This is a genomic window from Rhizobium sp. AQ_MP (assembly GCF_014237835.1).
Taxonomy (GTDB): Bacteria; Pseudomonadota; Alphaproteobacteria; order Rhizobiales; family Rhizobiaceae; genus Allorhizobium.
Genome location: NZ_JACJVI010000005.1, coordinates 169840 through 227510, shown reverse-complemented (window position 1 = coordinate 227510; position 57671 = coordinate 169840). Strand labels below are relative to the sequence as shown.

Genomic DNA, 57671 nt, shown 5'->3' with positions numbered 1-57671 from the left:
ATGCTGAAGCTGCGCGTCGACGTCTTCGTCGTCGAGCAGCATTGCCCCTATCCGGAACTCGACGGCAACGACAAGGACTGCCTGCATCTGCGGCTGCTGCAGGATGGCGAACTCTTGGCCTGCGCGAGGCTCTGGCGTCCGACACCGGAGCAGCACCCGCGGATCGGACGCGTGGCGGTCTCGCCCAACCATCGCGGCAAGCGGCTGGGCGACTCGCTGATGCGCGAGGCAATTGCCGAAGTGGAGAGACGTTATCCGGGTGAACCGATCGAGATTTCGGCGCAGAGCCATCTGCAGAAATTCTATGGATCGCTAGGGTTTGAGGTGATCTCTGAGGAGTATCTGGAGGATGGGATTCCGCATGTGGATATGCTGCGGAAAGGATAGCCGATGCCCGAAATCTATGTCGATGCCGATGCCTGTCCGGTGAAACCGGAGATCCTGAAGGTTGCCGAACGGCATGATCTGCCGGTGACATTCGTCGCCAATTCCGGCCTTCGCCCTTCGCGTGACCCGATGGTCAAGAATGTCATCGTGTCAGGCGCCTTCGATGCGGCCGACGACTGGATTGCCGAGCGCTGCGGCGAAGGTGACATCGTGGTCACCGCCGATGTGCCGCTCGCCGGTCGATGCGTGGCCGCCGGTGCGTTGGTCACAGGGCCGACGGGCCGGATCTTCGACACGGCCAATATCGGCATGGCGACGGCCATGCGCGACCTTGGGGCACATCTCCGCGAGACCGGCGAGAGCAAGGGCTACAATGCCGCCTTTTCGCCGCGCGACCGCTCAGCCTTCCTAGAAACGCTCGACCGGCTGTGTCGTCGAGTGAAGAAATAAGCCCCTTGGGCATGAAACAAGGACAGATCTCCATGAACATCCTCTCCCAGAACACCGCCTTCGGCGGCATGCAGGGCGTCTTCTCGCACCAGTCGGAAGCGACCGGCACCGAGATGACCTTCGCCGTCTTCGTACCGCCCCAGGCGACAACCGAAAAGCGGCCGGTGCTCTGGTATCTCTCGGGCCTGACCTGCACCCATGCCAATGTCATGGAAAAGGGCGAATACCGCCGAATGGCCGCCGAGCTCGGCCTGATCGTCGTCTGCCCGGATACGAGCCCGCGCGGCAATGACGTGGCCGACGAACTCACCAACTGGAAGATGGGCAAGGGTGCGGGCATGTATCTGAATGCCACGGAAAAGCCCTGGGCCGAGCATTACCAGATGTATTCCTACATCACGGAGGAATTGCCTGCCCTGATCACTGAACAGTTCCGCGCAGACATGCACCGCCAGGCCATTTTCGGCCATTCCATGGGCGGCCATGGTGCCATGACGATTGCGCTGAAGAACCCTGAGCGCTTCAAGAGCTGCTCGGCCTTCGCACCGATCGTCAATCCACTGACCGCCGACTGGACGCAGGATGCGTTTGAAAAGTATCTCGGCTCTGACCGCGTGAAGTGGCGGGAATACGATGCCTGCGCGCTGGTGGAAGACGGCGCCCGCTTCCCGGAATTCCTGATCGACCAGGGCAAGGCGGACAGCTTCCTGGAGACGGGCCTTGCTCCCTGGAAATTCGAGGAGGCGGTGAAGGGGACCGATATCGGCCTGACGCTGCGCATGCATGAGCGCTACGACCATTCCTACTACTTCATCTCGACCTTCATGGAGGATCATCTGAAGTGGCATGCGGAAAGGCTGGGGTGACTTGATCCACAAACGTCGTCATGCTCGGGCTTGTCCCGAGCATCCGCTACCTTTGAATTGACTGCAACGTGAGTAGATCCTCGGGACAAACCCGAGGATGACGATGGGTGAAACCGGCGTGTGCCCCTCACCCGCGCCGATAGACGAACCGCTCGAAATCCGCTGCCTTGCCGCGTCCCGTGATGTCAAAGCAGAACATGCCGGCAAAGGCGCCGGTAAACGAGCCGTGCTCGCCGAAACCGCCCTCGTCGGAGACGACCCCGGCGTCAAGGACAGGGCCGACGGCCTGCCAAGCGCCCTCGCCTGCCACCCGCCAGAAAAATTGTAGGTCATTGTCGGTGATCTCCATGGCGAGATCGATCGCGCCCTCGGGGATCGACTGGCCCATGCCGATCGGGAAGGTCAGATTGCCGGAGGGGTAGTCGCCCGGGCAGGACAGGATGATCAGCGAGCGGCCCAGTTTTTCGTCTGTCGAGACACCCAGGGCGTGGAACTTGTAGCGGTTGTAGTAATGGGTGAGGCCAGCCACCTGCTGATAGGTTTCTGGCGCAAATTCAAGCCGCGTCTCGGCACGGAAGCGATGATGCTCCTGGCGACGAGCAATGAGCGACTGCTCGAACCAGGACCCGATGCTCTCGCGCCCGAAGAGGCGCAGGCGCCCTGCCCGCTCGCTCAGACTGAGCAGGCGCTCCGGCTGCGGCGTGCGCAGCCACTGAAATTCTTTCGGTAAGTCTGCGCTGTCGAAGGTTCTGACGATCTCAGCCGGTTCCTCGCGTTTCGTGGCGCCATTGGGCGTCGGGACTGCAACCGCGGGCACCACGCCGCCCTGCTCGAGATAGAGCCAGCCATCCTCCTTCCAGACGCATTTCTGCAGGCCCGTTTCGCGGCCGAGCGTGCAGCGGCGCTTCGGGGCCATGGGGCGGCCGCAGAGATGGGTATGGTAGACCTGACCGTCCGGCGTCTCCACATATTGCCCATGGCCGGCGCGTTGCAGCACGGCTTCCGGGTTGTCCTTCGAGGTGATGAGATGCGTGTCCGGATGCATCTCGTAAGGACCCTCGATCGCGCGGGAGCGTGCCATGGTCACGACATGGTCGTAGCCGGTGCCGCCTTCGGCGGTGGTCAAATAATACCAGCCATTGCGCTTGAAGAGATGCGGGCCTTCGACAAGCCCCTGTTTGCTGCCCTCGAAGATATTCCTGATCGGGCCGGTGAGCTTTTGCGTCTTCGGATCCCATTCCTGCAGCAGGATGCCGTCGAACTTGGCATGGCCGATGGTGTTGCGCGCCTCGGGGCGGTGGTTCCACTGCATGTTGAGAAACCACTTGCGGCCGTCGTCATCATGGAAGAGCGAGGGGTCGAAGCCGGAGGAATTGACGTAGATCGGGTCCGACCAAGGGCCTTCGATGGAAGGCGCCGTGACGATGTAGTTATGCGCGTCCTTGAACGAGCCCTCGAAGCGCTTGACGTCGGTATAGACCAGCCAGAACAGCCCGTCGGCATAGGACAAACACGGCGCCCAGACGCCGCCGCTATCGGGATTGCCGCGCATGTCGAGCTGGCTTGCTCGATTGAGCGGTCGGGTCACAAGCTCCCAGTTCGCGAGGTCGCGAGAATGGTGGATCTGCACGCCCGGATACCATTCGAAGGTGGAGGTGGCGATGTAATAGTCGTCGCCCACGCGGCAGATCGACGGGTCCGGATTGAAGCCCGGCAGGATGGGGTTGATGATCATGGTGTGTTTCCTCCTGCCTGATGGCTGATTTTACGTGAAAGATGCCCCTCATCCCCCTGCCGGGACCTTCTCCCCGCAGGCGGGGAGAAGGCGGAGACGGCGGCCGCTGTGCCACCTCCCCCTTGAGGGGGGAGGTCGCCGCGAAGCGGCGGGTGGGGGTGAACCATGCGAGTTTGGCATCTCCATTCGACGCTAAACTCTTCCACGTCACCCCTCCCCGGAGCTACGCTCCGACCCTCCCCCTCAAGGGGAGGGTTTTCGTTACTTCTTCTTTCGCGGCGGGCCCTTGCGTTCGGCTGAGGCCGCCCACAGGTTGATATCGGCGTCCTTGGCGAAGACGTCGATTTCTGCGAGTTCTTCCGCCGTGAAATCGGGCGTCTCGATCGCCTTGACGCAATCCTCGACCTGCGAGGGCTTGGATGCGCCGATCAGCGCCGTGGTGATGCGCTTGCCGCGCAGCACCCAAGCAAGCGCCATCTGCGCCAGCGTCTGGCCGCGCTTCTCGGCGATACGGTTGAGGCCACGGATGTTTTCGAGATTGCGCTCATTGAGGAAGCCCGGGTCGAGCGACTTGTCTTGGCTCGCGCGGGTGCCTTCCGGAATGCCGTTCAGATATTTCGAAGTCAGCATCCCCTGCGCGAGCGGCGAGAAGACGATCGAGCCGACGCCGAGCTCTTCGAGCGTGTCGATCAGCCCGTCTTCCTCGATCCAGCGATTGATCATCGAATAGCTGGGCTGGTGGATGAGAAGCGGAGTGCCGAGGCTTTTCAGGATCTCATAGGCCTCGCGGGTGCGCTTCGAATTGTAGGAGGAGATACCGACATACTGTGCCCTGCCCGACCGCACGATGTGATCGAGCGCGCCGCAGGTTTCCTCAAGCGGCGTATCCGGGTCGAAGCGGTGCGAATAGAAGATGTCGACATAGTCGAGGCCCATGCGCTTCAGGCTCTGGTCGCAGGAGGCGATGATATACTTGCGGCTGCCCCATTCGCCGTAAGGACCGGGCCACATGCCATAACCGGCCTTCGACGAGATGATCAGCTCGTCGCGGTAGCCACGAAAGTCAGTGCGCAGGATTTCGCCGAAGGCTTCCTCGGCGGTGCCGGGCGGCGGGCCGTAATTGTTGGCGAGATCGAAATGCGTGATGCCGAGGTCGAAGGCGGTGCGGCAGATCGCCCGCTTCGTCGCATGCGGCGTGTCCTGTCCGAAATTGTGCCAGAGGCCGAGCGAGATCGCCGGCAGCTTCAGCCCGCTCTTGCCGCAGCGATTATAGATCATCCGCTCATAGCGGTTCTCGGCGGGTGTATAGGTCATGGATGGTTCTCTCCCAGATGTCTGTTGAGCGATGCTGCCCCTCATCCGGCTGCCGCCACCTTCTCCCCGCGAACGGGGAGAAGGCCGATGCGGCGGCCGTGCTCCCCCTTCTCCCCGCCTGCGGGGAGAAGGTCCCGGCAGGGGGATGAGGGGCAAGCAACACCACTCCCCTTATCTAAGCAGAGCCTGCGCTTCGTCGATACCCAGGGCAGCCGGTTGGGTGCAGGTTGTCGACAATGTCACGAATTCCCCCGTCTCGCCCGACTTCAGGATCGACACCATGACATCGACACCATGCAGCGCGCGGTCGAGCGAGCAGCGGGCATCACGGCCTTCGAGGATCGCGACAGCCATATCCGCGAGGCCGGCCGTGCGGTAGTTGGCGCGTGGACCTTGCGGGCTCTCCTGGTTGTTGCGGCCGAAGGGGTGATCCCAGGCTTCCAGCGGCTGAATGTCCTTGTTGCGACCGGAGGCTTCAACATTGCCGCCAAAGAAGTTCGGATCCGGCACGTAGAGCGAGCCATCGGTGCCGTAGAGTTCCATGTTGGCGTGCCGGTGGCTCCAGACATCCCAGCTGGCGGACAGCGTGATTGTCGCGCCGTTCTGGAATTCCAGAAGCGCATGGATATTGGTGGGCGTCTTGACCGGGATCACCTCGCCGTTGCGCGGCTGGCTGGTGATGGTCCGGGTCTCGTTGGCCATCGAGGTCAGCGCCGCGACACGCTTGACCGGGCCGATCAGGTTGATCAGGTTGGCGATGTAATAGGGGCCGAGGTCGAGGACCGGGCCGCCGCCGGGCAGGAAGAAGAAGTCCGGGTTCGGGTGCCACATTTCCATCCCCGGGCTCATGACATGGCAGGTGCCGGAGGTGACACGGCCGATGCCGCCCTTGTCGATGAAGGCGCGGGCCAGCTGGTGCGCACCGCCGAGGAAGGTGTCAGGCGCGCAGCCGACCGACAGGACCTTGGCTTTCGCAATCGCACGCAAGTCCTCGCCTTGTTCGAGCGAGAGCACCAGCGGCTTTTCCGAATAGACATGTTTGCCGGCTTCGAGAATCCGTTTGGAAACCGGATAATGGGCATCCGGGATCGTCAGGTTGACGACGATGTCGACCTCGGGATTGGCGAGGAGCTCATCGATTGTCTGAGCCTTGACGCCATATTCAGCAGCCCGGGCTTCGGCGGCTGCCGGATTGATATCCGCGCAGGCAACGACCTTCAGGCCGCGAAACAGCGGCGCCAGCGAGAAGTAGGTGGTGGAGATATTGCCGCATCCGATGATGCCGACGCCGAGTTCGCGTGCCATGGAAATGTCCTGCTTGCTGCGAGTGGTTCAATAAGTCTTGAAGGATGCGATCGAGCGGGTGATCAGCCGGTCGATATCCTTGGGATTGTCGTGCTCGACGACGAAATGCTTCACGCGGGTGCTCTTCAGCGCCGCAACCAGGCCCTTCCAGTCGACGGTGCCGTGACCGACATCGGCCCAGCCGTCTTCGTCGGTATTTTCGCCCGCCGGCGCGATGTCCTTCACATGCACGGCGCTGATGCGCTTGCCGTAGCTTTCGATCCAGGCGAAGGGATCGGCCTTGCCGCGGATGACCCAGGCGATATCGGCTTCCCAGTCGAGTTCGGGACCGCCGGCGAAGATCTGTTCCTGCGGGGTGGAGCCGTCCGGCAGGGCCGCGAATTCAAAGTCGTGATTGTGCCAGCCGAAAACGAGACCCGCATCGCGCAGCGGCTTGCCGGCGGCCTGCAGGCGCTGACCAAAGGCAAACCAGCCTAAGGCATCGGTCGGGCGCTGGTCGGGCATCAGATAGGGGCAGTAGACGGCTTCGATGCCGAGCGTCTTGGCAATCTTGATGACGCGGGCCGGATCGTTCTCGATCATGTCGAGACCGAAATGCGCGGTCGGCATGGTCAGGCTGTTGTCATCGAGCTCCTTGCGGAAGGCGTCGAGCTCACCATCGGCCAGCGAGGCGTACAGGGCGCCGTAACCCTCGACCTCGCCATAACCGGCGGCCTGAAGCTTCGGATAGATGCCACTGAAGGGCTGGAAATTGCGGGCGCTGTAAAGCTGGAAGCCGAGTTTCGTCATCGGGTAGTCTCCTCCTCGTATGTCCTTGGATCGGGCGCCCAGGGACTTGGTATCCTGTCTTAAGAGCCTGTCAGTCCGCCGACTGGCAGGTGTAGAGATCGTAGATGCGGAAGTCCGGCAGCGCTCCGGCGGGAAGCCCGGTCTCGGGTGTGAAGATGATGCGGCGGCTCTCGCCTGCCGAGAGATCGAAGGCATTGTCCGAATAGCGGCCGGGAGTGCGGCTTTCGAGCATGACGAAAAGCGCAAGCCCATGGGCGGTGACGGTGATCTCGAAGCTGCCATCGACGGTCGGTGAGATGGCGGTCTCGAGGCGTGAAGGCTCGAGATCGAGCGCCTTGTAGGTGCCGTTGAGGAAATGTCCCTCCCCGCTCATCCCGTTCGAAGCGATGAAGCTCCAGGCGAGCAGACCGTCTGCCGGGATCTCGCTGGCATCGAGCGTGACGAGCAGGTCGGCGGCATCCGGCCCACAATCGCCCTGCACGCTCTTGAGCGGAATGCGATCCCCCGACAGCGTGAGCACGAAGAGATTGGCGTCGATGGTGACGCTATCGAGCGTATCGTTGACCATGGAGAGCGAAATCGTCGTGCCATCTTCGGAGGGAATGGCAGCGACGGCGACCGGCTGGAAGAAGCGGCGCACCATGTAATGCATCGCCTTCCAGCTGCCGCCATAGTCGAGGCTCGACCAGGAGGCGACCGGCCAGGTGTCGTTGAGCTGCCAGTAGATGGTGCCCATGCAATGCGGCTTCAGCGACCGCCAGTATTCGACTGCGGTCTTGATGGCGAGACCCTGCTGGATCTGGCTCAGATAGACGAAATTGGCGAAGTCCTTCGGGAAGCGGAAATAGCGGAACATCGTGCCCGCGATCCGCTCGTTGCCGCCGGCATTCTTCTGGTGCAGTTCGATCACCGGCGAGGCGATGTTCATGTCGGCCTTGTCCGCAAAGCTCTCGATGACCGGCAGCGACGTATAGGATTGGAAGCCGAATTCCGAGCAGAAGCGCGGTTTGACGGTTCGGTAATTATCGAAACTCTTGTTTTCGTGCCAGACCGACCAGTAATGCATGTCGCCGGAACCGTCGGCATGCCAGGCGTCGCCGTAATCGAGATAGCCCGAGGCCGGGCTGGACGGCCACCAGATGCCCTGCGGAAAAGTCTTCTTGACGCCCTGCTCGATGGTGCGATTGAGCCGGTCATAAGCGACGAGATAGCGATCGCGGTTGTCGCGGGATTCCGGGAACCAGGTGAGCGCGCCGACGAGCTCGTTGTCACCGCACCAGATGACGATGGAGGCGTGGCTGGACAGGCGCTTGACCTGGTATTCGACCTCGTGGGCGACGTTGTCGAGGAAGTCCTCGGTGCAAGGGTAGAGATTGCAGGCGAACATGAAATCCTGCCAGACCATCAGGCCGAGCCGGTCGCAGAGATCATAGAACCAGTCCGGTTCGTAGAAGCCGCCGCCCCAGACTCGGATCATGTTCATATTGGCAGCGATGGCCGAATTCAGCAGATCGGTCGTTTTCTCCTCAGACGAGCGAGAGAAGAGCGCGTCGGCGGGGATCCAGTTTGCCCCGCGGCAGAAGATCTCGCGACCATTGACCTTGAGCGCAAAGCGGCTGCCGGCGGCGTCGGGATCGGTGAGCAGTTCGACGCTGCGCAAGCCGATCTGGCGGGTGACGGTTTCCGTCGGCAGATCGACGGTCAGGGTATAAAGCACCTGCTCGCCAGAACCTGCAGGCCACCAGAGGCGCGGGCTCTCGATCTCGAAGACATGCACAACCTTCGTCTCGCCAGCTGAAATGCCGACATCAAGCCGCACACGTTCTCCATCAAGCGTGAAGTGCACAGGCACGACGGCAGGCTCGACAGAATAAATGGTAGCGGTAACCTTGAGCTCGACGCGACCATCGGCATGATGGACCTGCTCGGTCTCGACATGCTCGATGCGGGCGGGGTCGAGCTTCTTCAGCGACAGCGTGCCGTAGAGCCCGATCGGCGCAATGGCGATATTCCAGTCCCATCCGAAATGGCATTGCGGCTTTCGCAGCATGTTGCCGTTGGGGATCGGGCAGTTGCCAGTGGAATACGGGATGTAGAACGGCTGACGCGCCTGGCGCTCGGCGCCGGCCGTGATGCTCGAATGAAAGACGATCCGAACGGTGTTCTCGCCCGGCTGAAGCGCATGGCTGACATCGGGCCGATAGCGGCGGAAGCAGTTGTCGGCGGACAGCACGGGCACTTCGTTGACGAAGACGACGGCGACCGTATCAAGATAGTCGATGTCGAGATACCAGCTGCCGGAAATGTCCGGGATGATCACGCGGCGCTCGATGGCCCAGTCGCGCTCGGCGACCCACTGCACGACCTCTTCGTTGCGGCCGAAATAGGGATCCGGAATGAGACCGGCAGCATGCAGGGCCGAATGCACATCCCCTGGCAGCGTGATCGCCGCCTGGTGGTCTCCGTCGACGGAGGCGAGGCGCCACTCGCCGTGGAGATCGATCACGCCGCTATTCGCACTCTGGTTCATGACTTCAGTCCTAAGGAAGAAAAAACGCGTCCCGGTCACAGTCCGGGACGCGAGGGGAAGGTGTCAGATGCGCTCTTCGGTCGTCGCGTCGAACAGCGAAGCGACCTCCATGTCGAAGCCGAGGCGAACCTTGGCGCCGGGCGCATAGCGGCGGGTGCCGCCGATGCGCACCGACATGGTGTGGCCGGCATGCTTGAGCCAGAGCAGGTTGTCGGCGCCCATCGGCTCTTCGATGTCGACGACCGCCTCATGCAACTCGCTGATGCCGGTCTCCTCGTCGACCTTGATATGCTCGGGACGAACGCCAAGCACGACCTTGCGACCGCCCATCAGCGGCTCCTGCGAGCGGTAGCCCTTCATCGAAAACAGCACATTGTGGGTGCGGAAGAACACCTCGCCGCCCTCGTTGATCAATTCGCCATGCAGGAAATTCATCGACGGCGAACCGATGAAGCCGGCGACGAAAAGGTTCTTCGGCTGATTGTAGATTGTGTTCGGATCTGCGAGCTGCTGGATAACGCCGCTCTTCATGATGGCGATACGGTCGGCCAGCGTCAGCGCCTCGATCTGGTCGTGGGTGACATAGATCATCGTATTCTTGAGGTTCTGGTGCAGGCGCTTGATCTCGACGCGCAGCTCCGAGCGTAGCTTGGCGTCGAGGTTCGACAGCGGCTCGTCGAACAGGAAGACGTCGACGTCACGGACAAGCGCACGGCCGATTGCCACGCGCTGCCGCTGACCACCGGAGAGTGCCGACGGCTTGCGATCGAGCAGCGGCCCGATCTGCAGGATGTCTGCGGCGCGCTGGACGCGCTTCTCGATCTCGTCCTTCGGCATCTTGGCGACCTGCAGGCCGAAAGACAGGTTCTTCTTCACCGACATTTGCGGATAGAGCGCGTAGGACTGGAACACCATGCCGATGCCGCGGTCCTTGGGCTCCTCCCAGGTGACATTCTTGCCCTTGATGAAGATCTGACCGTCGGTCGGCTCGAGCAGTCCGGCAATGCAGTTGAGAAGCGTGGACTTGCCGCAACCGGACGAGCCGAGGAGAACGATGAACTCGCCGTCGACGATGTCGAGATTGAGGTTTTCGAGCACCTTCACGGCGCCGAAGCTCAACGAGAGGTTCTTGATCGATACACTGTGCGACATGAGCTTAACCCTTGACTGCGCCGGCGGCGATGCCCCGGACGAACAGGCGCCCGGAAATGAAGTAGACGATGAGCGGCACGGCGCCGGTCAGAAGCGTTGCGGCCATGTTGACGTTGTATTCCTTCACGCCCTGCACCGAATTGACGATGTTGTTGAGCTGCACGGTCATCGGGTAGTATTCGGGCCTCGTGAACACGACACCGAACAGGAAGTCGTTCCAGATGCCGGTGATCTGCAGGATCATGGCGACGACGAAGATCGGCAGCGACATCGGCAGCATGATCCGAAGATAGATTTGCCAGAACCCTGCACCGTCGATGCGCGCCGCCTTGAACAACTCTTCCGGCAGCGAGGTGAAGTAGTTGCGGAAGAGCAGCGTCAGGATCGGCATGCCGAAGATGGTGTGCACGATCACGAGGCCGGTCAGCGTGCCGTAGATGCCAAGCTCGCGCAGCACGATGACGATCGGATAGATCATCACCTGATAGGGGATGAAGGCACCGATGATCAGGATCGTGAAGAACAGTTCAGAGCCCTTGAATCGCCAGTTGGCGAGCGCATAGCCGTTGACCGAGGCGATCAGGATCGAGATCAGCGTCGACGGTACGGTGATGCGAACCGAATTCCAGAAGCCGCGCGACAGGCCATCGCAGTTAAGACCGGTGCAGGCGGTCGCCCAGGCCTTGACCCAGGGCTCGAAGGTAATCTCGACCGGCGGTGAAAAGATATTGCCGAGGCGGATTTCCGGCATGCCCTTGAGCGAGGTGACTATCATTACGTAGAGCGGCACCAGATAATAGATCGCAAAGAAGATCAGCGACCCGTAGAGCATGATGTTGCGACCGGAAAAGGTGCGCTTCGGCTTGGCGCCCCGCGGTCCGGGACCAAGACGATCGGAGACTGCATCGAAACCGGCAGCCGCGGTGTTCAGGGTACCGGGATTAGCCACGCTTCTTTCCTCCGAATTCGAGATAGGCCCAGGGGATGATGACGATGGCGACCGTCAGCAGCATCATGGTCGAGGCAGCAAATCCCTGACCGAGATTCTGCGCCTGGAACATGTAGTCATAGACATATTTTGCAGGCACTTCGGAGGCGATGCCGGGGCCGCCGCTGGTCTGGGCAACGACGAGGTCATAAAGGCGGACGATGCCGGAGGTGATGATGACGAGCGTGGTGATGAAGACCGGCCGCATCATCGGGATGACGATGAAGAGATAGGTCTTCCACATCGGAATGCCGTCGACGCGCGCCGCCTTCCAGATGTCCTCATCAATGCCGCGCAGGCCGGCCAGGAGCAGGCACATGACGAGACCCGTTCCCTGCCAGAGACCGGCGATCAGGATCCCGTAGATGACGATCTCGGAATTGTAGAGGGGATTGAAGGTGAAGGTCTCCCAGCCCAGCGAGCGCACGATCGACTGCACCCCGAAATCGGGGTTGAGGATCCACTGCCAGACCAGACCGGTCACGATGAAAGAGAGCGCGAAGGGATAAAGGAAGATGGTGCGGAACGCATTTTCAAACCGGATCTTCTGATCCATCAACGCCGCCAGCACGAAGCCGATCACGATCGAAAAGATCAGCGACAGGATGCCGTAGATCGCCAGATTCTGGATCGACATCACCCAGCGTGGTGCATCCCAGAGGCGTTCGTACTGGTCGAAACCGACGAAGTTCGCCCGCGGCAGCAGCTTCGAATTGGTGAAGGAATAGACGACCGTCCAGATGGTGCCCCCGAGGAAGATGACCAGCGCGGTCAGCACCATCGGGATGGAAGCGATCTTGGCGTTCAGGTTGCGAAACAGCTTGTTGGGTCGACCGGCATGCGACGGGCTTGCCATGGGTCAGTCCTCCTCGTCCTGGACACGGGCGTGGTCGAACCGAGCCGCAACGCTGAAACGCCAACGCATCCCGCACACGGCCGGCAAGACGGGGCACGAGTGCCCTACCCGGTCGAAAATGGCCAATGTCCGGCCAGGGGACGCCCCTGACCGGACAGGTCACCCGCGATTATTCAGCGGAAGCGATGATATCGACGAAGCGCTTCTGCGCATCTTCGACGGTCATGGACGGATTGGCGAAGAACTCGGAGAAGAGGTCTTCCTTCTGCTTCTGGCTGTCGGCCGAAAGCAGCTGGTCGGTACCCTCGATGACATTGCCCTTGGCGAGAATGTCGAGGCCCTTCTTCATGCAGTCGTTGGCGGCTGCGAGGTCGACGTCGCCACGAACCGGCAGCGAGCCCTTCTTCAGGTTGAAGGCGACCTGGGTAGCCGGTGCGAGCAGCGTGGCAGCCAGAACGTCCTGGGCTGCCGACTTGGCTTCGTCATCGACGACCGGGAAGTAGAAGGCGTCACCGCCGGTCGAGATGATCTCGTTCACGCCGAGGCCCGGAAGGCAGGTGTAGTCCTTGCCGGCGACCTGGCCAGCGAGCGCGAATTCGCCCTGAGCCCAGTCACCCATGATCTGGCCGCCGGCCTTGCCGGTGATGACCAGGTTCGTGGCCTGGTTCCAGTCCTGTACATTGGTGCCCTTGGACATGCGACGCGCATCGTCGGCGGCCTTGAAGACCTTGGCGATATCGGCGCCGGCGGCGACTTCCTCGTCCTTGTCCTTGAAGACCTTGTAGAAGGTGTCCTTGCCGGCAATGGCGACCATCAGAACGTCGAAGGCACCGGCAGACTGCCACGGCTGGCCACCAACGGCGAGCGGAATGATGCCCTTGGCTTCAAGCGCCGGAGCGGCTGCGACGAACTCGTCCCAGTTCTTCGGTACGGCAACGCCGGCACTTTCAAACGCGGCATTGGACAGCCACAGCCACTGCCAGGAGTGGATGTTGACTGGGGCGCAATAGATCTTGCCGTCGATCGTGCAGCTGTCGAGAAGGCTCGCCGGCTTGACGATTTCCTTCCACTTTTCCTTTTCGGCGACCGCCGTCAGGTCCTTCATCAGGCCTGCTTCGACAAGTTCCTCGGCCTGACGGCCGTGGTTGAACTGCGTGGCGCCCATCGGATCGCCGCCGGTGATGCGGCTGATCATGATCGGGCGGGCCGTGCCGCCGGAACCGGCGATGGCGCCGTCGACCCATTTGTTGCCGGTGGCATCGAAAGCCTTGGCGAGCTCGGCGACAGCCGCAGCCTCACCGCCGGATGTCCACCAATGGGTTACTTCGAGATCGGTGGCGTGAGCCGCTGCGAATGGCATGGCGACTGTTGCGGCCAAAGCTGCCGCGAAGCTACGAAAATTCATGAGTCTCCTCCCTCACTGAAACGTTGCCGGAAAAACTTATGACAAAGCTTTTTGAAGCGCAACCTACCGGATTGTAAATTTTCCATTACAGACGCATTTCAGCGAGAGCGTGTATTCCATCGCACCCATCCAAATCGCTTTGGAGAAGTCCGTTATTGCGCAGCAACATGCGCAGAAACGTTGTAGTAGAAATACGATACAGGTTTTTGTGGAAAAAAATGCTGCATTCGCGTCATGGCGATGTAACGAGAGATGGACGGGCCGGGCAAGTAGACCTCTGCTATCCGTGGTTGATATTCGACGCAGCGCAGCATGAATTAGGGCTCGACAAATCCACTGTATCGTTTCAGATTTTTCTTTCTCAGGGATGGTAGGGAGGTGTCGCTCGTCAGGTATGCAGAAAGGGAAAAGCCAACTATAAGCGGGACTTGTAAGACCGGTGGGGACAAGATGACAGATCTGCAGGGAAGCGGCCTGATGGACCGCCCAATCGCGACGAAGGAGCGTCCGACGCTCAAGACGATCGCCTTCATGACCGGACTCGGCATCACCACCGTGTCGCGTGCCCTTAAAGACGCGCCCGACATCGGTGCAGAAACCAAGGAACGCGTGCGCATGGTTGCGCGACAGCTGGGTTACCAGCCGAACCGGGCCGGCGTTCGCTTGAGAACCGGCAAGACCAACGTGATCGCCCTGGTTCTTGGCATTGACGAGGAAATCCTGGGCTTCTCAAACCAGATGGTTGTGGGCATATCGGAAGTCCTGTCGGGAACGCCCTACCACATCGTGGTAACGCCCCATGCGCATACCAAGGATCCGATGCTGCCGGTCCGATACATCCTGGAAACCGGCTCGGCTGACGGGGTCATCATCTCTCGCACGGAACCGGACGATGCCCGTGTAAGGCTGCTCACCGAACAGAACATGCCCTTTGTCACCCATGGCCGCACGGACATGGGCATCCAGCATCCCTTCCACGACTTCGATAACGAGGCCTTCGCCTTCGGCGCAGTGGAACGGCTGGTGAAACGGGGACGTCGGCGGATCGCCCTCCTCCCCCCTCCGAGCAAGCTGACTTACTATCAGCATACGTTTGACGGTTTCATGCGCGGACTGAAGGCATTCGGCGCCGAAGAGGTGCCGCTGCACATCAACATCGACGCCACGCTCGGCCAGATCCGATCAACGGTGGAGGCGCTGATGCGCGGGCCGGACGCACCGGACGGATTGATATCATCATCCGGCAGCAGCGCGATCGCCGCGAATGCCGGGATCGAAGCCGCCGGAAAGCGCGTCGGCGTCGAGATTGATCTGGTGGCCAAACAGGGCACGCCGATCCTCAACTGGATACGCCCCGACATCATCGCCGTATACGAGGATGTCCGCCAGTCCGGCCGGGAGCTCGCCAAGGCGGTGATCGCCCGGATCGACGGTGTCGACCCGGACCTCCTGCAGAGTATCAGCGAACCACGCTGGGATCAGGCATAGGACGGTCGCTGGCCGTCCGACCAGACGACGACCGAATTGCGACCGTTCACTTTGGCGGTGTAGAGCGCGGCGTCTGCCCGCTTCAGGAGTTCATCGGCTGTCACCTGCATCGCCCCATGAGCCACACCGACGCTGACGGTCACGGGGACAAGTTCGCCGCCAAGGAAGAACATCTGCTGTTCGACGCTGTCATGGATGATATGCGCGAGCTTTTCCGCCTCTTCGACTTTGCAGAAGGGCACATAGGCCGCAAACTCAGCACCGGCCAGTCGCCCAAGCAGCGCGTGTTCCGGCAGTTCGCGCAAGATGAGCTCGGCGCAGGTCTTCAGCACCTGGTCACCGCCGGAGTGGCCATAGTGGTCGTTGATCCGCTTCACATGGTCGACATCAACATAGAGGAATGCGCCCTCCCCGCGAACCTTGGTGGACAGCGTCTGGAGCATGTCGAGAAAGGTGAACCGGTTTGCAAGACCGGTCAGTGCGTCGGTCGCGGCCGACCAGCGATGTTCGACGAGCAACCGGTCCCGCAGCATAAGGAACACCGACAGGGGTGCGATAAACGCATGAAGGAAGATCGCGAAGGCTGCGATCGACAGCCAGAGCGGAACGGATTGAGCCAGATCGACCGGTGTGACGGGCGAGAGAGAGGCGCTAAGGCCTGATACCATTAGGACGAGCGTGAGTGCTGCAAACCAGACATAGGCGAAGGGCCGGTTGGAGAGTTGCTCTTCGTGTTCGGAGGATTTCAGTTCCCAGGCGGCGAGCCCCGTATAGATGGCTCCGATCACTGCGGCGAGGAAGTAGCGAGCGCCAAAGCTGGCCTGCAGCAACGGCGCCGATGTCGCCAGCAACAGAAAGGCCAGCGGACCGGCTGCTGCAAGCTTCAGATCGAGCCGGCGATGGTCGAAGGCACGAATGCCCTGCCAGGCGACAGCAGCACCTGCCAGGATAAGTGTTTGTGCCAGAGCAATCGTGAAAAGCCCAAAGCTGCCGTCTGCAAAGGATGAGAGCAAAGCCCCAAGGGACGCCAGTCCGCACGCCCCCGAAAACAAAGCAAATTCGTTTCGCTTCGGCTCCTGGCGCCAATGCCGCCCATACAATGCAGCGAAGACAGACAGAAGGGCGAAAGCGCCGAGAGCGAGTGTTGAAAAGCTAATAGAGACCATTAGGACACGCCTGAAATTGGAACGGATTCATTAACCGCAGCGGGAGGCTAGGCGACAGGCGTTAATCCAATGGTAAACGAATAGGTCAGAATTTAACCAATCTGCATGCGTTGAATCACTATTCACAGGACAATTTCCAGACGATCACGTCGGATCATCTGAAGGCGCGCTCCAGTCCGGTGCGACCGCCTCGCACCAGGGACGCTCTTTATGTGAAATCAGGATCATCCGTGGCAATGGTTGATCGCGGATCAGCAGCCCGACAACGGGATCCAGCGCAATTCGGGCGGCGGCCGCGGAGAAGCAACAAGATGTCCGTGCAGCCGCCCGCCCTGGTGCCAAGAAGCTTGTGCATGTCCGTCACGGCAGATCTGCGACGAAAAAGGCCCGACATCATCCGATACCGGGCCACGAGCAGATGACTTGTCGCGAAGGACCGAATCAGAACTGGCCCGCCCAGGGGCCGTGATGGATGTCCTTGCCGTCGAGACGGTCGAAGCCATGGGCCCCGAAGAAGTCGCGCTGCGCCTGGATAAGGTTCGCCGTACCCCGGCCGCGACGATAGGTGTCGAAGTAGGAAAGCGCAGATGCCAGCGCCGGAACCGGCAGGCCGGACAGAACGGCATGGGCAACGACGCGGCGCAGCGCCCCATCCGTTTCCTTGACCATCTCCGCGAAGGCCGGCGTCACAACGAGGTTCGGCACATTCGGATCCTTGGTGAAGGCCGAGGTGATCTCGTCGAGGAACTGCGAGCGGATGATGCAGCCGGCACGCCAGATCTTGGCGATCGTCGGCATCGGGAGCGCCCAGTGGAATTCTTCCGAGGCCGAGGACATGACGGCAAAGCCCTGAGCATAGGCGGCGATCTTGGCGGCGAGGAGCGCGTTTTCGAGATCGGCGATGAAAGCGGCCTTGTCCTTGGGAGCCTCCGCCAGCGCCGGCAGGCCGAAGAGCTTTTCGGCCGCGATGCGCTCTTCGCGCAGCGAGGAAAGGACACGACCGGAGACAGCCGCCTCGATGCCGGAGGCGGCGACCGCGAGGTTCTGCGCCTCGATGGCCGACCACTTGCCAGTCCCCTTCTGACCGGCGGAATCGACGATCACGTCGACCATCGGCTTTCCGGTTTCCGGATCGGTGGCCTTCAGGACCTTCTCGGTGATCTCGATGAGATAGGAATTCAGGCGGCCCTTGTTCCACCGACCGAAGATCTCGCCGATCTCGGCGGCCGACATCTTCAGGCCGTCGCGCAGGATGCCGTAGATTTCTGCGATCATCTGCATGTCGGCATATTCGATGCCGTTATGGATCGTCTTGACGAAGTGGCCGGCGCCATCGGTTCCGAGCCAGGCAACGCAAGGATCGCCGTTGAACTTGGCGGCAATCGAGGTCAGGACAGGCTCGACGCGCTTCCAGCTCTCCTCGGTGCCGCCGACCATGATCGAGGGTCCGTGGCGGGCGCCTTCCTCACCACCGGACACACCCATGCCGATGAAAGTGACGTCGGTCCCGGCGAGCCGTTCGAAGCGTGCGACTGTATCGCGGAAATTGGCGTTGCCGGCATCGATCATGATGTCGTTCTTGGAAAGATGCGGCAGAAGTGCTGCCATCTGCTGATCGACGGCGTCGCCAGCCTTGATCATGATGATGATCGGGCGGGGCGGACGGATCGCAGCAACAAACTCTTCGATCGTATGGCAGCCGATGATGCGGTCGGCGAGATCACCGGCTTCGCCGAGGAATTCGTCCGTGCGCGCCGGCGTGCGGTTGAAGACCGCGATGCGATTGCCCTTCTCGGCAATGTTGAGCGCCAGATTGGAGCCCATGACTCCAAGACCGATCAGTCCGATTTCCGCTTGCTGCACGACAAGACCTCCGCATGTAAATCGATTAGGAGGCCGCTTTGTCGCATCATGGGTGCGGTGCGGCAAGCAAAAATCTTTATCAACTGGTCAACAGACTGTCTCACCGTGCGGGATGGTCTTCATCCTCGGTAATCGCCCGCCAAGCCGCGCCATCGAGGTCTTCGTACTGACCACTTTTGAGCGACCAGAGAAAGGCGAAGAGGCCAAGCCCGCCGAGGAAGAGCGCGATCGGAATGAGGAAAATCAACATGTTCATGCGGCGATCCTCGCTTCGTCGGAGGCAGTCGTCGAGAGACCTGGTGCCGGGCGTTCCGAGAGCGTCCGTTCATCGAGCGACAGCCGGTTGAGCCTGAGCGCGTTGGCGACGACAATGATGGACGATGTCGACATGGCGACGGCGGCGATCAGCGGTGTGGCGTAACCGAGAAGCGCGATCGGGACGGCGATGACGTTATAGCCGATGGCGAGCGCGAAGTTTTCGCGAATGAGACGCCCGGCGCGACGCGAGGCCTCGATCGCGAAGGGCACGGCTTCGAGCCCGTCGCGCATGAAGACGAAGTCGGCGGCCTGACGTCCGACATCGGCGGCGGTGGCCGGCGCCATCGAGACATGCGCGGCCGAAAGCGCCGGTGCATCATTGATTCCGTCGCCGACCATCAGCACACGATGCCCCCGAGCGGACGCCTCGGCACAGGCTTGAGCCTTGTCGCGGGGGCTGAGGCCCGCCCGCCAATTCTCGATCCCGATGTCGGTGGCGACCTTCGCAACGACAGGGGCGCGGTCGCCCGAGAGGATGCCGAGGTCGAGACCCGCCTGACGCAGGCTAGCGATCGAGGCGCGTGCGCGCGGTCGCAGCGTATCCTCGAACAGGAATGTGGCGCGTTCGGTGCCATCGAGCGAGAGAACGACTTCGGAATAGGGCTTGTCGTCGGCCCCGCCAGCCTGGGCGGGGCAGGCGAATCGCCGGTTGCCGAGGCGCCAGACGCCCTCTCCCGTTTCCGCCTCGACACCCGCGCCGGGCACTTCCCGGACGCTATCGAAAGCGCGAGGCTGGCCACCATAGGCGGCCCAAAGCGCCCGCGACAGCGGATGGCGGGAATTGGCGGCAAGTCCCGCAGCGACGGCAAAGGAGACGGGCTCCAGGCGTGCGGCATCGACAAGGCGCGGACGACCGAGTGTCAGCGTGCCGGTCTTGTCGAAGGCAACCGCCTCGATCTCGGCAAGCCGCTCCATGGCGGAACCGTCCTTGACCATGACACCCGCCTTGAACAGGCGACCGGCGGCAACGACCTGGACGACAGGCACGGCAAGACCGAGAGCACAGGGGCAAGTGATGATGAGAACCGCAATCGCGACCATCATCGCGTGTTTCCAGTCGCCGTCGTAGAGCCCCCAGGCGACGAAGGAGGTGATCGCGAGAAGATGGACGGCCGGCGAATAATACTGTGCGGCGCGATCGGCGATGCGGCGATAGCGCGCCCTGCCCCCTTCGGCGGCTTCCATCAGGTGGATGATTTCGGAGAGGAACGAGTTCTGGGCGGTCGCTGTCGCACGGATGGTGAGCGAGCCCGTGAGGCTGAGCGTCCCGGCCTGGACTTCCGATCCCGGGCGGACCGAAACCGGCGCGCTTTCGCCATTGACGATCGACATGTCGAGATCGCTTTCACCGGATACGACGAGACCATCGACCGGTATGCGGTCGCCGGCGGAAATCGCAACCTGATCGCCAACGCGGATTTCGTCGACGGCGCGATATTCTCGCAAGCCGTCTTCAGAAATGACCATGGCGCCGCGCGGATTGAGGCGGGCAAGCCCGCTGATCGCGGAGCGCGCCCGATCCCGCATGATGTGGTCCAGCGTGCGGCCGATCAGGAGGAAGAAGAGAAGCGAGGCGGTCGCATCGAAATAGGCGTGTTCACCGTGATGGATGGTCTCCCAGAGCGAGGCGAAATAGGAGAGCGTGATGCCGATCGCGATCGGCACATCCATGTTGGTACGACCGTGTTTCAGCGCGTTCCAGGCCGATTCGTAGAAGAACCGGCCGGCATAGATGAGCGCCGGTGCGGCGATCATCGCTGAGATCCAGTGGAAGAGATCGCGCGTCGAAGCGTCCGCCCCCGACCAGACGGAGACCGAGAGCAGCATGATGTTGGTGGCGGCAAAACCGGAAACGGCAACGGCCCGGATAAGCTGGTTGCGCAGCGCGTCTGATGCTTCTTCCGCTGCGGTGAAGAGATGCGCTGAGTAGCCGGTCGAGGCAATGGCGCGGGCAAGGTTGACGGGATCGGTCTCGACACCGTCGACCACGTCCTTCCAGACGACCGAGACACGCTTCGTCGAAAGGTTGACCCGCGCGCGCTCCACTTCCGGAAGTGCCTTCAGCACACCCTCGACAGTCGTGATGCAGGTGCCGCAATGCACGGCCGGCACACTCATGTCGACCTGCCAGAGGCCCGGCCCGACCGCACGGCTCGAGAGTTTCAGCTCCTCCGCCGATGGGAGCGAGACCCCTGCCCGCTCCATGTCGAGGGCGCCTTCGGTGCCTGCTGCACAACAACTCATCGTCATTCTCCCGAAACGGTGATCCGCTTCGCCTCGTGCATGATCATCTTGCCGTCCTTGGTGGCCTTGATTTCGACGATCCAGCTGCCGGGAAGGACCGCCGTTTCAGCGAGGTACAGACCATCACCGGCAGGGGTCATCACCAGTTCAAAATCCTGATGTTCGCCCACCGGGCGCTTGAAATGCGCAAGCACGCTGTCGGCAACGACAGGCACATTGTTCGGCAATGTCAGCCGGTAGCGAAGGCCCTTGGCATCGACAGAGAGCTCGCCGGCGATCCCCGTCGCCAGCATTTCCTTGATCGCTGCCGTTTTGCCGTTGAACTCCTGGCTGGCGACATAGGTGTTCTTCACCACCAGACCACTCCAGGTCGACGTCGCGAAATAGGCCATGGTGAAGTTCACGGTGATGATCGTGCCGAAGAAGGCGAGCATGATCGCCAGCATATGCCAGCCGGTGAAGGTGAAGGCTTTCCTTGTGTCGGTGGTCATTTCTTTGCTCCCGGACCCATGAAGACTGCATCATAGACGTCCCGCTCATCACTGCCGGTATCCTTCGCGATGAACTGGAAGTCCTGGTTGTCGTCGGTGACCTTGTCACCGGCGAGTGTCACGAAGACCTTCAGTGTCGTGGCCTCATCCGGCTCCACGGACACGGTGAACGTCCGAGCCGGAGGCTGGTTGATGCCGTTGATCTTCATCGTGGCGTCCGGCAGGCCATCGAGCGACACCTCGATCTCGCGTGGTGCTGCGATCATGTTGAGGATGCGCACGGTATAGCCGTTGCGGATCGACCCATCCGATTCGAGGACGAATTGCGGATTGCGGTCATGCAGAACGTTGACCTCCAGCCGATCGCGTCCGAGCAAGGCAACGAGCATAGCCAGCCCCACGGCAGTCCAGACACCCATGTAAAGCAGCGTGCGCGCACGAAAGATCACGCGCCAGTCGAAATGGCGGATCTTGTCGGAGAAGCTGCCATCGGCGTTGCGCACCTTGGCGGGGTCGATGCTGCAGGTCCCGCCATTCGTGGCGAGCGCCATGTTCGACTGATATTCATCGAGCGTCGCATAGGCGATCAGGCCGCGCGGCTTGCCGATCTTGTCCATGACGCCGTCACAGGCATCGATGCAGAGCGCGCAGGTGATACATTCAAGTTGCTGGCCATCACGGATATCGATGCCCATCGGACAGACGGCGACGCAGGCATTGCAGTCGACGCAGTCACCGACCGGCTCACCGGCGGCGATCGCCTTCTTGGCGTGCCGGGTGCGAGGCTCGCCGCGCCAGTCGTTATAGGTGACAACCAGAGAATTCTCGTCGAGCATGGCGGCCTGAATGCGCGGCCAGGGGCACATGTAGATGCAGACCTGCTCGCGCATCAGACCGCCGAAGACGTAAGTCGTGGCTGTCAGAATGGCGACGGTCATGTAGGCGACGGGCGCGGCATTGCCGGTGAGGAAATCCATGGCCAGCGACGGCGCATCGTCGAAGTAGAAGATCCAGGCGCCGCCTGTGAGCACGCCGATCAGGATCCAGGTCGCGTGTTTGGTGACACGCTTCCAGATCTTGTCGAAGGTCCAAGGGGCCGATTCGAGCTTGATCCGCGCATTGCGATCGCCTTCGATGAAACGCTCCACCACGAGGAAAAGATCGACCCATACGGTCTGTGGACAGGTATAGCCGCACCAGGCGCGACCAACGGCTGAGGTAATTAGGAAAAGACCGAAGCCAGCCATGACCAGCAGGCCCGCGACAAAGAAGAATTCCTGAGGCCAGATCTCGATGAAGAAGAAATAGAAGCGCCGATGGGCAATGTCGATCAGAACCGCCTGATCGGGTGCGAACGCACCACGATCCCAGCGCAGCCAGGGCGTCAGGTAATAGATGCCGAGCGTGACCGCCATGACGATCCACTTGAAACGGCGGAAACTGCCTTCGGCGCGTTTTGGAAAGATCTTCTTGCGGGCCTCATAGAGCGGTCCGCGCTTCTTGGCCGACATGACCGCTTCGGCATCGAGTCTCTCGATCTCAGGCGCCTCGGCGGCACGGGTCTGATCGGCATGCATGTTCATGGGACGAAAACCTTCTGCTGATGCTCGCCTTGTCCCATCTCGGGCGCCAGCCCGCCTTGACTTAAGTCAAGCAGCGGCGAAGCGTCGCAATACATAGGATTTTTGATATCAAAACAAAAAAATGGGCCGCATCAAAAGATGCAGCCCAGAGTCTGGGAGGAAGGAGAGGTTATTCGCCGCCGCCCAGCTGATGCACGTATACAGTCAGCTGCTTGACGGTGGTATCGCCGAGACGGGCAGCCCAGCCGGGCATCGCGCCGTGACGCGGTTGCCGGATCTGCGCCGCGATCTGCGCCTCGCCATCCACCTTCAACCAGATGGCATCGGCGAGGTTCGGCGCGCCGAAGTCGCGATTACCCTTGGCATCTTCCCCGTGGCAGGATGCGCAGTTGTCCGCAAAGACCTGCTTGCCGGGTTCGACCATGGAGGGATCGAGCGGTGTCCCGGTCAGGCTGACGACATAGGCAGCCGCCTGCTTGATCTGCTCGGCGTCGAGAATGTCGGCAAAGGCCGGCATTTCCGAAACGCGGGTCTCCGGATCCTTATCGTAGCGGATACCGTGGGCGATCGTGGTGTGGATCGCTTCGAGGTCTCCACCCCAGAGCCAGTCGTCGTCGTTGAGGTTGGGATAGCCGGCACCGCCGGCGGCACCCGAACCGTGGCAGGGCGAGCAGTTGACCTTGAAGGCAGCGGCACCGCCGGCAACGGCAAACTGGGTCAGTTCCTTGTCGGCGACAATCTGGTCGAGCGGCAAGGCTGCGATCTTGTCGAGATAGACCGACTGGGCGGATTTCGCCGCCGTCAGCTCAGCTGCGACTTCCGCACGGCTGGAATAGCCGAGCAGCCCCTTGGTGCTGTCCGTCAGCAAAGGCCAGGCCGGATACATGATCGTGTAGCCGATCGCCCAGACGATGGTCGCGTAGAAGGTATAGACCCACCAGCGCGGCATCGGGTTATTCAGCTCGCGAATGCCGTCCCACTCATGGCCGGTGGTCTCGACGCCGCTGATCTCGTCGATGTGTTTCTTGTCTGCCATTGTTCAATCCTCCTTGAGAGGGATGCTGGCCGCGTCGTCGGCAGGCTTCTTGCCGCCCGGGCGGAATGTGAAGAGCACGACGCCGACGAAGAACAGGGTCATGGCGAGCAGAGCCCAGCTGTCGGCGAAGTGGCGCATGGCGGTATAGGTTTCCATGGCGCCCTCCTCAGCGGTAACCGCTTGCGTCGTCGTAGGTGGAGAAGTCGACGAGCGTGCCGAGCATCTGCAGATAGGCGACGAGTGCGTCCATCTCGGTGAGCTTCGTCGGATCGCCGTCGAAGTCACCGACCTTGGCCTTCGGATAGCGCTCCAGAAGACCCGAGGTATCGGCGTTCGGATCGGCCTGGGCGACCAGGTCGGCTTCCGCCTGCGCCAGCATGTCCTCGGTATAGGGAACGCCGACAAGGCTATTGGCCTTGAGATCCATGGTGACGTTCGCGACCTTGAGCGGCGTCGTCTTCAGATACGAGTAGCTCGGCATGATCGATTCCGGCACGACATCGCGCGGTTCGGTCAGGTGCTGGACGTGCCATTCGTTCGAATAGCGGTCGCCGACGCGGGCGAGATCCGGACCCGTACGCTTCGATCCCCACTGGAACGGATGGTCGTACATCGACTCCGCCGCCAGCGAATAGTGACCGTAGCGCTCGACCTCGTCCTTAAACGGGCGGATCATCTGGCTGTGACAGACATAGCAGCCTTCACGGATATAGATGTTGCGACCGGCCAGTTCGAGCGGCGAGTAGGGACGCATGCCCTCCACCTTTTCGATGGTGTTCTCGAGGTAGAAGAGCGGAGCGATCTCGACGATGCCGCCGATGGTGACCACCAGGAGCGAACCGAGGAAGAGAAGGCTCGTGTTCTTCTCGAGGATTGCGTGTTTATCAAGAATGGACATGGGAGCCCTCCTCATTCAGCCGGCTGCAGGGCAGCAGGTGCGACCGATCCGGGGATCGGGGCTTCCTGGCGCTCGTAGCCGAGGATGGTCATCAGGATGTTGTAGGCCATGATCACGCTGCCTGCGAGGTACATGGCACCGCCGACGGCACGCAGGACATAGTAGGGGAACATGGCAGCGACGGACTCGGCGAACGAGTAGACCAGGAAGCCCTGGGCATCATATTCGCGCCACATCAGACCCTGCTGGATACCGGCAACCCAGAGCACGGCAGCGTAGACCACGATACCGAGCGTGGCGAGCCAGAAGTGCCAGTTGACCAGGCGCAGCGAGTAGAGGCGGTTGCGGTTCCACAGCTTCGGCGTCAGGTAGTAGATCGCGCCGAAGGAGATCATGCCGACCCAGCCGAGAGCGCCCGAGTGAACGTGACCGATGGTCCATTCGGTGTAGTGGCTGAGCGAGTTTACGGCCTTGATCGACATCATCGGCCCTTCGAAGGTCGACATGCCGTAGAAGGCGATGGCGATGACCATCATGCGGATGATCGGGTCGGTGCGGATCTTGTCCCAGGCGCCCGAAAGCGTCATCAGACCGTTGATCATGCCACCCCAGGACGGCATCCACAGCATAACCGAGAACACCATGCCGAGCGTCTGCGCCCAGTCGGGCAGAGCCGTATAGTGCAGGTGGTGCGGGCCGGCCCAGATATACATGAAGATCAGGGCCCAGAAGTGGATGATCGACAGGCGGTAGGAATAGACAGGACGACCGGCCTGCTTTGGCACGAAATAGTACATCATGCCGAGAAAGCCTGCAGTCAGGAAGAAGCCGACGGCGTTATGACCGTACCACCACTGGGTCAGCGCGTCCTGGACACCGGCGAAAGCGGAGTAGCTCTTGGTGCCGAGGAAGGAGACCGGGATCGCCAGATTGTTGACGATGTGCAGCATCGCGATGGTGATGATGAAGGACAGGTAGAACCAGTTGGCCACATAGATGTGGCTCTCCTTCCGGGTCATGATCGTGCCCATGAAGGTGATCAGATAGGCCACCCAGACAACGGTCAGCCACAGATCGACATACCATTCCGGTTCGGCATATTCCTTACCCTGGGTGATGCCCAGGAGATAGCCGGTAGCCGCCATGACGATGAAGAACTGGTAGCCCCAGAACACGAACCAGGCGAGATTGCCGCCGAACAGGCGCTGGCGCGAGGTGCGCTGGACCACGTAGAACGAGGTCGCCAGCAGCGCATTGCCGCCGAAGGCGAAGATGACGGCGGATGTATGCAGCGGACGCAGACGCCCGAAGTTCAGCCAGGGCTCGATGTTGAGATCGGGATAGGCGAGCTGCAAAGCCACGACCACACCGACGAGGAAGCCGACGACGCCCCAGAAGACGGTCGCGATGACACCATAACGGACGACCTCGTCGAAATATTCCGACGGCGGCGCCTTGGGCTTGGAGGCGGGGGAGGATGCCGCAGACGGAGCAAACTGCATCCGGCGCAGCATGACGATCGTGCCCGCGGTGAGCACGAAGAAGGCAACCCACATATGGGCTGCAAAGAGGCTGTCCTGGGTGAAGGCCACCCCGAGCAGCGCGGCGAAGGCGAGCACCGCCATCACCAGTGTCTCTAACGTGTAGTTCATTGTTGGAATCCCCCAACGCTTGCTGATCACTTCGCGGGGGCCTTCGCCTGATGAGGAGATTCCTCCCGCGTCGAATGCACCAATCGCACCGGGGGCTCCAATCCACCTTGATCCAGGTCAATGCGGTTGCCGACAAAATTGGCGAGGCTGCAAATCAGCAATCGGGATGGCGAGCCCTCAGGCACCAAGGCTTGAGCTGGTCGGGTACAGAGCCCGCTGCGCGTGTCTTGGAGCGGAGGGAGCCCCTCTGAAGGGAGCACCCGTTGGAGAAAGCGGACATGCTGACGAACATTCGAGACGGCAAACGAGACACAGGCGGCGACAGAACGGGCAATCGTCTGCTGGATGCCGGCACGCGCGACCTCGCCTGGCTTGATCGTGCCCATACCGAGCAACTCGCCCTTTGCAAGGAACTGGAAGACATCGCCGACTCACTGCCGGCCAACGTCAACAGGCAGAAATGCATTTATGCGGCCAAGGCGCTTGGCCCGCTGATCAAGGGCATCCACCATTACGAGGAAACGGTGCTCTTCCCGCAGCTGCAGTCCAATCCGGACGCAACCGACGCGCTTGGTCCGACCCTCGAGCGACTGAAGTTCGAGCATTGCGAGGACGAGTGCTTCGCGGAGGAATTGACCGATGCGCTCCTGAAGCTCGGCTCAGGAGACCGGGTCAATATGGAGGCCGTGGGCTACATGTTGCGCGGCTTCTTTGAGGGAATTCGCCGTCACATTGCGTTTGAACGCGAACATCTCCTGCAGGGTGTTACCGACAAGGAACTGCAGGCTACATAATCCGACAGCCTGTTCGCCTCGCGCAGCGCGCGCATAAACGCTCACGCGGCGACGCCACCCAGAACCGGCTCGCTCTCGCCGAGCGTGAGAATCGCCCCGCTGATACTGCCGTCCGCTGCACAAAGCGGACTGAAACGTCCCGGCATCTCCCCCGATACGGTGGCCGCCGAAAGATGGGCGACGAAGGATCCGGATCGTCCCGAAAACGCCGCATCCAGCGCATCCTGAAGCCAGTCATGTGAACCGGTGGCAAGGCCAAGGTCAAAGACACTGCGTCCGATGACCTCGATCTGGCGCATGCCCAGCATGCAGGCCATGGCCTTGTTGGCAAACAGATAACGGCAGTCACGCGTGACGACGGCGACGCGCTCGGGCAGATTGTTGAGGATGACCTCGTTGAGCTGTTCGTCGTCACCATCGCGGGGTTCTGGTGCCCCGAACAGATGGGCAGCCGGGCTTTGCTGGTTCCGTTTCGGACCAAAATACCGCTCGACGAGCAGCGACAGCATCGACGCGTGACGCAGCACGCAGGACCCGTCATCCGCGTCCTCCCGCAGAAGCTTGGTGAGGATCTGCAACTGAAGATAGACATCATCGAGATCCGTCGCGCGATAGCTTATCAGGCTGGTGATCAACGGATCGATTTCCCGATCGAGCATCCGTACGAGACGGTCGTCGCCATTGCGGATGGCCTGCTGCAACTGGAGATTCTTCAACGAAACCGCTTCGAACATTGCGCGCAGATTCGAATCACGGAATTCGCCAAAAGACATTCGCAACCTCATCTTCGATTGTGACAAAATCACCCGACAAATCACATAGTTTCGGCGTGGGTAACATGAGGTTGCGTCACGTTCAATCGGCACGAGCAGCGGGTTACGGCGCAGCCCAAAAAATATCTTTGATATGTTTCGAAGAAGGTCCTGAAACCCCGAAAGATAAGGGCAATTCGCGCGCAGCCTCCGGCGGCCCGGCGAATCGTCAGGTCATCATGACTGAACGAATGACGATCAGATCTTGTCCTTGATCGCCCAACGGTCGTGATACCAGAGCCACTGCTCCGGATACTGCCGCACCCAGGCCTCGACCTTGTCGTTCAACACCTGCGCGGTGGCGTCCACGTCCACCTGGCCACGGGCATTGCGGGGAATGGTGATTCGCGGCTCGATCTCCAGGCGGAAACGGTTTCCGGGCAGGCGAACGCAGCGTGCTGGATAGACTTCGCAGTCGAACTGCCGCGTGAGCTTGGCGAGCAGCGGATTTGTCTTGACCGGCTGGCCGAAGAACTGCGTTTCGACGCCCTTCCAGAACTTCTGGTCGACCAGCACGCCGACACCGCCGCCCTGCTCCAGCTGGCGCGCCAGCGCAAAGGACGAGCCGGCATGCGACGGCACGAGCTTGCCCATGCGCTTACGGCGGAACTCGAAGACCTTCTCGGCGATATAGGGATTGTTCGGCGGCCGGAAGAGCACCGTGACATAGAGCCCGAAGGCAGCACCTGCGACCGGCAGGAGCTCGAAATTCGCGGTATGGCCGGTAAAGACGATGAAGGGCCGCGGATTGTCGCGCAGGTCGAGAAACTGCTCGACACCGGACACTTCCACCCTGCCCTCGCCCGGTTTCTCCGGATCGAAGTCGAACAGACGATCGAGAAAGACATATTCGGCGGCAAGCCGGCCCATATGGCCCCAGCTCGCCAGAGCGATCTCTTCGCGCTCGGCCTCGGACTTTTCCGGGAAAGCATTGCGCAGGTTCACCTGCATCAGCCGGTGCCGCCGGGTCTTCGGCCCGACCCAGCGCATCAGCCGATCGGCAAAGTTGATCGCGGCATCCGCCGGCAGGATCTTCAAGGCCGTCAGGAAGCCGAAGGCCGCCTGGGCGACGGACCACTGATAGAATTTGCGCAGCGCCAGAACGATGCGGGTGACGAGCATCCGCACGCGGTCAGTCCATCTTCAGGATGATCTTGCCGAAGACCTGCCGACCTTCCATCCGGGCAAGCGCCCGGTCGATATCGTCGAAGGTCACTTCGGTGTCGATGACCGGATGCACGATGCCGCGCGCCATCTTCTGCATGGCGTTCGCCATGTTTTCCATCCGGCAGCCGAAGGAGCCGAGCAGCTTGAGCTGCTGCTGGAAGAGCATCATCAGGTTCATGTCGGTCGAGACACCAGAGGTCGAACCGCAGGTGACGAGACGGCCCCCGCGCTTCAGGCAGAGCATCGAGCCTGCCCAGGTATCCTTGCCGACATGTTCGAAGACGACGTCGACGCCCTTCTTCTTGGTGAGTTTGCGCACCACACCTTCGAAGCGGTCGGTGCGGTAGTTGATGACGTGATCGGCACCCAGCGCCTTGGCCGGCTCGATCTTGTCGTCGGAACCGACGGTGGTGATGACGGTGCAACCGATCTTCTTGGCAAGCTGGATGGCCGCCGTACCGATGCCGGAACCACCCGCATGCACGAGGATGGTTTCGCCCGGCTCGAGCTTGGCATTGTCGAAGAGCATGTGCTCGACGGTGCCGAAGGTGACAGGAGCAAGAGCGGCACCAACAGCATCGACGCCCGGAGGTGCCGGCACCAGCAGACGAGCCGGCAGGTTGATCTTTTCCTGCGCGAAGCCATCGAGGTGGAAGCCGTGCACGCCGGAGACGTTTTCGCAGAGATTGTCACGGCCTTCACGGCAGGGCTTGCAGAGACCGCAGGTGCGCGCGCCGTAGACGGCAGCCAGCTGACCCGGCAGGATATTGCCGACGCCGGGACCGATCGCCTCGACAACGCCCGAGGCTTCCGCACCGATGACCAGCGGCATCTTGCGCTTGGCAAACGCCATGCCGCGCCAGCCCCAGACGTCGATATGGTTGAGCGCAACCGCCTTGACGCGCAGCGTCACCTCACCCGGACCCGGTGCATCCGGCTCGGGCAGGTCGACGATTTCAAGCTTGCGGTCTTCGACGAGTTGCAATGCGCGCATGAGTTCTTATCCCCGCCCGATGGGCGTCAAATCTGGTCTGTTCGATGTTGCGGAGCCGCTTACGCCGGTTCCCGCGTCATGACAAGGCTGGCGTTCTGACCACCAAAACCGAAGGAGTTCGAGAGCACAGCCGAAACGGAGGCCTCCCGCTTCACGTTCGGCACCACATCGAGCACGATCGAGGGATCGGGATTGGTGTGGTTGATGGTCGGCGGCAGCGTGCCGGTCAGCATGGTCTGGATCGAGAACACCGCTTCGACTGCACCGGCGGCCGTCAGCGTGTGGCCGATCATCGACTTGTTCGACGAGCACGGAATGGCGTCCTTCAGCCGGTCGCCGAAGACGGACAGCATGGCGCCATATTCCATCTTGTCGTTCTCGGGCGTCGAGGTGCCATGGGCGTTGATATAGCCGATGGCTCCTTCGGAGAGACCGGCATCCGCAAGCGCTGCCTTGATGGTTGCGATTGCAGGACCGCCATCCGGCGAGGAGCGCGTCCGGTGGAAATGGTCGGCCTTTTCGCCGCAGCCCTTGATGATGCCGAGCACCTTGGCGCCACGGGCAACTGCTGCTTCGAGCGATTCCAGCACCAGGGTTGCCGCCCCTTCGGCGATGACGAAACCATCGCGTTCCTTGCTGAACGGCTTCGACGCTTTTTCCGGCGGATCGTTCTGGGTCGAGAGTGCCGAGAGCAACGAGAAGCGGATGACCGCCTCCGGGCTGATCGAGCCGTCGGTCGCAACCGTCAGCGCCCGCTCCGTGCGGCCCTGGCGGATCGCCTCGACGCCGAGCTGGATGGCGGTGGCACCGGACGCGCAGGCCGTCGACAGCGTCACCGGAAGACCACGCGTGCCGAACTTGTCGGACAGACGCTCGGAGATCGAACCGAACTGCACAGCTTCGAGGAAGACCGGGTCCGGCTTTTCGCGCATCGCAGCCAGGAAGCGGTCATAGGCATCGCCCGGCTGCGTCGAGGCCGGCGCGCGTTCGGCAAGCGCAAAGCGGTCATGCCATTCCGGCTCGACCGGCGGCGCGGCGAGGAAGAGCGGACCGTTGAAGTCGCCATTGATGCCGGCCTGGGCCAGTGCCTCGATGGTCGTTTCACGGGCCAGCGCATAGGAGCGCTCGACGGCATTATTGGCGGGCACGGCGATGAAATCGACCGTGCCACCGATGCGGGTCGACATGCCCTCTGTGTCGAAGCGCTTGATGTAGTGGATGCCGGACTTGCCCGAGGTCAGCTTCGACCAGTTGTCGGAAAGCCCCTGGCCGAGCGAGGTGATGACACCCATGCCGGTGACGGCGATGATCGGGCGGCCCAGATGATCCTTGAAACGGCTGTCGGTCATGGATCTATCCTCCTCACGCATTCGCCGAGAGCACGGCAAGGCCTTCGCCCCGCACATAGCCGACGGTGGAGATGATGGCATGTTTGGCAGGATGAGCCTGCGCGGCTTCGCTCGCGGCATCGAAAGCCGGCACTGAGGCACCGGCATCGATCGCAAGGGCGGCAAGTGCCAGACCCGCCGGGAACTGTGCCTCGACCGAGTGACCGATCGAGCCGGCATAACCACGCACCGGCATGCCGGCGAAACGTTCCGCAAGGTGAGCTTTCTCACGCTGCGTGAGTTCGGCCAGACCGGACGCGCCCGAGAAGACGACGGTATCGGCGGCAGACAGGGACGCGGCTTCCGGCACCATGCGGGCCAGGCGCGCTTCCAGCTTGCCCTCGTCGCGATTGCCGCGATCGCCTTCGACGGCATCGAGCACGGCATAGATATGCGCGCCACGCGCCTCGGCATGTTCGCGGGATTCGAGCACCAGGAAGGCGCCGACCGTGCCGAGGATCATGCCACCGCCCGAGGAACCATCGCGCGACCAGAGCGGCTGCCAGGGACCGGTCTGATGGGCGCGAATGCCCTCGACCAGCAGCAGGATATCAGGACGTTCGGACACGAAGGCGCCACCGACGAGCGTATGCGTCGACTGGCCGGCCTTGATACGGGCAAAGGCCGTTTCGATGGCCGAGATGCCGGCGGCCTCTTCGCCCATGAAGGTGCGCGAGGAACCGGTGACCTTGTGGACGATCGAGATATTGCCGGCGAGCAGGTTGGAGAGCTGCGCCAGGAAGAGCGTCGGGCGAAGCTCGGTCTTGAGCTTCTCGATCAGGAATTTTTCACGGTCGTTGCGCTTCAGAGCCTCGTCGACGATCAGGCTGTCAACGGCGATATCACGCTCGCCACCACCGGCCGCCACGATCAGGTCCATGGTCCCGCAGGCGTCCGCATCGTCCTTCATGCCGGCGTCGTCAAGTGCAAGGCCGGCTGCGAAGACGCCGAGGCGCTGCCAGTTTTCCATCTGGCGCTGGTCTCCACGCTTTGCGATCTGCTGAGACCAGTCGATGTCCGGCAGCTTGTGTACGACGTAAGGTGCGAACTTCTCGGTCTCCAGTACCGGTTCCGGCGCAGTCTTCGCCGAGAGCAGCGCGACATGCGCGTCCTTGCCGGTGCCGTGGCAGGTGACGATCCCCACACCGGTGATCACCACATCATTCGGTTTCTTGACCATATGCAATCCTCTCGCCGGCAGGCTCACCGACGTAAAATGCGGGTTTTCCCGAATAAGGCCCCAAGGTCAATAGGAGATTGCGCGCTTGCGGCCGAATGCGCCTCAGGCCCGGGCGGCCATAGCGGCGATCAGGCCGACTTCCTCGGCGCGTTTGCGCACGATCGGCGCGAGCGGCACTTCGGAGAACGGCATGGTGCGCAGCTTCAGCTGAGCGTCGCAGACCTTCTTGCCACCGCTCGTGATCTTCGCCTTGGTGACGGCAAAGCCCGACCCGTCATGCTCGAGTTCCGCCTCGATATCGAGGACGGCACCAGGCTCAACGAAGGTGCGCATTTTGGCACCATCGACGGACATCAGGAAGGGCATGGCCTCGAAGTCCTTGACAGCGAGCAAGAGCATGCCGGAGGCCTGCGCCATGGTTTCGATCAGCAGCACGCCGGGCACCAGCGGCATGCCGGGAAAATGCCCTTCGAAAACAGGGCTTTCCATCGGCACCACCGAGGTGGCCTTCAAACGACCAAGGCCGAGATCCACGCTCTCGACCTTGTCAATCATCTGGAAATATTCAAGCAGCATGACGATGTCCGCTCCTTTGGAGACGGGTCAGCCCTTGGCGGCGCGAAGTTCGTCGATCTTGGCGCAGAGGTTCTTCAGAACGAAGTATTCTTCGGTCGAGACCTTGCCTTCATTGACTTCCTGCGTCCACTGCTCAAGCGGGATCTTGATGCCGAACTCCTTGTCGATCGCAAAGACGATGTCGAGGAAGTCGAGGCTGTCGATGCCGAGGTCATCGATCGTGTGGCTTTCCGGCGTAATCGTCTCGCGGTCGATTTCGCTGGTCTCAGCAATGATGTCGGCAACTTTGTCGAATGTAGCGGTCACGCCAGTACCTCATATGTCTCAAATTCTGGGTTCCACATAAGGAAAACAGCGTGAAATGCCAATGGTGGAATTTGGTGACGGTGAAATTTGCGACGTTAGTGTTGCCTAAACAGCAATCGAATGGCGTCCCTTGCCATTGCCGAGATAGCTGTCGAAGACGGCAGCGATGGTCCGGGCGAAAGGACGACCGATCTCGGTGATGACGAAGCGGTCGCCTTCGACAAGACAGATCCCATCCTGGTTCGACTGTGCAAAAGCTCTTGCCTCGGCGACGATAGCCTCGGCCGCATCGCCAAACTCGGCCCGCAGATCCGAGAACTCGACGGCAAAAGCGCACATGATCTCCTCGATCACCCGGCGGCGCAGTCGGTCCTCAGCATTGACCTCGATGCCACGCACAGCCGTCAATCCACCAGCATCCGCCATGCGCTGATATTCGCCCGTGGCAGGCATGTTCTGCACGTAACCCTGCGGCAATTGCCCGATCGAGGAGGCGCCAAGGCCGATCAGGGCTTCCGCCGCGTCATCGGTATAGCCCTGGAAATTGCGGCGCAGGCGCCCTTCCCTCTGCGCAATTGCCATCCGGTCGGAGGGCAGCGCGAAATGGTCGATGCCGACGGGCTCATAGCCGGCGGCAATCAGCATCGAAGCGGCAAGGTTCATCTGCGCGAAACGCTCCTCGAGACCGGGCAGCACCTCTTCCTTGATCATCGTCTGATGCTTCTTCATCCACGGCACATGCGCATAGCCGAACAGCGCGATGCGATCCGGGGCAAGCGACAGGATGTCTTTGACGGTTTCGGTGAGCGTCGCCTCGGTCTGGTGCGGCAACCCGTAGAGGATATCGCAGTTGACCGAATGCACGCCTCGCGCACGCACAGCGTCCACGACGGACTTGGTGTGCTCGAAGGTCTGAATGCGATTGATGGCTCTCTGCACCTCAGGGTGGAAGTCCTGGACACCCAGGCTTGCACGGGTCATGCCGATGGCGGCAAGGGCGTCGTAGCGCGGCTCGTCGAGGTCGTTCGGATCCATCTCGACGCTGATCTCGACATCCTCGGCAAACCGGAAGGCAGCTCTCAAAGCTGCCATCAGGTCGATCATATCCTCAGGACGGACCATGGTCGGCGATCCCCCGCCGAAATGCACGGCTGTGACGGCTGCCTCCCGGCTGACGAGCGAACCGACGGCTGCGATCTCCTTTTTCAACGATTCCAGATAGATCGCGATCGGCTCATATTTCAGCGTATGTTTTGTGTGACACGCGCAGAACCAGCACAACCGGTCACAATAGGGAATGTGAATATAGAGCGAGATTTGCTCGCGTCCCGTGATCGCCCTAAGCCACTGTGCATATTTGCCGCAGTCCACCGTCTCGTTGAAATGTGGCGCGGTCGGATAACTTGTGTAACGGGGAACAGCGCCGGAATACTTGGAAAGAAGGGTGTTTTGCATGGTCCTGCGCTGCCTTGAGACGTGTCGAGCTACGACCAAAGATAGCGCCGTCAGCAGAGCCGCCCTTTGACTTCGATCAATTTGCTGATACATTTCTCACGTAGAGTTTATCGAAACTCAGCGGCCCGAAACGGGCCACCGACCGGGCTCGACGGTGTGTGTCGCGAACCGGTCCCACGGGATGGCACGACCATGGACACCTACAGAAAACACTTCCCGGAATGCGAGGCTCCGGCCGTTTGCCGTTCCTGCGAAGCCCGTCACGGCGGTCTCTGTTCGGTGCTCACCGCCTCTCAGCTGACCGAGCTGAACAAGCACTCGATGCGCCGCCGGATCGACTCGGGCAATGAAGTCATCGGCCAGGGCGAACAGGTCGGCAGCTACAGCAACATCCTGAAGGGCGTGATCAAGCTATCGAAGATGATGGCCGATGGCCGCCAGCAGATCGTCGGCCTGCAATTTGCCCCAGACTTTCTGGGCCGCCCTTTCCTCGGCGAAAGCACGATCACGGCAGAAGCCGCGACAGATACCGAAATCTGCACCTTTCCGCGCAACATCGTTGACCGCATGGTCGGCGAAGTCCCGGACATGGAGCGCAAGCTGCATGCCCAGTCGCTGAAGGAGCTCGACGAAGCCCGCGACTGGATGTTGACCTTGGGCCGCAAGACCGCCCAGGAAAAGGTGGCGAGCTTTCTATACCTGATCGCGACTCACATCGATCCGGAGAGCGAGGGAACGCAGACCTTCGATCTGCCGCTCTCGCGTGCCGATATCGCCGATTTCCTGGGACTGACAATTGAAACCGTCAGCCGCCAGATGACCAAGCTCCGCAAGGACGGCATCATCGTCATAGAGAACAACCGCCACGTCATCGTGCCGAAGCTGGAACGGCTCCAGGACGCAGCCGGGATCGATTGAGGCGATAAGCCCCCAACACCGACAGACTGGCGACGGCTTAGGCGATGCAGCCGATCAACCACACCCCTGCGACCGAGAGCGCCATCAACGTGCAGGCGGTGTAGAACACGCGAATTCCGAGAAGGATATCGCGCGCACCCGCATCCTTTCGTCCGGCTGCATGCATCATCGGTTCGCTGACCCGCACGCCGCCATAGACCCGTGGCCCGGCGAGTTGCAGGTCGAGCGCGCCTGCCATCGCGGCTTCCGGCCAGCCGGAATTGGGCGATCGATGCAACCCGCTGTCACGCAGCGCGGCGGAAAACGAGCGGCGTCCGGCAGCCGCACCCAGTCTCCATGCTGCGGCGAGCGCGATGAAGACGGACGACAGCCGCGCGGCGGGCCAGTTTGCGAGATCATCGAGACGGGCGGACGCCCAGCCGAAATCACGAAAACGGTCGTTCTTGTGCCCGATCATCGAATCAGCCGTGTTGAGCATCTTGTAGGCAAGGATGCCGGGCAGGCCGGCGATCGCAAACCAGAATACCGGCGCCACCACGCCGTCGGCAAAATTCTCCGACAGGCTCTCGATCGCCGCGCGCGAGACGCCGGCTTCGTCGAGCGTCTTTGGGTCTCGACCGACGATCATCGACACGGCCTGACGACCGCCTTCGAGTCCATCCTGCAAGAGCCCGTGCGCCACCGCCTGAACGTGATCACCAAGGCTCTTCTGGGCCAGGAAAACGGCAACGACGACGATTTCGAGGACGACACCGAAGAAGCCGAGGTGATGGAAAATCGAGGTCAGAAGCTGGCCGACAACGACGGACGCGACGAGCAATGCGATGATCGTCACGACACCATTCAGACGCCGGCCCTCTGCCGTGAAGCTCGCCCTGTTCAGCCGCGTCTCGAAGAGATCGATCGCCTTGCCGAAGATCACCACCGGATGCGGGATGCGGCGCCACAATGAGGGCGGATCGCCGACGACCCGGTCGAGCCCGATCGCAGCAAGCAGAACGAGGAAATGGCTCATGCCGTCGGCCTCCGGAAGGACAGAAGTGCGTCGAGAAGCCGCCGGTCGCCCTGAGCGTCGGGAGCGAGCCCGAAGCGAAGCCAGTCGCTGCGATAATCGAACTTGCGCGTCAGAATATGATGGCGGCACAGGTGATCATGCAGCGCCGCAGCATGCGTGTCTTCCACCAGTTGGAAAAGCTGCGTACCACCGCGAAGAGTCAGACCAGCCTCGCGCAGAACCGCCGTAAGCCCTTCGAATCGCCGGCGAATATCCGCACGGATGGGTCCGGTGTCAGACGACATCAGCTGCTCTGCCAGAATGAGCGCCGGACCCGAGACCGCCCAGGGTCCGAGCCATTCGTCAAATTGCGCCGTCAGCCGATCCTCGGCGATCACGAAACCGAGTCGGATGCCGGCCAGTCCGAAGAACTTGCCGAAGGAACGGAATACGACGAGGTTGCCGCGCCCCTCCCCCGCAAGGCTGTCACCTGGCTCCATGTCGCTGAAGGCCTCGTCGACGACGAGCAGCGCGTTACGCGTGGCGAGATCGGCCGCGAGCCGGCAGAGCGTTTCGCGCGGAAAAAGACGTCCGTCGGGATTGTTGGGATTGACCACGACGACGAGGTGGTGATCCCGGGTGACAGCGTCGAGATCGGTGATCTGATCGACGGCAAGGCCCGCAAGTGTGAAGGCTCTCACATATTCGCCATAGGTCGGCGAGAGAACCGCGACACGGCGGCCGACCGGCACCAACCGTGGCAAAAGCTGAATGACCGACTGCGTGCCGGGCACGGGAAGCGGCAGGCGGGAGCCGGAACCATAGTGACGGCGCGCGGCCTGCCGGGCGGCCAACTCGCGCTCCTGGTCCGGAAGGCGATGCCAGGCGCGCATCGGGATCTCCGGCAAGGCCGGCGGACACGGGTTGATGCCGGTCGACAGATCGATCCAGTTCTCGATTTGCCCCCCGAATTCCGCGGCCGCGGCAGCAAGCCCTCCGCCATGCTGGATCGGTCCGCTCATGGCACCTCTCCTGCGATATCGATCAGATGCATGTAGGAGCCGGCGATTGCGCCACGCCTCAGCCCCACGGACCCCTGCGCTTCGCCCAGCGCATCCTCGGCTTCGAACAGGCGATCCGCTTCCCCCTCGGAGATAACCGAGGAATAGTGAAACTCGTGCGCGGTGAACTGCCCGGCCAGAAAATCAGGCGCAAGCGACCGCAGGCGTCGATAGCCGAGATGGCGTTTGCGCGCCGCATAACTCGTGACCAGCGGCAGGAGGCCGAGCATGGCATGCCGGTCTCCGCCAGCATCGATCAGGCCCTCGCCGAGCACCATATAGCCCCCGCATTCGCCGTAGATCCTGGCGCCACGCACTGCACCTTGCGCCATCCCGGAGCGAAACCGCCCGGCGGATGCGAGAACCCCGGCATGCAGTTCGGGATAGCCGCCTGGAAGATAGACCGCATCGGCGTCGCCTGCTGGCGCTTCATCGGCGAGCGGTGAAAAAAAGGAGAGTTCCGCACCTTGGGCACGCCAGCCTTCAAGAAGATGCGGATAGGAGAAGGCAAAGGCGACATCGCGGGCAACAGCGATACGCTGGCCAAGCGGCGGAATGCCTGTGACAGCGGGGATGCCGGACGGCGGAGGCGCCCTCCCCGCCAGCGTGACCACCTGGTCGAGATTAACACCGCTTTCGACGGCATCGGCGGCGCGCTCGATGAAGCTTTCAAGCGCTGAATGTTCGCCAGCCTGGACGAGTCCGAGATGACGCTCGGGCAGCGCGAGCTGAGGATCGGAACGCAGACTACCGAGGACCGGCAACTCTGTTTCCGCCATGGCGGTACGCAGCATTCTCTCGTGCCGGTCGCTGCCGACGCGATTCAAAATGACCCCGACCACCTGCACATCCCTGCGGTAACGCGCAAAGCCGGTGGCAAGTGCGGCCACGGATTGCGAGGTGCGCGCGCAGTCGACGACAAGCACCACGGGCAGTGACAGGAGAGCGGCGAGATCGGCGGCACTGCCGCGACCATCGGCGGCACCATCGAAGAGGCCCATCATCGCTTCGACGATCAGGGTGCCGCTCGCCGCTGAGCGGGCGGCCTGCGCCTGGAGATGCGAGGACCGCATGGCCCAGGGATCGAAGTTGAAGCAGGGAGAGCCGCTGGCTGCGGCATGAAAGGCGGGATCGATGTAATCAGGGCCAGCCTTGCCGGGTGCGACGGCCTGCCCACGCCGCGCCAGCGCCCGCATCAGGCCGAGCGTTACCACCGTCTTGCCCGAACCGGAGGCCGGCGCGGCGATCAGCAGTCCGCTCATGCCGTGTCTTTCCGCTCCACGGCAAAGGGATCGGGCAGAAGCTTGCGTCCCGACAGCGCTCCAAGCCAGTCGAGCGAGGGCCTGAGGCGAACGACCTCGCCGATCACGACGATCGCCGGCGGCTCGATGCCGGCGGCCAGCATGTCGGCCTCGGCCCGCCCGAGCGTGGTTTCCAGAACGGTCTGTTCCGGCGTCGCCGCATTGCAGACAAAGGCCACGGCCTCGTCCGCGTGACGCCCGGCCGTCATCAGATTGGCCGCGATCTGGCCCATGTGTTTCATCGCCATATACATGACGATGACGGGTGAGCCGCGACCGATCGCTTCCCAGTCGATCCTGTCAGGCACCACACCGGAAGAATCATGGCCGGTCAGGAAGGTGACGGCATGGTTGACTTCCCGATGGGTGACGGGAATGCCGGCATAGGCAAGACCGCCGATGCCGGCGGTGATGCCGGGCACGATGCGGAAGGGCACGCCATGTTCGATGAGCGTCAGCGCCTCTTCGCCGCCGCGCCCGAAGACGAAGGGATCGCCCCCCTTCAGCCGCAGCACACGATGGCCGGCCTTGGCGAGTTCGACGAGACGCAGTGAAATGTCGCGCTGCTTGGCCGAGGGCTTGCCGCCCCGCTTGCCCGCATATTCGAGCACGGCGCCGGTTCGCGCGAGCTTGAGGCAGTCTTCATTGACGAGCGCGTCATGCACGATGACATCGGCTTCCGACAGCCCTTTGGCCGCGAGCAGCGTCAGAAGCCCCGGGTCACCGGGACCTGCGCCGGCCAGCCAAACATGACCGGGCTCGATGGCCGGCAGGCTTGTTGGCAGGGCAAGACGCGTCGTGTCACTCATGCTCATGGTCTAGGCCCCGTCCGAAGAAATTGCAATTCCGTGACGCCGCTTTCCGCATCGAAGGTGCCGTCTGCTGCCTTCCTCAATCGGGCCGCCTCGCCTATAAGCGAGCCATGAGTGACGCTGAGCGAAACGACGCGAAGGAAGGCCAGCGGCTGGATAAGCCCGAGGGCGCGCCGCTGCGCACGGGCTGGACGACCGGCGCCTGCGCGACGGCAGCCACCAAGGCGGCCTACACGGCGCTTGTGACCGGGCATTTCCCGGATCCCGTCTCGATCACGCTTCCCAAGGGCGAAACACCCGCCTTCGCGCTGGCCCGCGAAGGCTTCAGCGCCGGGGGCGCCTTTGCGGGCATCGTCAAGGATGCCGGTGATGATCCGGATGTGACCCATGGTGCCACCGTAATCGCAGAGGTGACCCGCCTAGCCCCCGGAAGCGGCATCCGCTTTGTGGCCGGCGACGGCGTCGGCACGGTGACCAAGGCGGGTCTGCCGATCGCCGTTGGAGAAGCAGCGATCAACCCGGTGCCGCGCGCCATGATGACGGCCGAGATCGAGGCTCTTTCGGCGGCACATCAGGTGCCACCGGATGTGGAAATCCGGATCTCGGTGCCGGGCGGCGCCCTCATCGCCGAAAAGACCTGGAACCCGCGGCTCGGCATTCTCGGCGGCATCTCCATCCTCGGCACGACGGGTGTCGTTCATCCCTTCTCCTGTGCGGCCTGGATCCATTCCATTCATCGCGGCATCGACGTGGCGCGCGCGGAAGGGCTTACCCATGTGCTTGGTGCGACAGGCTCGACCTCCGAAAAGGCGGCCCAGGATTTTTACGCCTTGCCCGATGGCGCGCTGATCGACATGGGCGATTTCGCCGGCGGACTGCTCAAATATCTCAGGGCCCATCCCGTGCCGCGCCTGACGATTGCAGGCGGTTTCGCCAAGATGTCGAAGCTTGCCCAGGGCGCGCTCGACCTGCATTCATCCCGCAGCCAGGTCGACAACGCCTTCTATCTGGCGCTGCCTCAGACGCAGTCGCTGGCGCCTGAACTGCGTCTTTCGATCCAAAACGCCAACACTGCGCTTGAAGTGCTCGAAATCTTGACGAGACAAGGGATCGACATAGCGGCAGCCGTAGCGGACGCCGCCAGAAAGACGGCGGAAGGCGTGCTGCGCGACAGCGGCGTGGCCGTCGACATCATCGTCACGGACCGCAAGGGAACGATCATTGCCCATGCGCCCTGAGGATGAGGCAAAGCCGCAAAAGATCCTGATCCTCGGGGGCACGGCCGAGGCACGGACGCTCGCCGCCGAGCTCGTGGCGCAAGGCCATGCCGTGACCACCTCGCTGGCCGGGCGGACGGTGGATCCGATCCTGCCGGAAGGCACAGTCAGGATTGGCGGCTTCGGTGGCGCGGACGGGCTTGCCGCCTATCTGCGCGCCGAAGGCTTCGACCGGTTGATCGACGCCACGCATCCGTTTGCCCGCCGCATCAGCGAAAACGCCATCAAGGCGGCCGCGATCTCGAAGGTTCCGCTGGAGCAGAGACTTCGGCCACGCTGGCAGAAACAGCCGGGAGACCGGTGGAAATCGGTTGCCTCGCTCGAGGAGGCAGCGGATGCCCTGCCCTCGGGATCGACGGTGTTCCTCGCGCTGGGGAGGCAATATCTGGACGCCTTTGTCAGCCGATCCGAGTGCCGATTCATCATCCGCATGGTCGATCCGCCGGAGACACCGCTTGCCTTCCCCGATCATCTCCTGGTGCTCGGCAAGCCATCCAGCGACCCAGATCGGGAGGCCGATCTCTTCACCGCCCACGGCGTGACACATATCGCCTGCCGCAACTCCGGCGGCCCGGCGGGTTACGCCAAGATCATCGCGGCACGAAAGCTTGCCCTTCCGGTGATCATGATCGAGCGCGATTGACGACGGCCCACTCAGCGGAATTCGAAGATCTGCCGGAAGACGCCCGGCGCAATGATCGACAGCGGATTGATGGCGAGATTGGGTTTGGAGGTCGCGCCCGTGAGCTTGAAGGTAATGCCGAGCAAACCACGATCTCGGCCATTGCCCAGGATGGCACCGATGACGGGCAGCTCGCCGAAAAGGCGATTCAGGCCATAGGCCGGCATGAAGGTACCCGTGACATCGATCCGTCCAGACTGATCGCGCACGATCCCCTGGAAGGTCGCACCGACCTGATCACCGCGCACGATGCCGTTCTCAACGCTGAGTGTACCGTCAACCAGCGCAAGCCGCGCGAAGGCGCGCTGGAATTGGGCGGAACTGACATCGATATTGCTGCGAACGGCGTTGTTCAGACTGCGGCCATCGGCACCGGCCGGCGCGGAAACGATCGTTTGCAGGCGCTCTTCGTTCTCGACCTGAAAGTTGCGCAGATCGAGATTGCCGCTCCAGGCGCCCTCCCGGGTTTCGGTCAGACGCAGATTGGCAAGACCGCTGCCCAGGCGCTTGTAGGCATCGAAGAAACGGAGCACCGCACCGGCATCACTTGTCGTCACAGAAAGCTCGCGCAACTCGTCCGGCCGTCGCAGTTTGGCAACCAGCGCCTGGCCGCTGCCCGTCACCCCGGAGAAGTCGACCCCCGTGACACGGCCTCTGGCAGAGCTGTAGACGACCGATACGCCGGCCAGTTGCTCGCCACTAAAACCGATCACCCGATCGAACCGTCCTTCGAGCTTCAGCGACGTTCGGGAGGTTCTGGAACCACTTCCCTCGCCAGAAGGCTTCTGCAGGGTCGAAATCAGAGACCGGGCATCGAAGGCCCTGCCATTTGCAACGACCGAGTAGACGCCCTTGGCGAGACGCACGGTCAGAGCGACCTCGTCTTCCGGAGAGAGCCGGACCCGCGACAGATTGGCCGCCACGAGTCCTGTGTCGTCGACCGTCATTTCGCCCGAGGCACCGAAACCGTCGCCCTCAAGATCGAACTTGCGGATCAACGACTGCTTGCCTTCTTTCGTCAGTTCGAAGGTGGCCGTGGCACCGATTCCCTGCCCCTTGGACCACCCGACCCAGGGGATCGTGAGACTTGCAGACCGGAGATCGACCGAAGCGGCCTGACGGTTTTCTCCGAGCCGTCGGAGCTCAACCTTGATGGGGCCGTTGACAATGTCATCAAGCCCCGGCGCGATCTTGTTGCGGGCCGCGTTGTCGAGTGTTGCCGTCACGACCTGTTCGCGCGGCACGGCGCCGTCGCCACGACGAACCGGTTCGGTCAGATCGATCTCCATCGGCACGTCGTCGATTTTCGCCGAGGCTTTCAGCACAGCCTTCTGGGGATCGACAAGCAGCACTCCCTCGACTTCGGAGATCTTGCGCCCATCGAAGGGCTTGGCCACATCCACATCGTCGAGCGCGACTTCGGCATTCCAGCTCGGCTCGGGTGGTGCCTGATCCGGCGCGAGACCGACGCGGATCTTCGCCTGCCCGCGGACCTGCCCGGTAAAGTCGGAGGGTTGAAAATCAACGACTTTCAGGGCCTCTATCGGCTTGAACGAGACAAGTTCGGCAACGGCATCGGCAGCACCGCTGACGTCCAGTTCGAGATCGGCCATCAACGGCTTCTCATAGGCATTCTGCAGAACGAAACGACCGCGTTCCAGCTTCACCATTCGCCCAGAGGGAAAGAACGAGCCGGCGGAGTTGATGGCAACGTCGACACGTTCACCCGCCATGTCGAAGCGGCCATAGACATCCCGCAGCGGAGGCAAGTCGCCTGTCAGGTTGAGCCGCGCATCTTCGAGGTCGAAACCGATCTTCAACTCGTCGGCATTCAGTTGCACCGGTTTCGGATCGATCGACAAGCGGTTCTGCGGAATGAAGACATCGATCGTGCCTTGCGGGATGAGGCCGCCGAAGATGTTTTCGAGCACCCATTTCCGGGGCTTTGAAGCGATCCAATAGGGCCAGAGTTGCTTGACGACGCTGGTGCGCATGTTCTGCACCTGCGCATTGAAACGGATCTCCGGTCCGGTGCCGCCGAACCCGACCTGCAGCTTGCCGCGCATATTGCCAGCCGGCGTCGAAACATCGAGCGTGTCGAGTTGCAACCGGTTTTCTGCCACGAGGTATCGGCCATAGCCCTTCAGAAAGAAGGGGAACGGCGTCTCGCCCGCGCTTGGAACATTGGCCCGACCGTCGGTTACGACAACATCGATACCGAAGCCCTTGCCAAAGTTCTTTCCCTCCGGCAGCCGGTCGAGATCGATGACACCGCCTGACAGCGGCACCACGGTTTCGCCGAAACGCGCCGTTGAATCGGCAAGTTCTATGGTCTCCTTGACAAAGTCATAGGACAGCTTGAGCCGCGCATCGCTCAGCGCCTGACGCTGGCCATCGGAGTAGAGGCTTGCATCACGCATGTTGATGCCAAGGGACACATAGGGCTGCTGCCCCTGTTCCTCGCGCCGTGCCGTCAGCAGAAGTTCGGCCGACCCGTCAATCCCCTGGCGGGCCTCACCCGAGTGCGACCGCCGCAACAGAAAGGGCGTCACCCTGATATCGGCCACCCGCATCGTAAGCGAACTCGCCCGCCCTGCGACATTCGTCGTCAGTGCCGTGAGTTCGGTCTGCTGCCCGTTTACAGCAACCACGCCGAAGATGGAGAGCGAGCCGTCCTCTCCCCGTTCGAGCACGATATCGTCGATGGCAATGGTGAGCGGACGACCGCTCGCACTTGTGGAGGCGATTTCGAGACCCGCAATGCGCATCCGGTCGAGTCCACCCCGGGTGATGAAACCCTGCATCCGGTCGAGTTCCGCGAAGGCGTCGGCCAGCCGGGACGGCACCTGGTCTATCCGCCAGTTGGAGAGGTCGATCGGTTCGCCCTTCGGCAGCACCGTGGCATCGAGATTGATGCCCTCGCTGACAACTTCGCGAATCGAGAATCGTCCGCCGAGCAATGCTAGCGGTTCGACGATAAATCGGACAGAATCGGTAAGCGCGACTTCCTGACCGCCGCCCTGTTCATGCAGAGTGACATCCCGCGCCTCGACGGTCAGTTCCAATCCGCTGGAAAAGCGCACTTCAGTGCCGCCGATCTTGGCGTTGAACTGTGGCCCGAGTGCTCTGTTGAGGACGGTCTGGGCGCGCTGCGTCAGGGCCGCATCAAGCGTCCCGCTCTCGACCACCGCATAAACGCCCAAGAGAACCACGAGCCACAGCCCGGCAAAACCTGCCAGCACCCGAAGAAAGCGCCGCAACAGCGAGCGCTTCGGCGGCGGACAATGCACGATCAAGGGATCCTCGGCCTGGGCAGACGGAAGAGAATGCAGCGGTGGAATGTCCCGCTTGCGAAACCGTAGCTTTTCGCCCCGGATCTCCGACATGTCCTGGTGATTGTCTCCGTCGATCGATGCCGCTAACAAGTCGCTCTGGACGACTGCGGAGCGGACTATATATCGATGACGCCCACATTCACCCACAAAACGGGCAAAAGAAAGGTTATCCCATGACGGATTTGACTGCCGGGGACATGGCCCCCGATTTCTCCCTGCCCCGCAACGGCGGCGGCACCGTTTCGCTCTCCGATTTTGCCGGAAAACCCGTGGTTCTGTATTTCTACCCGAAAGACGACACGAGCGGCTGCACCACCGAAGCCGTCGACTTTTCAGGCCTTACTGCCGAATTCGAAAAGCTCGGCGCGACCGTCATCGGCATCTCCCCTGATTCGGTAAAGAGCCACGACAAGTTTGCCGCCAAGCACAACCTGTCCGTGGTGCTCGCTGCCGACGAGGAACACAAGGCGCTCGAAGCCTACGGCGTCTGGAAGGAAAAGAGCATGTACGGCAAGACTTACATGGGTGTCGAACGGTCGACCTTCCTGATCGACAAGTCCGGCAAGATCGCCGAGGTCTGGCGCAAGGTGAAGGTGCCCGGCCATGCGGGAGCCGTTCTGAAGGCGGCGCAGGCCCTCTGACATGCCCGAGACGAAGCAGCCCGAGACGGCTTTCCATTCCCTTCGCGGCGCTGCCACTCTCGCAATCCTGAGCGCCGACCTCGACGAAAAGACGGCGCTCGCTCAAGCCGCAGCACTGCGCTGGCAGGAGCGGCGCCTCTCCCTTCGCTCGCCGCTCGACCCGCCTTTGCCGGACAGACCGGGCCGCCCGGCAAAACCGGAACTGGTGCCACCCAAGGCAGTCGAAAAGCGCTCGTTGCACACCCTGCCAGGCCGGATCGCGCTTCTGCACGCACTCGCCCATATCGAACTGAATGCGGTTGACCTGGCGCTCGACATCGTCGCCCGCTTTGCAAGCGAGCCCGTGCCGCATTCCTTTTTCGACGGCTGGATGAAGGTGGCCTACGAGGAGGCCAAACATTTCCGGCTGGTGCGCGACAGGTTGCGGGCGTTGGGCGCCGATTACGGCGACATGCCGGCCCATGACGGCCTCTGGCAGGCGGCCCACTCGACCAGGAATGACCTCACCGCCCGTCTGGCAGTGGTGCCCTTAATTCTGGAAGCACGCGGGCTCGACGTCACCCCGTCTTTGCAGGAGAAAATGCGCGAGACCGGCGACATCGAAAGCGCCGAGGTCTTGAAAGTGATCTACGACGACGAGAAAGGCCATGTGGCGGTGGGCGCCAAATGGTTTCGCTTCCTCTGCGCCCGCGAAAAGCGCGATCCGGCCAAGGCATTTCAAGAACTGGTGCGCGCCAATTTCCGTGGACAGCTGAAAGCCCCATTCAACGACGTTGCACGTGCCGAGGCGGGCCTGACGCCGTCCTTCTACCGATCGTTGTCGTCCAAGAACAATTCGTCCGTTTGACCCGTAAATCCAATCGGATAACGCTTCATTAACCCTAATTATGCGTAATTGCTAAAGGCGGATCGGACAGGCGACTCGCCGGATCGGGCAGAGCTGCGACAGCATCCCGCCCGACACGAATTGGGGGTCAGCGTGACGACGGGTTCGAACAGCCAGGTCTTCGGAAAGCGCAAGGAACAGCACATCGTCATATTGGCGAGCGGTGACCGCATACGCCATATGACCGTCCGCCCCTGGATGATGGCGCTCGGCATCTGCTTCATCGGCACCATGATGATCGGCTATCTCGGCGCCACCACCTATCTTGTCTTGCGCGACAACCTGATCGGCGCAACCATGGCGCGCCAGGCCCGCATGCAGCATGAATACGAAGACCGGATCGCAGCGCTGCGCGCTCAGGTCGACCGCGTCACCTCTCGCCAGCTGCTAGACCAGCAGGTGGTCGAGGAAAAGGTCGAGAAACTCCTCGAACAACAGATGGCCCTGACTTCGAGGCATGGGCGGATCGGAGCACTCCTGCAGAACGGCGCTACGCCGGAAGCCTTGCCGGACGACGGTCCTCTTCCGACGGAAAAACCCCTGATCGACGGCAAGGACAGCGCGTCGCTGGCCACGGGGCGGCAGGCCTTCGCCGCCCTCCTGGGCGAAACAGATCCAAGCCCTGCAGCGGATGTTGAGAACAAGCCGGCGCTTGCCCTGGGTTATGTCCCCATGACAAGCGACAACGTCGCCGATCGGGCTGACCGGCTGTTCTCTCACATGACGCTGTCGCTCAAGGAGATCGAGACGGAGCAGTTGCAGCGCATAGAGGAACTTGCAAACAGCGCCTCCCAGACCGCGGACGAAATTGCCGCGATACTGACGCGTCAGGGAGTTCCCATCGACGAGCAAGCCTCTCTGCCGGTGGCTGACGCCATTGGCGGGCCTTATCTCGCGCCGCAGTCGGATCGCGATTTCAACGCCTCCCTGAATGCCCTGGACGCGGCACTCACACGCCTTGAAACCGTGCGCGGCACTGCCAAACGCCTTCCTTTCGCCAATCCGGCCCCCGGCCAGGAAATCACCAGCCGTTTCGGCAACCGTCCAGACCCGTTTTTCGGCGGGCTCGCAATGCATGCAGGCATCGACTTCCGCGCTCCGACGGGCACGGAGATCCGCTCGACGGGTGCTGGTAAAGTCGTGACGGCGAGCTTTTCGGGCGGCTATGGCAACATGGTTGAGATCGACCATGGTCTCGGGCTTTCCACCCGCTACGGTCACATGTCCCGCATTCTGGTCAGCGAGGGTGATGTCGTTGAACCGGGGCAGATCCTCGGCCTGTCAGGCTCCACCGGACGCTCCACGGGACCGCATTTGCACTACGAAGTGCGCCGCCATGGCGACCCGGTCGATCCCATGCGTTTTCTCAACGCCGGAATGAAGCTGACACCGTTGATCAATTGACCAGGCAGAAAACCGATTCGGCCCAAGATTTAGGTGTGCCCAACAACAGGTTTTCAGATCCTTTGTAGCGCGCAATGGAATTAATCGTGCTTATTAAGCCTTTGTAGGGGTAAATCCGCCCGTTTCCTTGACTTTCCGGCAGTTTCCCACTATTCGCCGCAACCATTGGCGCCCGATCTCACGGGCTATTGAGCGATGTTCGCGAGAACAGGAACGGAAACTACTTCCCTTTGACCACTTTTGCTGACCTTGGCCTGAGCCAAAAAGTCCTTTCTGCCGTCACTGATGCCGGCTACACGATCCCGACCCCGATCCAGGCAGGCGCGATCCCGCCGGCCCTGCAGCGGCGGGACATCCTCGGCATTGCCCAGACAGGCACCGGCAAGACCGCATCCTTCGTTCTCCCGATGCTGACGCTGCTCGAGAAGGGCCGCGCCCGCGCCCGCATGCCGCGCACCCTGATCCTCGAGCCGACCCGCGAACTCGCGGCCCAGGTCGCCGAGAACTTCGAGAAATACGGCAAGAATCACAAGCTCAACGTGGCGCTTCTGATCGGCGGCGTGTCCTTCGAAGAACAGGACCGCAAGCTCGAGCGTGGCGCGGACGTCCTGATCTGCACGCCGGGCCGCCTGCTCGACCACTGCGAGCGCGGCAAGCTGCTGATGACGGGCGTCGAAGTCTTCGTCATCGATGAAGCCGACCGGATGCTCGACATGGGCTTCATCCCCGACATCGAACGCATCGCCAAGATGATCCCGTTCACCCGCCAGACCCTGTTCTTCTCGGCGACCATGCCGCCGGAAATCCAGAAGCTGGCCGACCAGTTCCTGCAGAACCCCGAGCGTATCGAAGTCGCCCCCCCGTCCTCGACGGCAAAGACGGTGACCCAGCGCCTCGTCGCCTGCCACAACAAGGATTACGAAAAGCGTTCGAAGCTGCGTGATCTGATCCGCGCCCAGGACGACCTGAAGAACGCGATCATCTTCTGCAACCGCAAGAAGGACGTCGCAGACCTCTTCCGCTCGCTCGACCGCCACGGTTTCTCCGTCGGCGCCCTGCATGGCGACATGGACCAGCGTTCGCGCACGACCATGCTGGCGAATTTCAAGGCCAATGCGATCACGCTGCTCGTCGCCTCCGACGTTGCGGCCCGCGGCCTCGACATCCCCGATGTCAGCCACGTCTTCAATTTTGACGTTCCGATTCACGCCGAAGACTATGTCCACCGCATCGGCCGTACCGGCCGCGCCGGACGCTCGGGTGCTGCCTTTACCCTGGTGACGCGCAGCGACACCAAGTTCCTCGATGCCATCGAAAAGCTGATCGACCAGAAGATCGAGTGGCTCGATGGAGACCTGTCGGCCCTTCCGGCGCCGGCGGAAAGCCATGACGAAAGCCGTGGAAAACGCGGTCGCGACAAGGGTCGCGAGCGGCGCGGCGGTCATAAATCCGATACGCGCAGCGAGTATGCAAAGCCTTCTGAGGCTCGCATCGAACCAGTCAAACCGGCAGAGGAACAACAGGTGATGGAAGCGGTCAAAGTGGAAGCGGTGGCAACGGAGCGCAGGGCGGACAAGCGCCGCGACCAGAACCCGCGCAACAACCGCAACAACCCCTATCCGGCCAATGACGACAACCGTGATCGCCGCCGCAACCGTCATCACGACCATGACGACGGCCCGACGCCCGTCGGCTTCGGCGACGACATCCCGGCCTTCATGCTGATCGTCGCTGCCGCCAAGGCCTGATCCCCGTGGGTCAGCCCGGTCTTGATTTCCCCGGTCTCGGGGTCGGTCTTGCCATCCTTCGGGATGGCAAACTGCTTTTGTGCAAGCGAATGAAGGCCCCCGAAGCCGGCCACTGGAACATTGTCGGCGGCAAAGTCGACCATATGGAGCGAGCCGAGATCGCCGCGCGCCGTGAGGCCGAGGAAGAAACCGGGCTTGCAATCGGTGCTATCCGATATCTGGGAATGACGGAACAACTGATCGAAGCCGACCGCCAGCACTGGATTTCACTCCTCTACGTCACCGAGGACACGACCGGCGAGCCGCAACTGACCGAGCCCGACAAGCTGTCCGAGATCGGCTGGTTCGACCTCGACGATCTGCCTCAGCCGCTGTCGGTCTTTACCCAGACGATTCTGACCTATTTGCGCTGAGACGCCTCACGCGCGGTAACCCGAATCGCCGCATCGAGCGCGATCCGCGCCCACTTCGCCATCAAGTCAGGATCATCGAGCGCCTCGTCAGGGATCGTCCAGTAGGGCATGGCGACAGGCTTGCCGCTCTTTCCTTCATAGTGCCAGCGCCGGGCGCCCGCCTCTTCCAGGAGCGGAGCGCTTTCGTCGTCGCCTTTGAACATCAGTTCACCGCGCAGTTCGACGGCGAAGATGATCCCACGGGCATAGATGCCCTTGCCACCAAACATCCGGCGGATCGTTACCGGCCCGACCGACTCGAACATGTCTTCGATCGCCGCATTGTCCATCGTCAGCCTCTCAGGATGCCGCCTGCCGCGAGAATAGCCTCGGGGGTATCGACATCAAGACGCGCGGCAGGTCCAATTTCGACATCGATCACGGCAAGCCCCGAACTTTCAATCACAGGTCGGGCGCCGATATCGCCTTCGAGCGCCTTCAAGGCTTCGAAGGTTGCGGCCGGCAGGATGACCGGATTGCCCCGCTGCCCGTCGGAGACTGCGCGCACAATCGCCTTGCCGCCCGATTTCCCATAGGCACGGGCGAGTGCCGCGATATCGGCGGCGGAGACATTCGGCATGTCGGCCAGCAGAATCATCATGCCGGCAATGCCCTTCGCCTCGACGGCAGCAAGCCCGGCCTTGAGCGATGTCGCCATACCGCTTGCAAAATCGGCATTCTCGACAAGCTCGACCGAGAGGCCGGCAAGAGCATCCGCAACTTCTGCGCTGCGGTAACCGGTAACGACGGCAACGGGGCCGATATTGGCCTCGATCGCCTGACGCACAGAACGCCGGACCAGTGGCTCGCCCTCGAATTCCGCCAAGAGCTTGTGGCGCCCCTCCTCACCCATCCGGCTGGCCCGTCCGGCAGCCAGCACGACGAGCCCAAGCGCCGCAGGATCGGGGTAAGCGGTCGCGGCAAGCCGCGGCAGCGGACGGCTAGGGATCTCCATCAGGAGACCTCCGACACCCCAGCCCGTCATTTCGGCCCGATCCGGCGGATGACCGGCAAGGATCCTGTTCAGCACCCAGTCAAAGCCGTTTTCCTTCGGCGAGCGGGCACAGCCGGGCGCGCCGATGACCTCGACATTACCGACATGCCCCAGAACGAGGAGATTGCCGGGATCGACGGGCAGACCGACCTGATCGACCACCCCACCGGCAAGGCGGATAGCAGCGGGAATGACGTCATCGGCATCGGCAACCGCAGACGCACCGAAGACGATGACGAGCGGCGGCTGACCGGCTTCCGCCTTGTCTTCCGCGAGTGCCGCCTTGATGGCCTCCGCCACCGCCTCGGCCCGATGCGCCACCCGGTCTTCGGAGACGATCCGGCTCTGCGAGGCGCCAAGTCGTGCCTCGAGCACGCGCGCGGTCTTGTCCATGACGGAGGCTTTGAGCGCGGGCAGCTGCGTGGCGATCAGATGCACGCGACGGGACTGATAGCCTGCCACTTGGAACACCGAACCATCAGTGAGGATCGAAGCCGCTGCCTCGACGCTGTGACCGGCAACCGCAAGCGGGATGATCTTGATCGTTGCGGCCAGATCACCGGCCCGCACGTCGGAGCGGTCCGAGAGGCAGGCAAGCGTGATGGCGGGATCGACACTGTTGAAACGATCAACCAGAGACTTGTCCGCGAGGAACAAGCCGTTTTCGCCGGCATAGAAGTTGACCCGCCCGGTCGAGGCCGGACTGCGGGAGAGACCCTGCAGCACAATCGCCGAGGACAGGATCTCGGCGGCCTCGTCTTCGGCGAGATCGCCCGGCTCCAGCCGGCAGGCAATCACCGTCGTTATGCCGGCTTCCTCCAGGCGAACGAGATCGGCCTGCTCAAGGCGATGGCCCTTCGGCAGCTTGCCGGAGGCGAGCGGCTGGGAATGCGCAAGGATCGCGCCCTTGGCCTCGCTGATCTCAACCGGACCGAACTTCACGGCGCGGCCTCGGCGGATGTCGCGGAACCAGAAAGGCTGCGGTGGCGCAGCGACTGGATGATTTCGGCAAGAATGGCGACCGCAATCTCCGCCGGCGTTGCCGCCCCGATATCAAGGCCGATCGGCGCACGAATGCTGTCGATGGCCGCAGAACCAAAACCCAGTGACGTTAGCCGTTCGACTCGTTTCGCATGCGTTTTGCGCGATCCGAGCGCGCCGACATAGAAGCAGCCCGCCTGCAGGGCGGCGATCAGGCCGGGATCGTCGATCTTCGGATCATGGGTGACGGCCACCATGGCGCTGTAGCGGTCGAGCGGTTGGGTGCCGAAGACCTCGTCCGGCCAGTCCGCCCTGAGATCGATGCCGGCAAAACGCTCCGGCGTGGCAAAGGCCGTGCGCGGATCGATGATCGTCACCGCAAAGCCTGACAGTGCGGCCATCGGCGCCAGCGCCTGGCTGATATGGACGGCCCCGATCACCACGATCCTTGGCGGTGGCAGATGCACGTTGAGGAACAGGCTCTTGCCTTCGATTTCGACGATCCCCGACTTGCCGGAGAGAAGCCGCGCACGGATTTCATTGCCCAGAGCATCCGGGGCAATCTGATCCTCGGTCACCAGTCGGGACGTCCCGGCGGTCAGGTCGCTCACCAGCACGGCCCCGCGTCGATCGCGTTTGGCGGCATTCAGCGCCGCAAGCGTTGCAACATCCATCAGCCGAGCCTTTCGACATGGACACGGATGCGACCACCACAGGAGAGGCCGACCCGCCAGGCGGTCTCGTCGGCAACCCCGAATTCGAGCATCTTAGCCTTGCCGCTTTCGATGACGTCGAGCGCTTCTGTGATCACCGCCCCCTCGACACAGCCGCCGGAGACCGAGCCCTCGAAATTACCCTCGCCGTCGATGACAAGATGGCTGCCGACCGGACGGGGCGCCGAGCCCCAGGTTTCGATGACGGTCGCAATGGCAACGGATCTTCCTGCGGCGTGCCAGGCCTCGGCAATCAAAAGGGGGTCGCGGGCGGACGTTTCGCTGTTCACGAGAGGCTCCTTTGAGAACCGAGATAACGCTTGGGATCGCAGTCCCGATCCGGAGCACCGGACAGAGACTGCACCAGATCCGACAGCGCTTCCAGATTGTGCACGGACCTGAGTTCGTGGACATGCGGCAGCATGGCCCTGACCCCACGGGCTCGTGCTTCGAAGCCGGCAAAGCGCAGGAGCGGATTGAGCCAGACGAGGCGGCGGCAGGAGCGGTGCAGACGGTCCGTCTCGCGCGCCAGGAGATCGACCTCGTCGCGTTCCAGCCCGTCGGTGATCAGCAACACCACGGCGCCCTGCCCCAGCACGCGCCGGCCCCAGTGGCGATTGAAAAGCTTGAGCGTCTCTCCGATCCGCGTACCGCCCGACCAGTCGGCCACGGCATCCGTGCACTGGGCGATCGCCTCGTCCGGATCGCGATGGCGAAGCTGACGCGAGACATTGGTGAGCCGCGTTCCGAAGAGGAAGGTATGCACACGGCGGCGGCGTTCGGTCAGAACATGCAGGAAATGCAGGAAGATGCGCGTATACTGGCTCATCGAGCCGGAGATATCGGCGAGTATGACGAGCGGTGGTGGCTGTTGTCGACGCTCTCGAAACTTCGGTAGCATCAGGTCGCCACCGGTTCGCAGCGACTGACGCACGGTGGCACGCGGATCGATGAGACGCCCCTTGGGTGAAGCCCTGTAGCGGCGCGTCTGAACGAGATCGAGCGGCATGGCGAGGCGTTCGATGGCGCGGCGTGCCTCATTTAACTCGCTTGCCGTCATCTGGCCGAAATCAAGCCGACGAAACACCTCCTGGCCTGAAACCGTGAGACGGGCATCAACCTCGACATCCGGCTCGTCGCGCGGCTTCGGCTCGCGTTTGCGGTCGGCAAACAGCGCATCGCTGACGCGCGCACCACCTGCCTTCGGCTTCTGCCGCTCTCCGATCGCCGCCACCGGCGACATCAGCTGGATCATCTTGCCGACGAGATCCCGTGAACGCCAGAAGATCGAAAAGGCCTCGTCGAAAACAGGCTGGTCCTCGTGCCGCTTGACGAAGATGGCGGAAAGCGCGGCATGGAATTCCACCCGCGAGCCGATGCCGATCGCGTCCACAGCGGCAATCGCATCGATCACGGCACCGGGCCCGGGCTTGAGGCCGGCCTTGCGCAGGACCCGGGCGAAATGCACGATATTGTCCGCGAGCCGTCCATCGCCCTTGACCGGCGGCGGCACGACGATGCCGTCGCGTCCACTGGCAGGATGCGGCCCGAAGCTTTCCATCTCAGCCGGCCTTCGCCAGAAGTTCGGCTTTCACCTCGGACAACAGCTTCTCGCCCTCGCTGCCCTGGATGCGGGCAATGTCCTCCTGGTATTTCAGAAGCGTGCCCAGCGTGTCTGCAATGGTCTCGGGATCAAGCGCCAGGCGGTCGAGCTCGGTCAGTGCCGTTGCCCAGTCGATCGTCTCGGCAATGCCGGGGTTCTTGAAGAGGTCTATGGTCCTCAGTTTCTGGACATAGGCGACGATCTGCCGGGAAAGTTGTTCGTTGCAGCCCTTCACCTTCCGACGGATGATCGCCAGTTCCTCAGCCGCTGCCGGATAGTCCACCCAGTGGTAGAGGCAGCGGCGCTTCAGGGCATCATGCACCTCGCGGGTACGGTTCGAGGTGACGATGACGATGGGCGGCTCGGCGGCCTTGACGGTCCCGAATTCCGGGATCGTCACCTGGAAATCAGAGAGCACTTCCAGGAGGAAGGCCTCGAAGGCTTCGTCGGTCCGATCGAGTTCGTCGATCAGGAAGACAGGTGCGCGGCCCGCCTCGCCCTGCAGAGCCTGGAGAACGGGCCGGCGGATCAGATAGCGTTCGGAGAAGATATCGTGTTCGAGCTTCGAACGATCCGACGTACCCGATGCTTCGGCCATGCGGATTTCCAGCATCTGCGCCGGATAGTTCCACTCGTAGACGGCAGAGCCAACGTCGAGGCCTTCGTAGCATTGCAGGCGGATCAGCGGTCGGTCGAGGGCCTTGGCCAGCACCTTGGCGACTTCGGTTTTGCCGACCCCCGCCTCGCCCTCGAGAAAGAGCGGCCGCTGCATCTTCAGCGCCAGAAACAGAACGGTCGCGAGCGGCCTGCCGGCCAGATAATCCTCAGCCGCAAGCAGATCGATGATGCCATCGATCGTCTCCGGCAGTGCCTTTCCCGAGGTCTCTGCCATATCTCCTCCCTTGGTCAAAAGGAAGCTTATAGCGTGCGATAGCCCCGGTCCAGATAGATGAGCGACGGCTCACGCGGACCGAAATGTACGGCCCTGACCTCGCCGAACAGCACCGTGTGGGTGCTCGTCACTTTCCGATCGGTGACAACGCAATCGAAAGCCGCGATAGCATCGGAAAGCACCGGCGAGCCGGTTTCAAGCACCTGCCATTCGGCCAGCGCAAAACGATCTTCGGAGGAGAGTTTGCCAAAGCCGGCAAAGGCATTGGCGAGATCCTGTTGATGGGCGGCCAGCGTGTTCAGCACGAAATGCGGGCTCTCGAACAGTACGGCATTGTTCGGATTGCTGTTGTTGAGGCAGGCCAGCACCATGGGCGGGCCGTCGGATACGGAACAGGCAGCGGTGATGGTCACACCACGGCGAATGCCCTCAAACTGCGTCGTCACGATCTGCACATGCCCCGCATACCGGCTCATGGCCTCGCGATAGACGACCGGATCCACACCTTGCATGCTCAAACTCACGTCTCCCCTTGGTATCTGCCCCACAAGACACCGCAATATGGGCCGCGGGTCTTATCTTTTCCACAACGCCATCACGATTTCGTTCTATCGGCTGGCGAATGACCGGAAAGCCAGCAATTCCAATCGCCTGCGCTTTCGGCTAGGATCGCGCCATGACACAAAGCCGACCGCGGACATCCTGGCTCTCGATCCCTCTTCTCTTGGCGCTGGGCGCTGGCCCGAGTGCGGCGGCAGAGCTCAAACTTGCCGTGGTGGCGCCGAAGACCGGCCCCTATGCCATTCTCGGCGACCAGGTGCGCCGGGGTGCAGCGCTGGCGGCTGACAAGCTGTCGATCGCCATCGTCGAAATCGACGAGAATTGCAGCGAAGGAAGCGGCAAGGCGGTGGCCGATGCTGTCACTGCTGCAGGCGCCAGGGCGGCGATCGGCTTCCTCTGCAGCGAGAGCCTGAAAGAGGCCCTGCCAGGCCTTGCCGAGGCCAGTGTTCCCGCCTTCACGCTGTCCGTGCGCTGGAAAGGGGTGATGGAAGACGCGATCAAGGAAGGCTGGCCGCTTTACCGCCTCGCACCCAATGGCGACCAGGAGGCAGCCAGGCTGTCAGAGATCATCCTGCGCGACTGGGCCGGCGAGCCCGTGGCTCTTCTCGAGGACGGGACGATCCGTGGCCGTGAACTCACCGAAGCGATCCGGATCAGCCTGGAGGAAAAGGGTCTGAAGCCGGCCTTCATCGACACCTTCCGCCCAGGCCAGGAACAGCAGCTGACTCTGGTCCGGCGGCTGAAAACCGCTGGCATCACCCATGCCTTTGTCGGCGGCGACCGCAATGACGTCTCGATCATCGCCCGCGATGCGAAGGCGGAAGCCCTGTCATTGACGCTGCTAGGCGGCGAAGCCATGCGCGCCGCCGACGAACCCGTTCCCCTGGAAGACGGCGTTCTGGCGGTCGGCCTCGTCGAAACGCCCGAAGGACCATCGGCAGCGGCGATCACCGCAGATTTCGCCGCGGCGAGCATTGCGCCGGAAGGCTATGTCCTGCCGGCCCATGCTGGCGTGACGATCCTGGCAGATGCCTGGGGCATATCCACCGCCATGGGAACGCCGATGAGCGATGCGCTGGTCGGCACCACCTTCGAAACCGCGATCGGCCCGATCGGCTTCGGAGACGATCACGAACTGACGGAAAATCCCTATCGCCTGCTCGAATGGCGCGACGACCGCTTCGTGGCCGTTCCCGAAAGGACGCAGTAAAGAGCCCTCTCAGTCGCG

General features: G+C 62.2%; 54 protein-coding genes (2 of these 54 only partly in view). 14 read left to right on the top strand and 40 right to left on the bottom strand.

Annotated elements, in window-relative coordinates; all coding sequences use genetic code 11:
- The 3 genes in view from H6M51_RS10755 to fghA are tightly spaced (at most 32 nt apart) and all read left to right on the top strand, a layout consistent with a single transcriptional unit that may run on beyond the window.
- A protein-coding gene (locus H6M51_RS10755; protein WP_185809849.1) for a GNAT family N-acetyltransferase crosses the window boundary here: on the top strand, positions 1-387 show its 3' portion. It extends 66 nt beyond the left edge of the window; the window shows 387 of its 453 coding nt (coding positions 67-453); its start codon lies beyond the left edge, outside the window; its stop codon occupies positions 385-387.
- A gap of 3 nt (positions 388-390) precedes the next feature.
- Positions 391-837, top strand: a complete 447-nt coding sequence (locus H6M51_RS10750) for a YaiI/YqxD family protein (protein ID WP_076397481.1) — start codon at positions 391-393, stop codon at positions 835-837.
- Between the two features lie 32 nt (positions 838-869).
- On the top strand, positions 870-1703 hold the full coding sequence (fghA, locus tag H6M51_RS10745; RefSeq protein WP_185809848.1) for an S-formylglutathione hydrolase: 834 nt from the start codon (positions 870-872) through the stop codon (positions 1701-1703).
- Between the two features lie 127 nt (positions 1704-1830).
- Here fghA and H6M51_RS10740 read toward each other — a convergent pair whose 3' ends face one another.
- From H6M51_RS10740 to H6M51_RS10700, 9 genes are all read right to left on the bottom strand, one after another.
- Positions 1831-3438 (bottom strand): glycoside hydrolase family 43 protein, encoded by a 1608-nt coding sequence (locus H6M51_RS10740; RefSeq protein ID WP_185809847.1) that lies wholly within the window; start codon positions 3436-3438, stop codon positions 1831-1833.
- Positions 3439-3699: 261 nt separating this feature from the next.
- Positions 3700-4752, bottom strand: coding sequence for an L-glyceraldehyde 3-phosphate reductase (mgrA, locus tag H6M51_RS10735; protein ID WP_185809846.1), 1053 nt, complete (start codon positions 4750-4752; stop codon positions 3700-3702).
- Between the two features lie 171 nt (positions 4753-4923).
- Positions 4924-6057 (bottom strand): Gfo/Idh/MocA family protein, encoded by a 1134-nt coding sequence (locus H6M51_RS10730; protein ID WP_185809845.1) that lies wholly within the window; start codon positions 6055-6057, stop codon positions 4924-4926.
- A gap of 27 nt (positions 6058-6084) precedes the next feature.
- On the bottom strand, positions 6085-6846 hold the full coding sequence (locus H6M51_RS10725) for a sugar phosphate isomerase/epimerase (RefSeq protein ID WP_185809844.1): 762 nt from the start codon (positions 6844-6846) through the stop codon (positions 6085-6087).
- 70 nt (positions 6847-6916) lie between these two features.
- A complete protein-coding gene (locus tag H6M51_RS10720; protein WP_185809843.1) occupies positions 6917-9376 on the bottom strand; it encodes a glycosyl hydrolase 2 galactose-binding domain-containing protein in 2460 nt (819 codons plus the stop codon).
- A 63-nt stretch (positions 9377-9439) separates the two neighbouring features.
- Positions 9440-10528, bottom strand: a complete 1089-nt coding sequence (locus H6M51_RS10715) for an ABC transporter ATP-binding protein (protein WP_185809842.1) — start codon at positions 10526-10528, stop codon at positions 9440-9442.
- A gap of 4 nt (positions 10529-10532) precedes the next feature.
- Positions 10533-11477 (bottom strand): carbohydrate ABC transporter permease, encoded by a 945-nt coding sequence (locus tag H6M51_RS10710; protein WP_185809841.1) that lies wholly within the window; start codon positions 11475-11477, stop codon positions 10533-10535.
- Positions 11470-12372 (bottom strand): carbohydrate ABC transporter permease, encoded by a 903-nt coding sequence (locus tag H6M51_RS10705; protein WP_185809840.1) that lies wholly within the window; start codon positions 12370-12372, stop codon positions 11470-11472. The genes H6M51_RS10710 and H6M51_RS10705 overlap by 8 nt, the downstream gene beginning before the upstream one ends.
- A gap of 169 nt (positions 12373-12541) precedes the next feature.
- Positions 12542-13777: an ABC transporter substrate-binding protein gene (locus tag H6M51_RS10700; protein ID WP_185809839.1), complete on the bottom strand. Its 1236-nt coding sequence runs from the start codon at positions 13775-13777 to the stop codon at positions 12542-12544.
- 450 nt (positions 13778-14227) lie between these two features.
- Between H6M51_RS10700 and H6M51_RS10695 the strand changes: the two genes are divergently transcribed.
- Positions 14228-15265 carry a LacI family transcriptional regulator gene (locus H6M51_RS10695; protein ID WP_246780473.1) on the top strand — a complete coding sequence of 346 codons (1038 nt, stop codon included), beginning with the start codon at positions 14228-14230 and terminating at the stop codon, positions 15263-15265.
- On the opposite strand, the gene H6M51_RS10690 is transcribed toward H6M51_RS10695, so the two are convergent.
- The 10 genes from H6M51_RS10690 to ccoN all read right to left on the bottom strand — a co-directional run bounded on the left by H6M51_RS10690 (position 15256) and on the right by ccoN (position 26516).
- Positions 15256-16278: a diguanylate cyclase gene (locus tag H6M51_RS10690; RefSeq protein ID WP_185809838.1), complete on the bottom strand. Its 1023-nt coding sequence runs from the start codon at positions 16276-16278 to the stop codon at positions 15256-15258. The two genes, H6M51_RS10695 and H6M51_RS10690, sit on opposite strands and share 10 nt — an antisense overlap.
- A gap of 594 nt (positions 16279-16872) precedes the next feature.
- Complete coding sequence (gndA, locus tag H6M51_RS10685; RefSeq protein ID WP_185809837.1) at positions 16873-18294, bottom strand: NADP-dependent phosphogluconate dehydrogenase; 1422 nt, start codon at positions 18292-18294, stop codon at positions 16873-16875.
- Positions 18295-18394: 100 nt separating this feature from the next.
- Positions 18395-18550, bottom strand: coding sequence for a cbb3-type cytochrome oxidase assembly protein CcoS (gene ccoS, locus H6M51_RS10680; protein WP_185809836.1), 156 nt, complete (start codon positions 18548-18550; stop codon positions 18395-18397).
- On the bottom strand, positions 18547-20856 hold the full coding sequence (locus H6M51_RS10675) for a cation-translocating P-type ATPase (protein ID WP_246780472.1): 2310 nt from the start codon (positions 20854-20856) through the stop codon (positions 18547-18549). Before H6M51_RS10675 ends, ccoS begins: the two co-directional genes overlap by 4 nt.
- 2 nt (positions 20857-20858) lie before the next feature.
- Positions 20859-21347 (bottom strand): FixH family protein, encoded by a 489-nt coding sequence (locus tag H6M51_RS10670; RefSeq protein WP_185809835.1) that lies wholly within the window; start codon positions 21345-21347, stop codon positions 20859-20861.
- Entirely contained in the window at positions 21344-22924 is a 1581-nt protein-coding gene (ccoG, locus tag H6M51_RS10665; RefSeq protein ID WP_185809949.1) for a cytochrome c oxidase accessory protein CcoG, read from the bottom strand. Before ccoG ends, H6M51_RS10670 begins: the two co-directional genes overlap by 4 nt.
- Before the next feature lie 175 nt (positions 22925-23099).
- A complete protein-coding gene (ccoP, locus tag H6M51_RS10660; protein WP_185809834.1) occupies positions 23100-23966 on the bottom strand; it encodes a cytochrome-c oxidase, cbb3-type subunit III in 867 nt (288 codons plus the stop codon).
- A gap of 3 nt (positions 23967-23969) precedes the next feature.
- Entirely contained in the window at positions 23970-24122 is a 153-nt protein-coding gene (locus tag H6M51_RS10655; protein WP_006726187.1) for a CcoQ/FixQ family Cbb3-type cytochrome c oxidase assembly chaperone, read from the bottom strand.
- 10 nt (positions 24123-24132) lie between these two features.
- Positions 24133-24864 carry a cytochrome-c oxidase, cbb3-type subunit II gene (gene ccoO / locus H6M51_RS10650; RefSeq protein WP_185809833.1) on the bottom strand — a complete coding sequence of 244 codons (732 nt, stop codon included), beginning with the start codon at positions 24862-24864 and terminating at the stop codon, positions 24133-24135.
- An 11-nt stretch (positions 24865-24875) separates the two neighbouring features.
- Positions 24876-26516, bottom strand: a complete 1641-nt coding sequence (gene ccoN / locus H6M51_RS10645; RefSeq protein ID WP_185809832.1) for a cytochrome-c oxidase, cbb3-type subunit I — start codon at positions 26514-26516, stop codon at positions 24876-24878.
- Positions 26517-26794: 278 nt separating this feature from the next.
- Between ccoN and H6M51_RS10640 the strand changes: the two genes are divergently transcribed.
- Entirely contained in the window at positions 26795-27310 is a 516-nt protein-coding gene (locus tag H6M51_RS10640) for a hemerythrin domain-containing protein (protein ID WP_185809831.1), read from the top strand.
- A gap of 41 nt (positions 27311-27351) precedes the next feature.
- On the opposite strand, the gene H6M51_RS10635 is transcribed toward H6M51_RS10640, so the two are convergent.
- The 8 genes from H6M51_RS10635 to hemN form a co-directional block, all read right to left on the bottom strand.
- Positions 27352-28083, bottom strand: a complete 732-nt coding sequence (locus tag H6M51_RS10635; protein ID WP_185809830.1) for a PAS domain-containing protein — start codon at positions 28081-28083, stop codon at positions 27352-27354.
- Between the two features lie 237 nt (positions 28084-28320).
- Complete coding sequence (locus tag H6M51_RS10630) at positions 28321-29244, bottom strand: lipid A biosynthesis lauroyl acyltransferase (protein ID WP_210314805.1); 924 nt, start codon at positions 29242-29244, stop codon at positions 28321-28323.
- A gap of 10 nt (positions 29245-29254) precedes the next feature.
- Positions 29255-30283 (bottom strand): zinc-binding dehydrogenase, encoded by a 1029-nt coding sequence (locus tag H6M51_RS10625; protein ID WP_185809828.1) that lies wholly within the window; start codon positions 30281-30283, stop codon positions 29255-29257.
- Positions 30284-30342: 59 nt separating this feature from the next.
- Positions 30343-31632, bottom strand: a complete 1290-nt coding sequence (locus H6M51_RS10620; protein WP_185809827.1) for a beta-ketoacyl-ACP synthase — start codon at positions 31630-31632, stop codon at positions 30343-30345.
- Positions 31633-31645: 13 nt separating this feature from the next.
- A complete protein-coding gene (locus H6M51_RS10615; RefSeq protein ID WP_185809826.1) occupies positions 31646-32851 on the bottom strand; it encodes a beta-ketoacyl-ACP synthase in 1206 nt (401 codons plus the stop codon).
- 102 nt (positions 32852-32953) lie between these two features.
- Entirely contained in the window at positions 32954-33427 is a 474-nt protein-coding gene (locus H6M51_RS10610; protein WP_185809825.1) for a 3-hydroxyacyl-ACP dehydratase FabZ family protein, read from the bottom strand.
- 27 nt (positions 33428-33454) lie between these two features.
- Positions 33455-33733, bottom strand: a complete 279-nt coding sequence (locus H6M51_RS10605) for an acyl carrier protein (protein ID WP_003502893.1) — start codon at positions 33731-33733, stop codon at positions 33455-33457.
- A gap of 105 nt (positions 33734-33838) precedes the next feature.
- Positions 33839-35188: an oxygen-independent coproporphyrinogen III oxidase gene (gene hemN, locus H6M51_RS10600; protein ID WP_185809824.1), complete on the bottom strand. Its 1350-nt coding sequence runs from the start codon at positions 35186-35188 to the stop codon at positions 33839-33841.
- Positions 35189-35380: 192 nt separating this feature from the next.
- Between hemN and H6M51_RS10595 the strand changes: the two genes are divergently transcribed.
- Positions 35381-36106, top strand: coding sequence for a Crp/Fnr family transcriptional regulator (locus tag H6M51_RS10595; protein ID WP_185809823.1), 726 nt, complete (start codon positions 35381-35383; stop codon positions 36104-36106).
- Between the two features lie 37 nt (positions 36107-36143).
- Here the strand turns inward: H6M51_RS10595 and cbiB are convergent, their stop codons facing one another.
- From cbiB to cobA, 4 genes are read right to left on the bottom strand one after another with little or no spacing between them, the layout of a single operon-like run.
- Complete coding sequence (gene cbiB / locus H6M51_RS10590) at positions 36144-37121, bottom strand: adenosylcobinamide-phosphate synthase CbiB (RefSeq protein WP_185809822.1); 978 nt, start codon at positions 37119-37121, stop codon at positions 36144-36146.
- Complete coding sequence (gene cobD / locus H6M51_RS10585) at positions 37118-38122, bottom strand: threonine-phosphate decarboxylase CobD (protein WP_185809821.1); 1005 nt, start codon at positions 38120-38122, stop codon at positions 37118-37120. Before cobD ends, cbiB begins: the two co-directional genes overlap by 4 nt.
- Positions 38119-39423 carry a cobyrinate a,c-diamide synthase gene (locus tag H6M51_RS10580; RefSeq protein WP_185809820.1) on the bottom strand — a complete coding sequence of 435 codons (1305 nt, stop codon included), beginning with the start codon at positions 39421-39423 and terminating at the stop codon, positions 38119-38121. The genes cobD and H6M51_RS10580 overlap by 4 nt, the downstream gene beginning before the upstream one ends.
- Positions 39420-40277, bottom strand: a complete 858-nt coding sequence (cobA, locus tag H6M51_RS10575; protein WP_185809819.1) for a uroporphyrinogen-III C-methyltransferase — start codon at positions 40275-40277, stop codon at positions 39420-39422. Before cobA ends, H6M51_RS10580 begins: the two co-directional genes overlap by 4 nt.
- Before the next feature lie 107 nt (positions 40278-40384).
- Between cobA and H6M51_RS10570 the strand changes: the two genes are divergently transcribed.
- Entirely contained in the window at positions 40385-41512 is a 1128-nt protein-coding gene (locus H6M51_RS10570; RefSeq protein ID WP_185809818.1) for a cobalt-precorrin-5B (C(1))-methyltransferase, read from the top strand.
- Positions 41502-42194: a cobalt-precorrin-6A reductase gene (locus tag H6M51_RS10565; RefSeq protein ID WP_185809817.1), complete on the top strand. Its 693-nt coding sequence runs from the start codon at positions 41502-41504 to the stop codon at positions 42192-42194. Before H6M51_RS10570 ends, H6M51_RS10565 begins: the two co-directional genes overlap by 11 nt.
- Before the next feature lie 11 nt (positions 42195-42205).
- Here the strand turns inward: H6M51_RS10565 and H6M51_RS10560 are convergent, their stop codons facing one another.
- On the bottom strand, positions 42206-45619 hold the full coding sequence (locus H6M51_RS10560; RefSeq protein WP_185809816.1) for a DUF3971 domain-containing protein: 3414 nt from the start codon (positions 45617-45619) through the stop codon (positions 42206-42208).
- A 122-nt stretch (positions 45620-45741) separates the two neighbouring features.
- Between H6M51_RS10560 and bcp the strand changes: the two genes are divergently transcribed.
- The 5 genes from bcp (at position 45742) to H6M51_RS10535 (ending at position 50660) form a co-directional block, all read left to right on the top strand.
- Positions 45742-46209: a thioredoxin-dependent thiol peroxidase gene (gene bcp, locus H6M51_RS10555; RefSeq protein ID WP_185809815.1), complete on the top strand. Its 468-nt coding sequence runs from the start codon at positions 45742-45744 to the stop codon at positions 46207-46209.
- Between the two features lies 1 nt (position 46210).
- Positions 46211-47056 carry a ferritin-like domain-containing protein gene (locus tag H6M51_RS10550; protein ID WP_185809814.1) on the top strand — a complete coding sequence of 282 codons (846 nt, stop codon included), beginning with the start codon at positions 46211-46213 and terminating at the stop codon, positions 47054-47056.
- A 132-nt stretch (positions 47057-47188) separates the two neighbouring features.
- Entirely contained in the window at positions 47189-48499 is a 1311-nt protein-coding gene (locus tag H6M51_RS10545; protein WP_185809813.1) for a M23 family metallopeptidase, read from the top strand.
- 230 nt (positions 48500-48729) lie between these two features.
- Positions 48730-50247, top strand: coding sequence for a DEAD/DEAH box helicase (locus H6M51_RS10540; protein ID WP_185809812.1), 1518 nt, complete (start codon positions 48730-48732; stop codon positions 50245-50247).
- A 5-nt stretch (positions 50248-50252) separates the two neighbouring features.
- Positions 50253-50660 carry an NUDIX domain-containing protein gene (locus tag H6M51_RS10535; RefSeq protein ID WP_185809811.1) on the top strand — a complete coding sequence of 136 codons (408 nt, stop codon included), beginning with the start codon at positions 50253-50255 and terminating at the stop codon, positions 50658-50660.
- Here the strand turns inward: H6M51_RS10535 and H6M51_RS10530 are convergent.
- The 7 genes from H6M51_RS10530 to H6M51_RS10500 are packed head-to-tail and all read right to left on the bottom strand — an operon-like array spanning position 50648 to position 56394.
- Entirely contained in the window at positions 50648-50989 is a 342-nt protein-coding gene (locus H6M51_RS10530; RefSeq protein ID WP_185809810.1) for a TfoX/Sxy family protein, read from the bottom strand. The genes H6M51_RS10535 and H6M51_RS10530 overlap by 13 nt on opposite strands.
- 2 nt (positions 50990-50991) lie before the next feature.
- Positions 50992-52635: a molybdopterin-binding/glycosyltransferase family 2 protein gene (locus H6M51_RS10525; RefSeq protein ID WP_185809809.1), complete on the bottom strand. Its 1644-nt coding sequence runs from the start codon at positions 52633-52635 to the stop codon at positions 50992-50994.
- Positions 52632-53348 (bottom strand): XdhC family protein, encoded by a 717-nt coding sequence (locus H6M51_RS10520; RefSeq protein ID WP_185809808.1) that lies wholly within the window; start codon positions 53346-53348, stop codon positions 52632-52634. The genes H6M51_RS10525 and H6M51_RS10520 overlap by 4 nt, the downstream gene beginning before the upstream one ends.
- Positions 53348-53677: an XdhC family protein gene (locus H6M51_RS10515; RefSeq protein ID WP_185809807.1), complete on the bottom strand. Its 330-nt coding sequence runs from the start codon at positions 53675-53677 to the stop codon at positions 53348-53350. Before H6M51_RS10515 ends, H6M51_RS10520 begins: the two co-directional genes overlap by 1 nt.
- A complete protein-coding gene (locus tag H6M51_RS10510) occupies positions 53674-54948 on the bottom strand; it encodes a VWA domain-containing protein (RefSeq protein WP_210314794.1) in 1275 nt (424 codons plus the stop codon). Before H6M51_RS10510 ends, H6M51_RS10515 begins: the two co-directional genes overlap by 4 nt.
- Position 54949: 1 nt before the next feature.
- Complete coding sequence (locus H6M51_RS10505) at positions 54950-55882, bottom strand: MoxR family ATPase (RefSeq protein WP_185809806.1); 933 nt, start codon at positions 55880-55882, stop codon at positions 54950-54952.
- Positions 55883-55908: 26 nt separating this feature from the next.
- Positions 55909-56394, bottom strand: coding sequence for a flavin reductase (locus tag H6M51_RS10500; protein WP_185809947.1), 486 nt, complete (start codon positions 56392-56394; stop codon positions 55909-55911).
- 164 nt (positions 56395-56558) lie between these two features.
- On the opposite strand from H6M51_RS10500, the gene H6M51_RS10495 reads away from it, so the two are divergent.
- Positions 56559-57653 (top strand): ABC transporter substrate-binding protein, encoded by a 1095-nt coding sequence (locus H6M51_RS10495; RefSeq protein ID WP_185809805.1) that lies wholly within the window; start codon positions 56559-56561, stop codon positions 57651-57653.
- A 9-nt stretch (positions 57654-57662) separates the two neighbouring features.
- On the opposite strand, the gene H6M51_RS10490 is transcribed toward H6M51_RS10495, so the two are convergent.
- Positions 57663-57671, bottom strand: the end of a protein-coding gene (locus tag H6M51_RS10490; RefSeq protein ID WP_185809804.1) for an SDR family NAD(P)-dependent oxidoreductase. The gene runs 756 nt beyond the window's last position; the window shows 9 of its 765 coding nt (coding positions 757-765); its start codon lies beyond the right edge, outside the window; its stop codon occupies positions 57663-57665.

Excerpts from the sequence above, each read along its gene's own strand:
- H6M51_RS10750 (WP_076397481.1), top strand. The coding sequence starts at position 391 with ATGCCCGAAATCTATGTCGATGCCGATGCCTGTCCGGTGAAACCGGAG.
- fghA (WP_185809848.1), top strand. The coding sequence starts at position 870 with ATGAACATCCTCTCCCAGAACACCGCCTTCGGCGGCATGCAGGGCGTC.
- H6M51_RS10740 (WP_185809847.1), bottom strand. The coding sequence starts at position 3,438 with ATGATCATCAACCCCATCCTGCCGGGCTTCAATCCGGACCCGTCGATC.
- mgrA (WP_185809846.1), bottom strand. The coding sequence starts at position 4,752 with ATGACCTATACACCCGCCGAGAACCGCTATGAGCGGATGATCTATAAT.
- H6M51_RS10730 (WP_185809845.1), bottom strand. The coding sequence starts at position 6,057 with ATGGCACGCGAACTCGGCGTCGGCATCATCGGATGCGGCAATATCTCC.
- H6M51_RS10725 (WP_185809844.1), bottom strand. The coding sequence starts at position 6,846 with ATGACGAAACTCGGCTTCCAGCTTTACAGCGCCCGCAATTTCCAGCCC.
- H6M51_RS10720 (WP_185809843.1), bottom strand. The coding sequence starts at position 9,376 with ATGAACCAGAGTGCGAATAGCGGCGTGATCGATCTCCACGGCGAGTGG.
- H6M51_RS10715 (WP_185809842.1), bottom strand. The coding sequence starts at position 10,528 with ATGTCGCACAGTGTATCGATCAAGAACCTCTCGTTGAGCTTCGGCGCC.
- H6M51_RS10705 (WP_185809840.1), bottom strand. The coding sequence starts at position 12,372 with ATGGCAAGCCCGTCGCATGCCGGTCGACCCAACAAGCTGTTTCGCAAC.
- H6M51_RS10700 (WP_185809839.1), bottom strand. The coding sequence starts at position 13,777 with ATGAATTTTCGTAGCTTCGCGGCAGCTTTGGCCGCAACAGTCGCCATG.
- H6M51_RS10695 (WP_246780473.1), top strand. The coding sequence starts at position 14,228 with ATGACAGATCTGCAGGGAAGCGGCCTGATGGACCGCCCAATCGCGACG.
- ccoS (WP_185809836.1), bottom strand. The coding sequence starts at position 18,550 with ATGAACATGTTGATTTTCCTCATTCCGATCGCGCTCTTCCTCGGCGGG.
- H6M51_RS10675 (WP_246780472.1), bottom strand. The coding sequence starts at position 20,856 with ATGAGTTGTTGTGCAGCAGGCACCGAAGGCGCCCTCGACATGGAGCGG.
- H6M51_RS10670 (WP_185809835.1), bottom strand. The coding sequence starts at position 21,347 with ATGACCACCGACACAAGGAAAGCCTTCACCTTCACCGGCTGGCATATG.
- ccoG (WP_185809949.1), bottom strand. The coding sequence starts at position 22,924 with ATGCATGCCGATCAGACCCGTGCCGCCGAGGCGCCTGAGATCGAGAGA.
- ccoP (WP_185809834.1), bottom strand. The coding sequence starts at position 23,966 with ATGGCAGACAAGAAACACATCGACGAGATCAGCGGCGTCGAGACCACC.
- H6M51_RS10655 (WP_006726187.1), bottom strand. The coding sequence starts at position 24,122 with ATGGAAACCTATACCGCCATGCGCCACTTCGCCGACAGCTGGGCTCTG.
- ccoO (WP_185809833.1), bottom strand. The coding sequence starts at position 24,864 with ATGTCCATTCTTGATAAACACGCAATCCTCGAGAAGAACACGAGCCTT.
- ccoN (WP_185809832.1), bottom strand. The coding sequence starts at position 26,516 with ATGAACTACACGTTAGAGACACTGGTGATGGCGGTGCTCGCCTTCGCC.
- H6M51_RS10640 (WP_185809831.1), top strand. The coding sequence starts at position 26,795 with ATGCTGACGAACATTCGAGACGGCAAACGAGACACAGGCGGCGACAGA.
- H6M51_RS10635 (WP_185809830.1), bottom strand. The coding sequence starts at position 28,083 with ATGTCTTTTGGCGAATTCCGTGATTCGAATCTGCGCGCAATGTTCGAA.
- H6M51_RS10630 (WP_210314805.1), bottom strand. The coding sequence starts at position 29,244 with ATGCTCGTCACCCGCATCGTTCTGGCGCTGCGCAAATTCTATCAGTGG.
- H6M51_RS10625 (WP_185809828.1), bottom strand. The coding sequence starts at position 30,283 with ATGCGCGCATTGCAACTCGTCGAAGACCGCAAGCTTGAAATCGTCGAC.
- H6M51_RS10620 (WP_185809827.1), bottom strand. The coding sequence starts at position 31,632 with ATGACCGACAGCCGTTTCAAGGATCATCTGGGCCGCCCGATCATCGCC.
- H6M51_RS10615 (WP_185809826.1), bottom strand. The coding sequence starts at position 32,851 with ATGGTCAAGAAACCGAATGATGTGGTGATCACCGGTGTGGGGATCGTC.
- H6M51_RS10610 (WP_185809825.1), bottom strand. The coding sequence starts at position 33,427 with ATGCTGCTTGAATATTTCCAGATGATTGACAAGGTCGAGAGCGTGGAT.
- hemN (WP_185809824.1), bottom strand. The coding sequence starts at position 35,188 with ATGCAAAACACCCTTCTTTCCAAGTATTCCGGCGCTGTTCCCCGTTAC.
- H6M51_RS10595 (WP_185809823.1), top strand. The coding sequence starts at position 35,381 with ATGGACACCTACAGAAAACACTTCCCGGAATGCGAGGCTCCGGCCGTT.
- cbiB (WP_185809822.1), bottom strand. The coding sequence starts at position 37,121 with ATGAGCCATTTCCTCGTTCTGCTTGCTGCGATCGGGCTCGACCGGGTC.
- cobD (WP_185809821.1), bottom strand. The coding sequence starts at position 38,122 with ATGAGCGGACCGATCCAGCATGGCGGAGGGCTTGCTGCCGCGGCCGCG.
- H6M51_RS10580 (WP_185809820.1), bottom strand. The coding sequence starts at position 39,423 with ATGAGCGGACTGCTGATCGCCGCGCCGGCCTCCGGTTCGGGCAAGACG.
- cobA (WP_185809819.1), bottom strand. The coding sequence starts at position 40,277 with ATGAGCATGAGTGACACGACGCGTCTTGCCCTGCCAACAAGCCTGCCG.
- H6M51_RS10570 (WP_185809818.1), top strand. The coding sequence starts at position 40,385 with ATGAGTGACGCTGAGCGAAACGACGCGAAGGAAGGCCAGCGGCTGGAT.
- H6M51_RS10565 (WP_185809817.1), top strand. The coding sequence starts at position 41,502 with ATGCGCCCTGAGGATGAGGCAAAGCCGCAAAAGATCCTGATCCTCGGG.
- H6M51_RS10560 (WP_185809816.1), bottom strand. The coding sequence starts at position 45,619 with ATGTCGGAGATCCGGGGCGAAAAGCTACGGTTTCGCAAGCGGGACATT.
- bcp (WP_185809815.1), top strand. The coding sequence starts at position 45,742 with ATGACGGATTTGACTGCCGGGGACATGGCCCCCGATTTCTCCCTGCCC.
- H6M51_RS10550 (WP_185809814.1), top strand. The coding sequence starts at position 46,211 with ATGCCCGAGACGAAGCAGCCCGAGACGGCTTTCCATTCCCTTCGCGGC.
- H6M51_RS10530 (WP_185809810.1), bottom strand. The coding sequence starts at position 50,989 with ATGGACAATGCGGCGATCGAAGACATGTTCGAGTCGGTCGGGCCGGTA.
- H6M51_RS10520 (WP_185809808.1), bottom strand. The coding sequence starts at position 53,348 with ATGGATGTTGCAACGCTTGCGGCGCTGAATGCCGCCAAACGCGATCGA.
- H6M51_RS10510 (WP_210314794.1), bottom strand. The coding sequence starts at position 54,948 with ATGGAAAGCTTCGGGCCGCATCCTGCCAGTGGACGCGACGGCATCGTC.
- H6M51_RS10505 (WP_185809806.1), bottom strand. The coding sequence starts at position 55,882 with ATGGCAGAGACCTCGGGAAAGGCACTGCCGGAGACGATCGATGGCATC.
- H6M51_RS10500 (WP_185809947.1), bottom strand. The coding sequence starts at position 56,394 with ATGCAAGGTGTGGATCCGGTCGTCTATCGCGAGGCCATGAGCCGGTAT.
- H6M51_RS10495 (WP_185809805.1), top strand. The coding sequence starts at position 56,559 with ATGACACAAAGCCGACCGCGGACATCCTGGCTCTCGATCCCTCTTCTC.